Annotated in this window: 52 protein-coding genes and 1 pseudogene (2 of these 53 cut by a window edge); 27 read left to right on the plus strand and 26 right to left on the minus strand. The window is 39.6% G+C overall.

What is annotated here, in order from left to right:
* The 4 genes and pseudogenes from BEN71_RS13840 to BEN71_RS13855 form a co-directional block, all read right to left on the minus strand.
* A pseudogene (locus tag BEN71_RS13840) lies at window positions 1–4,600 on the minus strand (Ig-like domain-containing protein); its annotated part reaches 9,872 nt to the left of the window's first position; the annotation flags it as partial.
* 453 nt (window positions 4,601–5,053) lie between these two features.
* Entirely contained in the window at window positions 5,054–6,553 is a 1,500-nt protein-coding gene (locus BEN71_RS13845) for a cation:proton antiporter (protein ID WP_068974695.1), read from the minus strand.
* 221 nt (window positions 6,554–6,774) lie between these two features.
* Entirely contained in the window at window positions 6,775–7,665 is an 891-nt protein-coding gene (gene ypfJ, locus BEN71_RS13850) for a KPN_02809 family neutral zinc metallopeptidase (protein WP_068974694.1), read from the minus strand.
* Window positions 7,666–7,717: 52 nt separating this feature from the next.
* On the minus strand, window positions 7,718–8,644 hold the full coding sequence (locus tag BEN71_RS13855; protein ID WP_068974693.1) for a DUF808 domain-containing protein: 927 nt from the start codon (window positions 8,642–8,644) through the stop codon (window positions 7,718–7,720).
* A gap of 254 nt (window positions 8,645–8,898) precedes the next feature.
* Between BEN71_RS13855 and trpS the strand changes: the two genes are divergently transcribed.
* A complete protein-coding gene (trpS, locus tag BEN71_RS13860; protein WP_068974692.1) occupies window positions 8,899–9,912 on the plus strand; it encodes a tryptophan--tRNA ligase in 1,014 nt (337 codons plus the stop codon).
* Between the two features lie 452 nt (window positions 9,913–10,364).
* Here the strand turns inward: trpS and lysS are convergent, their stop codons facing one another.
* Window positions 10,365–11,894, minus strand: coding sequence for a lysine--tRNA ligase (lysS, locus tag BEN71_RS13865; RefSeq protein WP_068974691.1), 1,530 nt, complete (start codon window positions 11,892–11,894; stop codon window positions 10,365–10,367).
* Window positions 11,895–12,030: 136 nt separating this feature from the next.
* On the opposite strand from lysS, the gene BEN71_RS13870 reads away from it, so the two are divergent.
* Window positions 12,031–12,705, plus strand: a complete 675-nt coding sequence (locus tag BEN71_RS13870; RefSeq protein ID WP_227542611.1) for a hypothetical protein — start codon at window positions 12,031–12,033, stop codon at window positions 12,703–12,705.
* A 268-nt stretch (window positions 12,706–12,973) separates the two neighbouring features.
* Window positions 12,974–13,477: a YqiA/YcfP family alpha/beta fold hydrolase gene (locus BEN71_RS13875; protein WP_068974689.1), complete on the plus strand. Its 504-nt coding sequence runs from the start codon at window positions 12,974–12,976 to the stop codon at window positions 13,475–13,477.
* Window positions 13,478–13,793: 316 nt separating this feature from the next.
* Here BEN71_RS13875 and BEN71_RS13880 read toward each other — a convergent pair whose 3' ends face one another.
* Window positions 13,794–14,330: an adenine phosphoribosyltransferase gene (locus BEN71_RS13880; protein WP_068974688.1), complete on the minus strand. Its 537-nt coding sequence runs from the start codon at window positions 14,328–14,330 to the stop codon at window positions 13,794–13,796.
* A 519-nt stretch (window positions 14,331–14,849) separates the two neighbouring features.
* On the opposite strand from BEN71_RS13880, the gene rubA reads away from it, so the two are divergent.
* The 4 genes from rubA to oxyR all read left to right on the plus strand — a co-directional run bounded on the left by rubA (window position 14,850) and on the right by oxyR (window position 18,239).
* The gene (gene rubA, locus BEN71_RS13885; RefSeq protein ID WP_068974687.1) at window positions 14,850–15,014 is read left to right on the plus strand and encodes a rubredoxin RubA; all 165 of its coding nucleotides are present in this window, start codon (window positions 14,850–14,852) and stop codon (window positions 15,012–15,014) included.
* A 102-nt stretch (window positions 15,015–15,116) separates the two neighbouring features.
* Entirely contained in the window at window positions 15,117–16,307 is a 1,191-nt protein-coding gene (locus BEN71_RS13890; protein ID WP_068974686.1) for an NAD(P)/FAD-dependent oxidoreductase, read from the plus strand.
* 74 nt (window positions 16,308–16,381) lie between these two features.
* Complete coding sequence (gene estB, locus BEN71_RS13895) at window positions 16,382–17,320, plus strand: esterase EstB (protein WP_068974685.1); 939 nt, start codon at window positions 16,382–16,384, stop codon at window positions 17,318–17,320.
* A gap of 13 nt (window positions 17,321–17,333) precedes the next feature.
* Complete coding sequence (gene oxyR / locus BEN71_RS13900; protein ID WP_068974684.1) at window positions 17,334–18,239, plus strand: LysR family transcriptional regulator OxyR; 906 nt, start codon at window positions 17,334–17,336, stop codon at window positions 18,237–18,239.
* Window positions 18,240–18,577: 338 nt separating this feature from the next.
* Here oxyR and ppk1 read toward each other — a convergent pair whose 3' ends face one another.
* Window positions 18,578–20,659 (minus strand): polyphosphate kinase 1, encoded by a 2,082-nt coding sequence (ppk1, locus tag BEN71_RS13905; protein WP_068974683.1) that lies wholly within the window; start codon window positions 20,657–20,659, stop codon window positions 18,578–18,580.
* Window positions 20,660–20,818: 159 nt separating this feature from the next.
* Window positions 20,819–21,493 carry a monofunctional biosynthetic peptidoglycan transglycosylase gene (gene mtgA, locus BEN71_RS13910; protein ID WP_068974697.1) on the minus strand — a complete coding sequence of 225 codons (675 nt, stop codon included), beginning with the start codon at window positions 21,491–21,493 and terminating at the stop codon, window positions 20,819–20,821.
* A gap of 74 nt (window positions 21,494–21,567) precedes the next feature.
* Between mtgA and BEN71_RS13915 the strand changes: the two genes are divergently transcribed.
* Window positions 21,568–22,377: a rhomboid family intramembrane serine protease gene (locus BEN71_RS13915; protein WP_068974682.1), complete on the plus strand. Its 810-nt coding sequence runs from the start codon at window positions 21,568–21,570 to the stop codon at window positions 22,375–22,377.
* Between the two features lie 466 nt (window positions 22,378–22,843).
* Window positions 22,844–23,113, plus strand: coding sequence for a DUF4282 domain-containing protein (locus BEN71_RS13920; protein WP_068974681.1), 270 nt, complete (start codon window positions 22,844–22,846; stop codon window positions 23,111–23,113).
* A 234-nt stretch (window positions 23,114–23,347) separates the two neighbouring features.
* Here BEN71_RS13920 and BEN71_RS13925 read toward each other — a convergent pair whose 3' ends face one another.
* Both BEN71_RS13925 and BEN71_RS13930 read right to left on the minus strand, forming a co-directional pair.
* Entirely contained in the window at window positions 23,348–23,872 is a 525-nt protein-coding gene (locus BEN71_RS13925) for a YecA/YgfB family protein (protein ID WP_068974680.1), read from the minus strand.
* A 67-nt stretch (window positions 23,873–23,939) separates the two neighbouring features.
* The gene (locus tag BEN71_RS13930) at window positions 23,940–24,146 is read right to left on the minus strand and encodes a PA3496 family putative envelope integrity protein (protein ID WP_004722524.1); all 207 of its coding nucleotides are present in this window, start codon (window positions 24,144–24,146) and stop codon (window positions 23,940–23,942) included.
* A gap of 394 nt (window positions 24,147–24,540) precedes the next feature.
* Between BEN71_RS13930 and rpoD the strand changes: the two genes are divergently transcribed.
* From rpoD to BEN71_RS13960, 6 genes are all read left to right on the plus strand, one after another.
* Entirely contained in the window at window positions 24,541–26,433 is a 1,893-nt protein-coding gene (gene rpoD / locus BEN71_RS13935) for an RNA polymerase sigma factor RpoD (RefSeq protein WP_068974679.1), read from the plus strand.
* A 132-nt stretch (window positions 26,434–26,565) separates the two neighbouring features.
* The gene (locus BEN71_RS13940; RefSeq protein WP_068974678.1) at window positions 26,566–26,853 is read left to right on the plus strand and encodes a YbeD family protein; all 288 of its coding nucleotides are present in this window, start codon (window positions 26,566–26,568) and stop codon (window positions 26,851–26,853) included.
* Between the two features lie 191 nt (window positions 26,854–27,044).
* Window positions 27,045–27,704, plus strand: coding sequence for a lipoyl(octanoyl) transferase LipB (gene lipB / locus BEN71_RS13945; RefSeq protein WP_068974677.1), 660 nt, complete (start codon window positions 27,045–27,047; stop codon window positions 27,702–27,704).
* Between the two features lie 80 nt (window positions 27,705–27,784).
* Window positions 27,785–28,318 (plus strand): hypothetical protein, encoded by a 534-nt coding sequence (locus BEN71_RS13950; RefSeq protein ID WP_068974676.1) that lies wholly within the window; start codon window positions 27,785–27,787, stop codon window positions 28,316–28,318.
* A gap of 3 nt (window positions 28,319–28,321) precedes the next feature.
* Window positions 28,322–29,509, plus strand: a complete 1,188-nt coding sequence (locus BEN71_RS13955) for an iron-containing alcohol dehydrogenase (protein WP_068974675.1) — start codon at window positions 28,322–28,324, stop codon at window positions 29,507–29,509.
* Window positions 29,510–29,772: 263 nt separating this feature from the next.
* Complete coding sequence (locus BEN71_RS13960) at window positions 29,773–31,158, plus strand: APC family permease (protein WP_068974674.1); 1,386 nt, start codon at window positions 29,773–29,775, stop codon at window positions 31,156–31,158.
* A gap of 74 nt (window positions 31,159–31,232) precedes the next feature.
* On the opposite strand, the gene BEN71_RS13965 is transcribed toward BEN71_RS13960, so the two are convergent.
* Both BEN71_RS13965 and BEN71_RS13970 read right to left on the minus strand, forming a co-directional pair.
* Complete coding sequence (locus BEN71_RS13965; protein WP_068974673.1) at window positions 31,233–31,787, minus strand: flavodoxin family protein; 555 nt, start codon at window positions 31,785–31,787, stop codon at window positions 31,233–31,235.
* A gap of 44 nt (window positions 31,788–31,831) precedes the next feature.
* On the minus strand, window positions 31,832–32,533 hold the full coding sequence (locus BEN71_RS13970) for an SDR family NAD(P)-dependent oxidoreductase (protein WP_068974696.1): 702 nt from the start codon (window positions 32,531–32,533) through the stop codon (window positions 31,832–31,834).
* 213 nt (window positions 32,534–32,746) lie between these two features.
* Here BEN71_RS13970 and BEN71_RS13975 point away from each other — a divergent pair, with 213 nt between their 5' ends.
* The 3 genes from BEN71_RS13975 to BEN71_RS13985 all read left to right on the plus strand — a co-directional run bounded on the left by BEN71_RS13975 (window position 32,747) and on the right by BEN71_RS13985 (window position 34,017).
* On the plus strand, window positions 32,747–33,151 hold the full coding sequence (locus BEN71_RS13975; RefSeq protein ID WP_068974672.1) for a winged helix-turn-helix transcriptional regulator: 405 nt from the start codon (window positions 32,747–32,749) through the stop codon (window positions 33,149–33,151).
* Window positions 33,152–33,333: 182 nt separating this feature from the next.
* Entirely contained in the window at window positions 33,334–33,630 is a 297-nt protein-coding gene (locus BEN71_RS13980; protein WP_068974671.1) for a hypothetical protein, read from the plus strand.
* Between the two features lie 15 nt (window positions 33,631–33,645).
* A complete protein-coding gene (locus BEN71_RS13985; RefSeq protein ID WP_068974670.1) occupies window positions 33,646–34,017 on the plus strand; it encodes a hypothetical protein in 372 nt (123 codons plus the stop codon).
* A 295-nt stretch (window positions 34,018–34,312) separates the two neighbouring features.
* On the opposite strand, the gene BEN71_RS13990 is transcribed toward BEN71_RS13985, so the two are convergent.
* The 11 genes from BEN71_RS13990 to rplU form a co-directional block, all read right to left on the minus strand.
* Window positions 34,313–34,792, minus strand: a complete 480-nt coding sequence (locus BEN71_RS13990; RefSeq protein ID WP_068974669.1) for a tRNA (cytidine(34)-2'-O)-methyltransferase — start codon at window positions 34,790–34,792, stop codon at window positions 34,313–34,315.
* A gap of 89 nt (window positions 34,793–34,881) precedes the next feature.
* The gene (gene cysG / locus BEN71_RS13995) at window positions 34,882–36,255 is read right to left on the minus strand and encodes a siroheme synthase CysG (protein WP_068974668.1); all 1,374 of its coding nucleotides are present in this window, start codon (window positions 36,253–36,255) and stop codon (window positions 34,882–34,884) included.
* 89 nt (window positions 36,256–36,344) lie between these two features.
* The gene (gene serS, locus BEN71_RS14000; protein WP_068974667.1) at window positions 36,345–37,616 is read right to left on the minus strand and encodes a serine--tRNA ligase; all 1,272 of its coding nucleotides are present in this window, start codon (window positions 37,614–37,616) and stop codon (window positions 36,345–36,347) included.
* 108 nt (window positions 37,617–37,724) lie between these two features.
* A complete protein-coding gene (locus BEN71_RS14005; RefSeq protein WP_068974666.1) occupies window positions 37,725–38,534 on the minus strand; it encodes an RsiV family protein in 810 nt (269 codons plus the stop codon).
* A gap of 112 nt (window positions 38,535–38,646) precedes the next feature.
* Entirely contained in the window at window positions 38,647–39,180 is a 534-nt protein-coding gene (locus tag BEN71_RS14010) for a hypothetical protein (RefSeq protein ID WP_068974665.1), read from the minus strand.
* A protein-coding gene (locus BEN71_RS14015) for an IS3 family transposase (RefSeq protein WP_117276768.1) occupies window positions 39,161–40,320 on the minus strand; the annotation gives its coding sequence in 2 pieces (ribosomal slippage) (window positions 39,161–40,086 and window positions 40,086–40,320; 1,161 coding nt in all). The genes BEN71_RS14010 and BEN71_RS14015 overlap by 20 nt, the downstream gene beginning before the upstream one ends.
* Before the next feature lie 70 nt (window positions 40,321–40,390).
* Window positions 40,391–40,594 carry a hypothetical protein gene (locus BEN71_RS14020; RefSeq protein ID WP_068974452.1) on the minus strand — a complete coding sequence of 68 codons (204 nt, stop codon included), beginning with the start codon at window positions 40,592–40,594 and terminating at the stop codon, window positions 40,391–40,393.
* A gap of 10 nt (window positions 40,595–40,604) precedes the next feature.
* Window positions 40,605–42,068: a carotenoid oxygenase family protein gene (locus BEN71_RS14025; protein ID WP_068974451.1), complete on the minus strand. Its 1,464-nt coding sequence runs from the start codon at window positions 42,066–42,068 to the stop codon at window positions 40,605–40,607.
* A 238-nt stretch (window positions 42,069–42,306) separates the two neighbouring features.
* Window positions 42,307–43,005 carry an outer membrane lipoprotein chaperone LolA gene (lolA, locus tag BEN71_RS14030; protein ID WP_068974450.1) on the minus strand — a complete coding sequence of 233 codons (699 nt, stop codon included), beginning with the start codon at window positions 43,003–43,005 and terminating at the stop codon, window positions 42,307–42,309.
* Between the two features lie 243 nt (window positions 43,006–43,248).
* Complete coding sequence (gene rpmA, locus BEN71_RS14035) at window positions 43,249–43,503, minus strand: 50S ribosomal protein L27 (RefSeq protein WP_068974449.1); 255 nt, start codon at window positions 43,501–43,503, stop codon at window positions 43,249–43,251.
* Between the two features lie 20 nt (window positions 43,504–43,523).
* A complete protein-coding gene (gene rplU / locus BEN71_RS14040; RefSeq protein ID WP_010113102.1) occupies window positions 43,524–43,835 on the minus strand; it encodes a 50S ribosomal protein L21 in 312 nt (103 codons plus the stop codon).
* A 427-nt stretch (window positions 43,836–44,262) separates the two neighbouring features.
* Between rplU and sdsA the strand changes: the two genes are divergently transcribed.
* The 9 genes from sdsA (at window position 44,263) to BEN71_RS14085 (ending at window position 55,412) form a co-directional block, all read left to right on the plus strand.
* Window positions 44,263–45,246 carry an All-trans-nonaprenyl-diphosphate synthase gene (gene sdsA / locus BEN71_RS14045; protein WP_068974448.1) on the plus strand — a complete coding sequence of 328 codons (984 nt, stop codon included), beginning with the start codon at window positions 44,263–44,265 and terminating at the stop codon, window positions 45,244–45,246.
* A gap of 30 nt (window positions 45,247–45,276) precedes the next feature.
* Window positions 45,277–47,325, plus strand: coding sequence for a site-specific recombinase (locus tag BEN71_RS14050; protein ID WP_167443678.1), 2,049 nt, complete (start codon window positions 45,277–45,279; stop codon window positions 47,323–47,325).
* Between the two features lie 161 nt (window positions 47,326–47,486).
* The gene (locus BEN71_RS14055) at window positions 47,487–48,125 is read left to right on the plus strand and encodes a phosphatase PAP2 family protein (RefSeq protein ID WP_068974446.1); all 639 of its coding nucleotides are present in this window, start codon (window positions 47,487–47,489) and stop codon (window positions 48,123–48,125) included.
* Window positions 48,125–49,399 (plus strand): efflux RND transporter periplasmic adaptor subunit, encoded by a 1,275-nt coding sequence (locus BEN71_RS14060; RefSeq protein WP_068974445.1) that lies wholly within the window; start codon window positions 48,125–48,127, stop codon window positions 49,397–49,399. Before BEN71_RS14055 ends, BEN71_RS14060 begins: the two co-directional genes overlap by 1 nt.
* A 12-nt stretch (window positions 49,400–49,411) precedes the next feature.
* The gene (locus BEN71_RS14065) at window positions 49,412–52,630 is read left to right on the plus strand and encodes an efflux RND transporter permease subunit (RefSeq protein ID WP_068974444.1); all 3,219 of its coding nucleotides are present in this window, start codon (window positions 49,412–49,414) and stop codon (window positions 52,628–52,630) included.
* Complete coding sequence (gene adeK / locus BEN71_RS14070) at window positions 52,630–54,084, plus strand: multidrug efflux RND transporter AdeIJK outer membrane channel subunit AdeK (RefSeq protein WP_068974443.1); 1,455 nt, start codon at window positions 52,630–52,632, stop codon at window positions 54,082–54,084. The genes BEN71_RS14065 and adeK overlap by 1 nt, the downstream gene beginning before the upstream one ends.
* A 112-nt stretch (window positions 54,085–54,196) precedes the next feature.
* Complete coding sequence (locus tag BEN71_RS14075; protein WP_068974442.1) at window positions 54,197–54,547, plus strand: YbjQ family protein; 351 nt, start codon at window positions 54,197–54,199, stop codon at window positions 54,545–54,547.
* A 9-nt stretch (window positions 54,548–54,556) separates the two neighbouring features.
* Window positions 54,557–54,991, plus strand: a complete 435-nt coding sequence (locus tag BEN71_RS14080; RefSeq protein ID WP_068974441.1) for a YbjQ family protein — start codon at window positions 54,557–54,559, stop codon at window positions 54,989–54,991.
* 13 nt (window positions 54,992–55,004) lie between these two features.
* Entirely contained in the window at window positions 55,005–55,412 is a 408-nt protein-coding gene (locus tag BEN71_RS14085; RefSeq protein ID WP_068974440.1) for a hypothetical protein, read from the plus strand.
* Between the two features lie 25 nt (window positions 55,413–55,437).
* Here BEN71_RS14085 and BEN71_RS14090 read toward each other — a convergent pair whose 3' ends face one another.
* From BEN71_RS14090 to BEN71_RS14100, 3 genes are all read right to left on the minus strand, one after another.
* Complete coding sequence (locus tag BEN71_RS14090) at window positions 55,438–56,211, minus strand: PA3715 family protein (RefSeq protein WP_068974439.1); 774 nt, start codon at window positions 56,209–56,211, stop codon at window positions 55,438–55,440.
* 90 nt (window positions 56,212–56,301) lie between these two features.
* Window positions 56,302–57,051 carry a hypothetical protein gene (locus BEN71_RS14095; protein ID WP_068974438.1) on the minus strand — a complete coding sequence of 250 codons (750 nt, stop codon included), beginning with the start codon at window positions 57,049–57,051 and terminating at the stop codon, window positions 56,302–56,304.
* Between the two features lie 58 nt (window positions 57,052–57,109).
* Window positions 57,110–57,671: the 3' portion of an SDR family NAD(P)-dependent oxidoreductase gene (locus tag BEN71_RS14100; protein WP_068974437.1), read on the minus strand. The gene runs 236 nt beyond the window's last position; 562 of the gene's 798 nt are visible here — the last part of the coding sequence; its start codon lies off the right edge, out of view — the gene reads right to left on this strand; it ends in the stop codon at window positions 57,110–57,112.

Genomic DNA, 57,671 nt, shown 5'->3' on the forward strand with positions numbered 1-57,671 from the left:
CTTGTACGGGATCGGTATTGTCCAAGTACTGTGTCGGGGCTGCTGGCGCTGTGGGTGCTGTACCATCAATCACTGTATTGCCTGGCTGTGAAACGTTACCCGCGGCATCTGTTGCTGTCGCTGTAACTTCATCACCGTCTTTTAAGCCTGGATTTGGCACACTCCAGTGACCATCCGCATCTGCTGTGGTGGTCACAGTCGTCGTTCCGCCTTGTCCATCTGGATAGCTCACGCTAACCGTACTGCCTGCTTCTGCTGTACCTGTAATTGGGTCATGTGTATTGGCTGGATTCACCACGGGTGCATCTGGTGCTTGGGTGTCCACAGTCAATGTTAAGGCTGGGCTTGGATCGCTTTCATTACCCGCGGCATCCGTCAAGGTGTAGCTCAGCTTATGTTCACCTTCAGACAACGGGGTCGTTGGTGTCAAGGTGCCTGTCGCTGCATCATACGTCGCAGCGACTGCTGCGCCATCTACATATAATTTTGGTGTTTCACCCGCGGCTGGTGCAGGGATGATTAAGCCTGGGGTGCTATCGTTGGTACTTGTACCTGTACCGAATGTGCCTTGTACGGGATCGGTATTGTCCAAGTACTGTGTCGGGGCTGCTGGCGCTGTGGGTGCTGTACCATCAATCACTGTATTGCCTGGCTGTGAAACGTTACCCGCGGCATCTGTTGCTGTCGCTGTAACTTCATCACCGTCTTTTAAGCCTGGATTTGGCACACTCCAGTGACCATCCGCATCTGCTGTGGTGGTCACAGTCGTCGTTCCGCCTTGTCCATCTGGATAGCTCACGCTAACCGTACTGCCTGCTTCTGCTGTACCTGTAATTGGGTCATGTGTATTGGCTGGATTCACCACGGGTGCATCTGGTGCTTGGGTGTCCACAGTCAATGTTAAGGCTGGGCTTGGATCGCTTTCATTACCCGCGGCATCCGTCAAGGTGTAGCTCAGCTTATGTTCACCTTCAGACAACGGAGTCGTTGGTGTCAAGGTGCCTGTCGCTGCATCATACGTCGCAGCGACTGCTGCGCCATCTACATATAATTTTGGTGTTTCACCCGCGGCTGGTGCAGGGATGATTAAGCCTGGGGTGCTATCGTTGGTACTTGTACCTGTACCGAATGTGCCTTGTACGGGATCGGTATTGTCCAAGTACTGTGTCGGGGCTGCTGGCGCTGTGGGTGCTGTACCATCAATCACTGTATTGCCTGGCTGTGAAACGTTACCCGCGGCATCTGTTGCTGTCGCTGTAACTTCATCACCGTCTTTTAAGCCTGGATTTGGCACACTCCAGTGACCATCCGCATCTGCTGTGGTGGTCACAGTCGTCGTTCCGCCTTGTCCATCTGGATAGCTCACGCTAACCGTACTGCCTGCTTCTGCTGTACCTGTAATTGGGTCATGTGTATTGGCTGGATTCACCACGGGTGCATCTGGTGCTTGGGTGTCCACAGTCAATGTTAAGGCTGGGCTTGGATCGCTTTCATTACCCGCGGCATCCGTCAAGGTGTAGCTCAGCTTATGTTCACCTTCAGACAACGGGGTCGTTGGTGTCAAGGTGCCTGTCGCTGCATCATACGTCGCAGCGACTGCTGCGCCATCTACATATAATTTTGGTGTTTCACCCGCGGCTGGTGCAGGGATGATTAAGCCTGGGGTGCTATCGTTGGTACTTGTACCTGTACCGAATGTGCCTTGTACGGGATCGGTATTGTCCAAGTACTGTGTCGGGGCTGCTGGCGCTGTGGGTGCTGTACCATCAATCACTGTATTGCCTGGCTGTGAAACGTTACCCGCGGCATCTGTTGCTGTCGCTGTAACTTCATCACCGTCTTTTAAGCCTGGATTTGGCACACTCCAGTGACCATCCGCATCTGCTGTGGTGGTCACAGTCGTCGTTCCGCCTTGTCCATCTGGATAGCTCACGCTAACCGTACTGCCTGCTTCTGCTGTACCTGTAATTGGGTCATGTGTATTGGCTGGATTCACCACGGGTGCATCTGGTGCTTGGGTGTCCACAGTCAATGTTAAGGCTGGGCTTGGATCGCTTTCATTACCCGCGGCATCCGTCAAGGTGTAGCTCAGCTTATGTTCACCTTCAGACAATGGGGTCGTTGGTGTCAAGGTGCCTGTCGCTGCATCATACGTCGCAGCGACTGCTGCGCCATCTACATATAATTTTGGTGTTTCACCCGCGGCTGGTGCAGGGATGATTAAGCCTGGGGTGCTATCGTTGGTACTTGTACCTGTACCGAATGTGCCTTGTACGGGATCGGTATTGTCCAAGTACTGTGTCGGGGCTGCTGGCGCTGTGGGTGCTGTACCATCAATCACTGTATTGCCTGGCTGTGAAACGTTACCCGCGGCATCTGTTGCTGTCGCTGTAACTTCATCACCGTCTTTTAAGCCTGGATTTGGCACACTCCAGTGACCATCCGCATCTGCTGTGGTGGTCACAGTCGTCGTTCCGCCTTGTCCATCTGGATAGCTCACGCTAACCGTACTGCCTGCTTCTGCTGTACCTGTAATTGGGTCATGTGTATTGGCTGGATTCACCACGGGTGCATCTGGTGCTTGGGTGTCCACAGTCAATGTTAAGGCTGGGCTTGGATCGCTTTCATTACCCGCGGCATCCGTCAAGGTGTAGCTCAGCTTATGTTCACCTTCAGACAACGGAGTCGTTGGTGTCAAGGTGCCTGTCGCTGCATCATACGTCGCAGCGACTGCTGCGCCATCTACATATAATTTTGGTGTTTCACCCGCGGCTGGTGCAGGGATGATTAAGCCTGGGGTGCTATCGTTGGTACTTGTACCTGTACCGAATGTGCCTTGTACGGGATCGGTATTGTCCAAGTACTGTGTCGGGGCTGCTGGCGCTGTGGGTGCTGTACCATCAATCACTGTATTGCCTGGCTGTGAAACGTTACCCGCGGCATCTGTTGCTGTCGCTGTAACTTCATCACCGTCTTTTAAGCCTGGATTTGGCACACTCCAGTGACCATCCGCATCTGCTGTGGTGGTCACAGTCGTCGTTCCGCCTTGTCCATCTGGATAGCTCACGCTAACCGTACTGCCTGCTTCTGCTGTACCTGTAATTGGGTCATGTGTATTGGCTGGATTCACCACGGGTGCATCTGGTGCTTGGGTGTCCACAGTCAATGTTAAGGCTGGGCTTGGATCGCTTTCATTACCCGCGGCATCCGTCAAGGTGTAGCTCAGCTTATGTTCACCTTCAGACAACGGAGTCGTTGGTGTCAAGGTGCCTGTCGCTGCATCATACGTCGCAGCGACTGCTGCGCCATCTACATATAATTTTGGTGTTTCACCCGCGGCTGGTGCAGGGATGATTAAGCCTGGGGTGCTATCGTTGGTACTTGTACCTGTACCGAATGTGCCTTGTACGGGATCGGTATTGTCCAAGTACTGTGTCGGGGCTGCTGGGGTTTCAGGGGCTGTAACATCTTTTCCTACAATTTCTGTGGCTGGTTTTGATTCATTACCTGACGGATCTGTCGCTGTTGCAATGACTTCTCCACCTTCTTTTAGACCAGGATTCGGCACACTCCATTTACCATCTGTACCCGCTGTAACAGTGGCAGTAGTTTTATCTGGATAAGTCACTGTAACTTCTGAACCAGGCTCTGCTGTACCAGTAATTGGATCTTTTGAACCCGCTTCAATTGGATTTAGCTCAGGCTGATCTGGTGGAGTTGTATCTTTAACCTCTGTAGTTACAGGATCAGACTTATTGCCTGCTGGGTCAGTCGCTACTGCGGTTACTTTTTCACCCTCTTCCAAGCCAGGGTTTACAACCGACCATTTACCATCTGTACCTGCTGTAACAGTGGCTGTGGTTTTATCTGGATAAGTCACTGTAACTTCTGAACCAGGCTCCGCTGTACCTGTAATTGGATCTTTTGAACCCGCTTCAATTGGATTTAGCACTGGTTGATCTGGTGGAGTTGTATCATTAACTTCAGCAGTGACAGGATCAGACTTATTACCCGCTGGATCAGTGACTACCGCAGTGACTTTATCACCATCTTTTAAACCTGGATTCGGCACTGACCATTTACCATCTGTACCAACGGTAGCCGTTACCGTACTGCCATCCGGATAAGTTACAGTGACTTCCGCACCTGCCTCTCCCGTACCTTTAATTGGGTCTTTTGAGCCTGCTTCAATTGGGTCAATTACTGGCTTTACTGGTGCTGTAGTGTCTTTATTATCATCACCATCACTACTACCCGCAATAGCAGCAACCGCTCCAGCACCAACTGCCCCCAATATCCAAGGTACGACAGGAGCAATACCATCATGATAAAGTAGCGGCTCTATAGAATCGATTGGATTATAATTTACAATAACCCCTTCAGGTGTCGTTTCCCCTGGAACAAATAATGATCCATCATTCTCTTGGAAAACAACTGTGTTATCCGCATTATTTTGATTATTATAATAATTCTCTATTGTTATTGTTTCGCCATTTTTTAGTGTGATGACCAATGAATTGCCTTCTCGAACCATTGATTTTACATCGTCTTTTGGAATTTTTAGAATGACGACTGAATTGTCTTGTAAACTAATTTTATTTACACCAACAAGCTCTAATACTTGGTGACTTTCTTTTCCAATGATCGTTATATTTGTCATAATTTTAGCCTTTAAAGTTTATTTTTGATGTGTTCTGGACATTGCTTTTATTTTTAATAAAAGATAGTACAGCAACCGCTATATCTTAAAAATATGACCATTATCACACTTTTTATAAATAGCGTGCAAACTTACACTACAATTCATGTTATTTATTTAATTAGACTTAAATATATTGTTATAAAATAAAGGGGTATTTAATAAAAATTGTTTATTTATTCACATTTTTTTACTTGAATTACAGTATGTAATTTCTCCTTAATCCAGACATTTAAGACCCATATTTATAGAGTCATGGACATAGTAAGTTTGTAAGTTTATTTTTCCCAAACTTAAATTCTTTCTTTGCAATCCATTCGGCAATAAAAAAGCCACTTAAAAGTGGCTGTTTGTTTAAAAGTTTGCAGGGTTTTCCAATCGCTTAACCTCTTGTGCTTTTTCAGGATGATGTACAGATGCAACACCATCTGAAGACTTTTTATCGACTAAGGCTTCAGGATTATAAATGGTAATCGTCTCATGTCCTTCAGCATCTTCACCAACAATATATTTAATTCCTTTACGGTTCATTTTATTACACATTCTCTGATACCACCCTTTGAATCCTTGTGTTTCTTCATTTGGGTTGTAATAGAACGCATTCATCACCGCAGGCAAGCCTAAGCCACAGACCACGCCAGATAACAATACGCTAATAAATGTATAACCAATTAAGATACTGCTGTAATCACGTAGCTCAGGCACGTTGGCAACAGCTAGGATCAATGCTAAAGAGATCCCTCCTCGTACACCACCCCATGAAAGAATCGCCAAGCTGCCGTTATAGCTTTTTTTACGGAATGATGGGAAAAATGCGAATGATAAAAAGTTTGCGGCGAAACGTGATAAATGCAAAGCAAAGAAAGCAAATATACCACCAAGAATCAAACTAGTACTTAAATCTAAAATAAAGATTTCCAGACCGATTAGCGTAAATAAGAATGAGTTGATAATCCCTTCAACAGTATGCCAGAAATGATTCACTTCACGAATTTCACGATCTTGTAAAATTTCTTTCCATTTATTACCAACAATCAAACCACCGATCACACAGGCAATTGGTGCGGAAGCATGTGCAAATAATGCAACCAAGTAAGAACCACATGCTAATAAAGCAGTAGTCAAAATAAGTGATTCCATTTCATGCTTACCACGCATAAGACGCAGAATCCCTAAACCAAATGCCCAACCGATAATTACTGCAACGACAATTTCATAAAGGAAGGTTTGTAAGGTTGCCATCAAGCTGAAGTGCTCACCTTCAAGTACATTCAATAAAGTCATAAAGACTGCGATACACATTGCATCGTTAAACAGTGATTCGCCTTCAAGTTTAACCATCAAATGGTGTGGAGCACGCACAGAACTGAGTACGCCTTTAATCCCAATCGGGTCAGTCGCCCCAAGTGCAGAACCTAAAAGTAATAACACGAGAATTGGAACAGGATTGCCAATTAAATATTGGAATCCAAAAACCAAACCAGCAAAAAACACAGCACATAGCAACAAAGCAATCGTCGCTAAAATACTGATCGGTTTCCAATATACTTTTAAGTCAGAAACTTTAAATTTTAATGCTGATGAGGTCAGAATGAAGCAGATCACGCCATTGACTAAAAAATCATAAAAATCAATATGACGAACGGCTTCTTCAATATTGTGAATATTAATAGAAATAAATTGGTTGCCATTCAGCAAACTTGCTCCCCATTGCAATATGAAGACAAAAATTGCTGAAACGATGGGTACGCCAATTGCCTGCGGGAAACCTAATATTCGCTTATTAAAAATTGTTGTTGCGATAGAGAGTGCAAATACGACCGTAAAGACCTGAAGAAAAAAATAATTGCCCATTTGAAACCTTTTTCTATTTAGATATAACTACACATCAAACACTCAATCATTTCTTAGTAAAATATAAAATAATAGACCATTTAACAAACGCTATAATTGTACAAAAAAACTTTAAATCTGCCTTTTGCTAGTTATATTTTTTAACATAAAAATTTGAACTAAGCGCTAATTTAAAAGAAAAAAGAGCTAATCTTAGCTCTTTTTTCTTTCTTATACTCGGATTAATTAAAGGTATCGCAACGATCAATATCACCTGATTTTAAGCCTGTGTTAAACCATTGCATACGCTGTTGACTCGTCCCATGCGTAAAACTGTCTGGTACGGCATAGCCACGTGCTTTTTTCTGTAAAAAGTCATCGCCAATTTTTTCAGCTGCATCCATTGCTTCTTCAATATCACCTTGTTCAAGGAACTGAGTCCGTTGATGTGTGCTATTTGCCCAAACGCCTGCCAAACAATCCGCTTGTAATTCTAAACGCACAGATAACTGGTTACCCTGAGCTTCACTTACACGTTGGCGTTGTTGTTGGACTTGTCCAGAAATACCCAATATATTTTGGATATGGTGCCCAACTTCATGTGCAATCACATAAGCTTGCGCAAAATCACCTGCTTCATCTCTGGCAGAAAGCTCTGTTTGATTCTGCTCACCAGAGATGCCCATCTGCTGACGCATATCTTTAAAGAACTGGGTATCAATATATACTTTTTGATCTGCTGGACAATAAAAAGGTCCCATAGCAGATTGTGCAGCACCACAGCCTGACTGAATAGCCCCACTAAACATCACCAATTTAGGTGAAACATATTGCACACCTTTCGCCCTTAAAATAGGCGTCCACGTGTCTTCTGTATCCGCCAAAATTGTTCCAACAAAATCGGATACTTCTTTTTGCTCAGCAGTCAAATTCGCTGGTGCTGCGCCTTGAGTCGCACCAGATGAAGTTACTTGCTTGGTTGCCTGATACGCTTGTTGTGGATCTACACCGAAAAACTTCCAAGCAACAAATGCAACGATCAAACCGATGATACTAATACCACCCGCTTTAGCTCCCCCACCGCCACGGCGATCTTCTACATTGTCACTGACACGACGTCCTTTCCAACGCATAGTTCTGTCCTTTTTATTTTAAATTGCTTGTAGTTTACGATGTTTTATTCAATTATGCAGTGGTTGATTTACCACGAATTTTTTGAATAAGATTGACCACTAACAATACAATAAGTCCAGCGACAATACCAATCACCATATTAATCAAAGTCGGTGCGAGCGCTCCAATAATACTGCCCACAGTCGGAATATGCTCAATATGATCAACGGTTTCTTCAGTCCAGTGATGTAAAGATGAAACAGCATGGGTAATAATCCCGCCACCAACTAAGAACATTGCAATCGTTCCAACAATCGTCAATGTCTTCATCAACTTTGGTGCAAATGCCAATAATCCACGACCAATTGTTTGTTTTAAACTTGAAGCTTGTTGGGTTAAATACAAACCAAGATCATCAATTTTAACAATCATTGCGACAAAGCCATAAACGCCCACTGTCATGAAAATCGCGATCACAGATAAAACCATAACTTTCGTACCGAAAGTTGCGGCAGCGACAGTACCTAAAGAAATCACTACAATTTCAGCTGAAAGAATAAAATCTGTACGAATTGCTCCTTTGATTTTATCTTTTTCAAAAGTCGCTAAATCTGTTTCAATTTGCTCCAATTCCTCCTGCGCTGCTTCTTCAGTTTTGGCTTTTTTATGATGTAGGCTATGTAAAACTTTTTCCACACCTTCATAGCACAGGAATAAACCACCGATCATTAGCAAAGGATTGATTAACCATGGTGCAACCACACTGATCAATAATGCCAAGGGAACAAGAATTAATTTATTGACAAAAGAGCCTTTGGCAACGCCCCATACCACTGGCAGTTCACGCTCAGATCTTACACCACTGACTTGTTGCGCATTGAGGGCTAAATCATCCCCCAAAACACCTGCTGTTTTCTTTGCCGCCATTTTACTCATGACTGCAACATCATCTAATACTGCCGCAATATCATCTAATAATATTAATAAACTACTCGCCATTATTTTATCCGAAGTTTTTAGTTATATAGAAACGGCTCACCTTTCAACAAAGTATTGCCAATAAATTTGACCCATTTTAAATTGAAAAATTATTTTTCTATAGATTTTTTTGTAGATTTTTAGCCTAATCGGATCGTGAATCATTACAAAACAAGTTCTATATCAATTTTCGCTGACATTAAAATTAATTATCTCGTACAATACTTCCCATTCATAAAACACGACTGTCTTAAACGAAGACTTTGGAAGCGATAATGACGAATCAAGATAATCGTCCTGTGATTTTGACAGGTGACCGTCCTACAGGACAACTACACTTGGGACATTTTGTAGGTTCTTTACGCTCACGAGTAGGCTTACAAGATTCTCATCATCAACATCTTCTACTCGCTGATGCACAGGCTTTAACAGATAATGCCGATAACTTTGAAAAAGTTCGTCGTAATATTATTGAAGTCGCAACTGATTATTTGGCTGTAGGTATTGACCCAACCAAAACAACGATTTGTGTTCAATCATGCTTACCCGCACTGAATGAACTGACTATGTTGTATCTAAACTTTGTGACTGTTTCACGTTTAGAACGTAACCCAACCATTAAAGCAGAAATTCAATTGCGTGGTTTTGAACGTGACATTCCTGCGGGCTTCCTCTGCTACCCTGTTGCTCAAGCAGCGGATATCACTGCATTTAAAGCAACTGTCGTTCCTGTCGGTGATGATCAAATTCCAATGATTGAACAAACCAACGAAATCGTTCGTCGTTTGAACCGTCAAATTGGGCACGATGTACTACCTGAATGTAAAGTCTTACTTTCAAATATGAGTCGCTTACCAGGTTTTGATGGTAAAGCAAAAATGTCGAAGTCTTTGGGTAATACCATCGTTCTAGATGCGACAGACAAAGACATCAAAAAAGCAGTGAATGCAATGTATACCGATCCGAACCATCTTCGTATTGAAGACCCAGGTCAGGTGGAAGGCAATATTGTATTTACTTACTTAGATGCTTTTGATCCAAACAAAGAAGAAGTTGAAGAACTGAAAGAACATTATCGTCGTGGTGGTTTAGGCGATGGTACGGTGAAAAAACGTCTTGAGGGTGTGTTAAAAGAATTGATTACACCGATTCGCGAACGTCGTATGGAACTTGCAAAAGATCCTGATTACATCATGGACATCTTGAAAACAGGTACAGATAAATGCCGTATCATTACTCAAGATACTTTAGATGAAATCAAAAATGGTTTAGGCGTGTTTCATTTTTAAGTGATCCAGCAAATACATTTTGAATGAATAAAAAGCCACTAAATTTAGTGGCTTTTTATTTTTAGCAATTTAAATAAACGTATCTATGTAATTTTAGGCTTTTTAAACAGCATGATGCTACGCGCTAAGGCGACATGGATGTCACCGTTGGGCGGGGGTATAGGACATACCCCTCGCCCAACAAAGGATTTTTGTAACCTTGCGGAATATATTCCTCATCCTTCAAAAGTTAGGCATCGACTACGCAAAGCAATTTAAACCATTCAATGTATATCGTGTCTGCGCAAATCTTCTATTGATATTGTCTAACTTTTTATGAATGGTATTATTACGATTTAACCTATATAAAGGCTCAATACCAATAATTTGATTAACTATCTAAAATTATTCATTAAAAAAGCCACTGAATTCAGTGGCTTTTTACTTTTCACATACTAGGTATTAATCAATAATTAGTTTGATTTAATACGCATGTGCGGGAATAAAATCACATCACGAATACTTGGCGCATTGGCAAACAGCATAACCAAACGGTCAATACCAATACCCTCACCAGCTGTAGGAGGTAAACCATATTCTAAAGCTTCAATAAAGTCCGCATCGAAATGCATCGCTTCATCATCACCCGCATCCTTTTCCGCAACTTGCGCTTGGAAACGTTCAGCTTGATCAATTGGATCATTTAACTCTGAGAAGCCATTTGCCAACTCACGACCACCGATGAAGAATTCAAAACGATCCGTAATGTGCGGATTATCATCATTACGGCGTGCCAATGGAGAAGTTTCCGCTGGATATTCAGTAATGAATGTTGGTTGACGTAATTGAGTTTCAACTGTTTCTTCAAATACGATGGTTTGAAGTTTACCTAAACCAAAACCTGGTTTTACTTGCTCTTTCAATTCTTCACGAACGAAGTTTGCAAGGAACTCACGATCTGCAACATTTTCAGGGGTGAAGCTTGGGTTATGTTCAAGAATCGCATCAAACATTGAAATCTTCTTGAATGGGCCTTTGAAGCTATAGACTTCTTCACCATAAGGCACATCAGTTGAACCTAAGATATCGATTGCCAATTTTTCAAGCATACTTTCAGTCAAAGCCATTAAGTCTTTGTAGTCTGCATAAGCTTGGTAGAATTCGATCATGGTGAATTCTGGGTTATGACGTGTAGAAACACCTTCATTACGGAAGTTACGGTTAATTTCAAATACACGCTCAAAACCACCAACCACTAAACGTTTTAAATAAAGTTCAGGTGCAATACGTAAGAATAAAGGCATATCCAATGCATTGTGATGTGTTTCAAATGGACGTGCAGACGCACCACCTGGAATCACATGCATCATAGGGGTTTCAACTTCCATGAAACGTTCATTGATTAGGTAATTACGAATGCCAGAAATCACTTTCGCACGAACTTCAAAAGTTTTACGTGTTTCTTCATTCACAATTAAGTCTAAATAACGTTTACGATACTTTACTTCTGTATCTGTTAAGCCATGGAATTTATCTGGAAGCGGACGAAGTGATTTGGTCAACAATTCAAAATGTTCAATATGCACATATAAATCGCCTTTACCTGAACGACCGATATAGCCTGAAACAGCGATAATGTCACCCAAGTCTAAACTTTTTACAGTTTCTAAAACTTCAGGAGCAAGTTCTTTACGTGGTACATAAAGTTGAATACGACCAGTCATATCTTGAATCACGATGAATGAACCACGGTTCAACATCACGCGACCCGCTACAGAAACATGAACTTGTTCACCAGCTTCAATTTCTTCTTTTGATTTTTCAGCGAATTGATCTTGCAAATCTTGCGCATAATGTTCACGTTTGAATGCGTTAGGCCATGGGCTAACACCAGTTTCCTTGGCGTGATCTTGGATTTGCTTTAACTTGGCATGACGCTGTGCAATTAAATCGTTTTCGGAAATGTGTTGTTCAGAAGTCGATTGAGCGTTATGTTGCGTCATCTCTGCCTCGATTATATTAAAAAACGGAAGTTGCATAGCATAGCAGATTTACAACATAATGCGTATGAATATAACTCAACGAAGCATTTAAAAATTAAAAAATATGAATAAATACTGGCATGGATTCGCCCGAAGTATGATTATTCTTGGTGTTTTATTCTGTTCAACAGTGGTTACTGCAGAACAGATCATCGTCATGAGTAATACGCGCAAAGATCTTCCAATGAAGATCGAAACAACGAATATCTCTAACCAAGGGTATGTTTGGCAATTTGAAATCATACCGAATCAAAATACCCGCCAAGTACAAGCCAAACTCTTAAATCCAAATCCCAACAAAAGTATGCTCAATACGAGAGCATTGGAAATTGCTAAAAAAATCACCTTAGATCAGTTACCGCAGGTCAATAATGATTTTCAAAATAGAGTGCTTAACTCAGATGAAAATACGATTGCCAGAACGCAATACTATTATGGGAAATACACTTTATTTATTAAATTCCCTGAATCAGTGCAGTATGCGGTAAAACCTAATTTTTCACATTTACAAAGTACACTTGAACCCTTCTGTAATCGCCAACAAGACAACAAACTGAGATTTGATGAGCAAGGTGATATTCAAATCAATGCCAAACTGTTTGTAAATACTCAAGGTCAAATTCAAAATATTCAATATATTCCAGCGATTGCACCTAAAATTAGCAATATCCTCGAACCTTTAGTTAAAAAAATTCGTTTTTACCCACGCAATGAATATGGAGTTCTAAAGTCATTTTCCATTGAACAACCACTGATCATTCAATGCCATTGAATAAAATATTCATAAGTCTAATTTTGACGCTTTTTTCTGATCAAGCTTAAAACGATGATTAAAATTTTACTTTAAAATCAATATAGTAAATAATTTTCAATGAAATAAATAATATTTACTTCAGCACACCTTAGACCAATAGCTAAGTTATAAAAACAACAGAGCTGATTACACTACAAGAATACAAATTTAGTGGAAATGGAACGTTTTATATTTCCTTAACACTATTTCTATCTTTGTGAATAAAGACAGTATGAATGCGATAACAATGAACTGTGAAAATACTAAAATTCTATTTCTACATGGACTTGATTCTTCAAAAGAATCAACAAAGTTTCATGCCATTCAGTCTGGAAAAAAATACTGTATCGAGATCGACTACCGTAATTTAAATTATAAAACTGTCGAAAATCTCTATCACGATATTATCGAAAAAATTAAGCCTGATTTATTGATCGGACATAGTTTAGGTGCGTATTGGGCATTAAAAATGTCTCAAAGTCACCGCATCCCAACCATTATTGCCAATCCAAGTCTGAGCCCTGACTTCCGCACAGATTACCCTGCGATTAATGAACATGATTTAGAGCATGATATTCCGCAGATCGCATATATTGAATTGGGTGATGAAGTTCTCGACATGTATCAAGTTGCTGAACAACTCGAACCTTATATGCAAGTTGAAACCATTGAAGGCGGACACCATCGCCTTGCTCAACCTGAAAACCTCAATCGTTTAATTGACTATATGCAACATACGTTTATTGATTAATTTTTATTAGATCTCTTGCGTAAGTTGGAAAATGTTCAAATTTTAGAATCAAAACATATCAAAAAGAATATTGGGAGTTCCTTCTCCCTTTGGGAGAAGGCTAGGATGAGGGTTTTAAAGTAGAAAACCTCTCCCTTGCGCAGTAGTACTGCTCATCTCCTGAAAGGAGAGGGAACATTCAATATTGATTTAAATCTTGCCGAAATTAACTTTCGCAAGAAGTCTATTGATTATAATAATTTCAAATCATCAAGACTGAAATTAAGCGTATAAAAAAGCCTTGTATCAACAAGGCTTTTCCGTATCAAAACAACAATTAAGCAACCGCTTCTTCAACAGGTTTAGACGTTTCATCTAACACAGACCAAACTGTCATACCCAAATCTTTATGCAAATCTGGAAGATCAAGGAAAATACTCGCACCTAGCACAGTATGTTCACATTTGTTCATCAACTGTTTAACCGCTTTCAATGTACCACCAGTTGCCAAAACATCATCCACAATAATCACTTTTTGTGGTTCGATGTCAGCAGACATTTCCAAACGATCTAAACCATATTCTAAGCTATAACCCACACCAATCACTGGAGGTGGTAACTTACCTGCTTTACGAACGAGCAATAAACTTTTGCCAGTACGTTGCGCCAACAAACTTGCCAATACAAAACCACGCGCTTCTACAGCAACAAAACTATCTACTTCCGCTAATTGCTCTGCTGGAATACTTGCAATGAGCGCATCAGTCAATTCAACCAAATTGTTCATAAACAATGGAGTTAAATCATAAAAACAAATACCTGGTTTTGGAAAATCTTGGACAGTACGGATACTTGACCACAAAACAGTAGACATGTTCATAATAAGGGAGAGCTGTAAAAGAAAAGGAATACGTGAATTTTACTACTTTTTAACCAAAAAAGACAGTTTGACTCAGACACTTAAATATTTCATAAATGTAAGTTATTGATATTATTGATGCCATTTTTATACAAAATAATGGGTATAGAAAAATAGCCATTATATTTTAAGCTTTTAAGCACATATTTTCTGCTAGACCTTAGTCGAAACACCATGATTTAGCATATATTTTAAGCAATCATAAAATTTAGAATAAAAAAGTCTAAACTCGTACTATTTGAATTGTTAGACAATTTATCAAAAAATTAGCTTATTCAACAGCGCTTTTGGCCTTTACTGCCATACAGCTTTTAAATAAGTCATATAAACTGCGATATTACTTTACATTAGGTATAGAACTGCGTAAAAATTTAAACAAATATGTACCTTTTTGCATATTCATTGAGTCAAAGCAGTAGATGGAATTTTACTGACAGAGTATAAAAAATCGCCTGTCAGAAATTGGAGAATCAGATGAAGAAGTATCAATGCATCGTTTGTGGTTGGATTTATGACGAAGCAGAAGGTTGGCCACAAGATGGCATCGTAGCAGGTACCAAATGGGAAGACATCCCAGATGACTGGACTTGCCCAGACTGCGGTGTTTCTAAAGCAGACTTTGAAATGGTAGAGATCTAACAGATTACGTAAAGACCATGTTTACATGGTCTTTTTTACGTGTATTTCTACAATAATAATCAATTAATATTCACTCTTATTTAAATGTGTATGGAGAAAGATATGCAACCAATCGTCATCATCGGTTCTGGCATGGCGGGTTATACCCTTGCAAGAGAATTTCGTAAATTAGATACTGAACAAGAATTGGTAATGATTTGCGCAGACGATGCGGTGAATTATGCAAAACCAACACTTTCAAATGCCCTTGTTGGTAAAAAAGCACCCGAGCAAATTGGCTTAGGTGATGCTGAAAAAATGAGTACGCAACTCAATATACGTATTGAAAAAGAAACTTGGGTGAAAAATATTGATGCAGCAAAACATGAACTCAGCATCGAAAAAGATGGACTAGTTTCAACCCAAGCCTATTCGAAATTGATCCTTGCTGTAGGTGCAAATCCAATTCATCTTGCAATCGCAGGTGATGGAAGCGATGACATTCATGTAGTTAACTCATTAATCGACTACCGCGCTTTCCGTGAAACGCTAGAAAACTGTAGTACAGGTGAGTGTGGTAATAAACGAGTTGTGATCTTGGGCGCAGGCTTAATTGGTTGTGAATTTGCCAATGACTTACAAAATACGGGGCATCAAGTCACCGTGATTGATCTCGCACCACAACCACTCGGCCGTTTATTGCCAAGCCATGTAGCACAAGCCTTTAAACAAAATCTTGAAGAATCAGGCATTAAATTTGTACTGGGTACGACTGTAGAAAAAGTATCTAAAGCAGCTCAAAGTTACATCGTATCATTGGCAAGTGGTCAATCATTACCCGCAGATGTCGTACTTTCAGCGGTCGGTTTACAGCCCAATATTGCTTTAGCCAAAGAAGCCGAAATTAATACCAGTCGCGGTGTAATTACCAATACTTTACTCGAAACCAATCAAGCAGATGTATTTGCCATTGGTGACTGTGCTGAAGTCAATGGAACGCTTCTTCCATTTGTCATGCCAATCATGCAACAAGCACGTGCTTTGGCGAAAACACTCAGTGGTCAAACCACTCAGGTACACTACCCTGCAATGCCTGTTGCTGTGAAAACGCCAGCTGCACCATTAACAGTTCTCCCTGCTCCAATTGACGTTGAAGTAACTTGGGAAAATGAAGAATTTGATGACGGTATGTTGTCTAAAGCAACCGATGCTGAAGGTACCTTACGCGGTTTTGTACTTTTAGGCGCAACTGCAGGCAAACAACGTCTAACATTAACTAAACTTGTTCCAGACTTGATTCCTGCAGCAGTTTAAGGTTTAAATAGCAAGGATATTTTTTAATCAAGAAATTTATCTACTAAAAAATATCCTCGCTTAGGAAAATAAAAATGAATAGCGCACTTCAATTTCAAGTTTCACCGTATGCTTCTTTTATGAAAGAAACCAAAGTCGATTTAGGCAATGGTATCCAACTCCATATTGAAACAGGTGGTAATCCTGAACATCCGACGATTTTATTGATCATGGGGTTGGGTGCGCAAATGTTATTTTGGCCTGATTTTTTCTGTAAATCTCTAATTGATCAAGGCTTCCATGTGATTCGCTTTGATAATCGTGATATTGGCTTATCTTCTAAAATTCGCCACAAAGGCCCTCGTTTAAATTCTTACAAACTGATGAGCCGTTTTGCTTTAGGTTTACCCAATGATGGTGCGCCATATAACCTTTTCGATATGGCAGATGATGTTGCACTCTTGATTGATCGTCTAGGTTTAAGCAAAGTTAGTATTTTAGGTGCTTCAATGGGTGGGATGATTTCGCAAATTGTCGCTGCCAAATATCCAGAAAAAATTGAAAAAGTCGGTTTGTTATTTACCAGTAATAACCAACCTTTGCTTCCTCCACCATTTCCAAAGCAACTCTTTAGTCTAATAGGCAAACCACCTTCACGAGATGAAGATGGGATCGTGAACCACTCACTCAAGATATTTCAAACAATTGGTTCACCTGGCTACATCAATCAAGTTGATGCAATTCAGACAGCAAGAAAATTATATCGTCGTAGTTATCATCCAGCGGGTGTACTTCAACAGTTTTTAGCAATATTATGTACAGGTTCCTTACTAAAATTGGATAAACAGATTATCAAGCCTACTTTAGTGCTTCACGGCTCTAAAGATCGCTTATTACCTCCAAGTCACGGTAAGGCTGTTGCAAGAGCAATTAAAGACGCAAAATTTGAATTAATTGAAGGAATGGGGCATGATATTCCACCGCATTTTGTTCCTCAAATTAGCGGCTTGTTTGCACACCACTTTAAATCATAAGCATTAGGACACTATGGCTGCATTACCATCCCTACGACAGCTGTCATACTTAGTGACATTGTCTGAGACGTTGCACTTTACTGAAGCAGCGCGCCGTTCGTTCGTCACTCAGTCCACTTTATCTGGTGGTATTATGGAGTTAGAACGTTTATTGGGTGGCGTACTCGTAGAACGTGATCGCCAAAACGTACGTTTAACTCCACTTGGTGAGCAAGTTGTTGCCCGAGCTCGTGTTCTCCTCGCCGATGCACAAGACTTAATGCGTTTAAGTCGTGAAATGAGTGAACCTTTAACGGGTGATTTGCATTTAGGGATTATCCCGACGATTGCACCATTTATTTTGTCGCAACTTTTGGAAGAAGTGCATAAGCAACTTCCAAAGATTCAATTGCATTTGCATGAAGCACAAAGTGAAAAGATTGTTGAAAAACTTGAGCACGGTAATCTCGATGTAATCATGTTGGCTTTACCATTCGACACGCGTGGTTTAAAAGTTGCTGAAATTGCCAAAGAAGACCTTTTCTTGGTCTGCAACAGAGCAGATCAGAATGCGATCAATGCGCGTAGTTTAGATGATCTAGATCTTTCTCATTTAATGTTATTGGAAGAAGGTCATTGCTTACGTGATCACACTTTAAGTGTTTGCCCAATCGGTGAACGCAAAAATGATCACCGTTTAAAAGCAAGTTCTTTACCTACACTGGTGGAAATGGTCAGCTCAAATTTAGGCTATACCCTACTTCCTGAAATTGCGATTCATGCACACATGTTGAAGAACAATGATCAGATTGTGGTTAAACCAATTGAGAATGCTCCATCACGTACGCTAGCTTTGGTGACACGTAAAAGTACACCATTACAAAGTGAATTTGATGTCTTGGTACAAATTCTACAAAAAATTATGGCGAATTTGCACTAATTTTAAAGATTTAGTGAAAACTGCAAAAACAAAGGAGCTTTATAGCTCCTTTATTTTTTGTAGCTGAATCAAGTTAGATGCGTGGAATAAATGCAACGCACATTTTAAATTTACAGATGTCCTTATCTAAAGTAATGCCAGTCAGTTAAGCAGTTTTGAATCCTCCCCAACCCTCCTTTTCCAAAGGAGGGAGCTTTTCATTACTAAAAACTATTTTAGTTACACGTAGTTCCCCTCTTTTTTAAAGAGGGGTTAGGGGAGATTTTAAAAGTTCATACAATAATTTTGCTTAATTAATCTGCATTATTTATCCAAAGTGCATTTGTAAACACATTAAATTAACCTGCAAAATGCTCAACCAGCGTTTGTTGCGCATTATACGGTGTTTCACCATCTTTCAGTTGAGCGCGCAACCACGTACCGTCACCTTGGAGTAACCATGCTTGCGTATTATCTTTGAGATAATTCACTAAACCTTGTTGATAAATACGCTTCTTCAACGCAGGATCTTCAATCGGGAAGCAGACCTCTACACGATTGAATAAGTTACGATCCATCCAATCCGCACTTGAACAATAAATTCGCGCATTACCATTATTCCCAAAATAATAAACACGGGTATGTTCAAGGAAACGTCCCACTATCGAACGGACTCGAATATTTTCAGAGAGGTTCGGCAAGCCTGGACGCAAGCAACAAATTGAACGAATCAGTAAATCAATTTGTACACCTGCTTGCGATGCTTCATATAACTTATTGATCAACTGCACTTCTGTTAATGCATTCACTTTGACAATAATTTGCGCAGGTTTACCCGCTTTAGCATTGGCAATTTCTTCATCGATAAACGCAACCAATTGCGCATGCAAAGTGAACGGTGCATGTAGAAGTTTTTTCAACTTCGGCATTTTCCCCATACCCGTAAGTTCTTGGAAAATACGATGTACATCTTCACACAACTCTTTGTCAGTAGTCATCAAACCGTAGTCAGTATAGATTCGTGCATTGGTCGCATGATAGTTACCTGTACCTAAGTGCACATAACGAACCAATTTATTATTCTCACGGCGTACCACAAGGATCATTTTTGCATGGGTTTTATATCCCACGATCCCGTAAACAACGACTGCACCCGCTTCTTGCAAAACATTAGCCACCGCAATATTTGACTCTTCATCAAAACGCGCACGTAGCTCAATCACTGCGGTAACTTCTTTACCATTACGCGCTGCTTCTGCAAGCACCTGAACAATTTCAGAGTCTGCGCCACTACGGTATAAGGTTTGTTTAATCGCTAAGACTTGCGGATCACGAGCCGCTTCACGTAATAAATTAATAACTGGTGCAAAAGATTCAAACGGATGGTGTAGTAGAATGTCTTGCTTCTGCATAGCTGAAAAAATATTTTCAGACTTTTTCAAAACTTTTGGAATTGCAGGTACATGCGAGTCATAACGCATATGAGGACGTTTGAAGTTAGAGACCAAACGAGCCAAATTCACTGGACCATCAACCTTATAAAGTTGAGTTTCTTCTAAATCGAATTCATCCAATAAATAATCATAAATATGTTCAGGACAATTCTGCGTCACTTCCAAACGCACAGCACGACCAAAACGACGTGAACTTAATTCGCCTTTAAGTGCCTTGGCTAAGTCTTCAACATCTTCATTTAAAGCCAAATCAGCATTACGTGTTACACGGAACTGATAACAACCTGTCGCTGTCATTCCAGGGAACAAGTCAGAAACATGTTCGTGAATAATCGCTGAAAGCATCACAAAATGCTCTTTACCACCTGTCAATTCATCAGGTAGGCGAACCACACGTGGTAGTGAACGAGGCGCAGGAACAACTGCTAAATCAATTTGACGACCAAAGGCATCTTTACCTTCTAAGGTTACAATGAAATTTAGACTTTTATTCACCAAACGCGGGAACGGATGCGCTGGGTCTAGACTAATCGGGGTTAAAACAGGTGCAACTTGCTCTTGAAAATACTTTTTAATCCACACTGATTGCGCAGGGGTTAATTCACCACGACGCAAGAAGCAAATATCTTCTTCACGAAGCTTTGGAAAAATTTCATCATTGAGAATACGATACTGACGCTCAATCGCCTCATGCGCAGTTTTTGAAATTTGATCCAAGACTTGTTTTGGTGTTAGACCATCTGGAGAGCGACTTTCATTGCCGAGCGTTAATTGCTCCATCATTCCAGCAACACGAATTTCAAAAAATTCATCCATATTACGAGAGAAAATCAATAGGAAATTCATACGCTCAAGCAAAGGATGGATTGGGTCTACAGCTTGTTCTAATACGCGTAAATGGAAATCCAAAATCGACAGTTCACGATTGATATATCGTTCATTATAAGAATATTCTGTAGGTGTTGTTGTCGTCACTGCGGTGTTCATGCAATCAACCTGCATCAAAAAAATGTCATAATTCTAGTATGCTTCAATTTTGTGACAATTTCATAAAAATAACTTTTATTCCTAAAAAAAGCACAAAAAAATGTGCTTTGATCTACCTTTTACAAAACTATTTTAAAAACATCATTTTGCGCTTTAATTTCAATCTGGAATCCGCGTATAACGCATATATTTTAAAACCATACGTTTACGATAAAGTAATTTTGAATCATTATGATGATCTTGATAATACTTCGGATTTGGCAATAACACTGCTAAAAATGCAGCTTGTTCCCGTGTTAATGACTTCGAACTTTTCCCAAAATAATGTTGCGCCGCCGCTTCCACACCATAAATATGATCACCAAACTCAACAGAGTTCATATAGACCTCGAGAATACGGCGTTTCGTCCACATCCGCTCCATCATTGCTGTGGCAATGGTTTCCTGCCCTTTACGTAGATATGAACGGCGATTATAGAAAAATAAGTTTTTCGACAATTGTTGCGAAATCGTTGAACCACCTGCAACCACTTTGTCTTTTTTCAGATTCTTCTGCAACGCATTTTCAATCCCGTCCCAATCAAAACCATGATGGTCAATGAATCGCGCATCTTCTGCTGCAACGATTGCATGCTTAAAATTATCACTGATCTGATCATAATCACGCCACTGATGCTTAATCGGTTTAAAATCGGATAAATATGTCCAACGCATAAACATCGTGGTATCAACATCATGCGTACGCCAATAGACTAGACTTGAAAAAATCCACAACTGAATAATCACCAAAATACTGACAATGATTAACAAAGCACGAACAATAAAAGCTTTCATGTCAGCCATTTACTCCGAAAAATCTGATGTTTCATGTTAAGCTGAATAAATCTATAAAAAAGCTAAGCAATAGCATGTCAAATTCACAAGATTATTCAACATCTAGCCCGATTAAAAACCTGGGAAAAATAACCCTCTTACTGATTATTATCAATGTCGGATTATTTGCCATCCAAGTGCTTTCAGGGGTAAATATTACTGATCCAACAACATTGGATGCACTGCGTTGGGGTGCTGATTATGCACCTTTAACTTTCCTAGAGGAACCATATCGTTTATTTAGCAGCATGTTTTTTCACTTCGGCATTCTGCATTTAATGATGAATATGTGGGCGCTTTATATCTTTGGTGATGTTGCAGAAAAAACCTTTGGACGCTTTTACTTTTTGGGACTTTATTTACTTGCCGGGTTAATGGGTAGCTTACTCAGTGGTTATCTCGACATTCGTAACAGCTATGAACTTCTACAGAATTTTGACCAAAAACTGATTCCTCACGTATCTGCGGGTGCATCGGGTGCTGTAATGGGACTGGGGGGTGCATTGACCCTACTTTCACTCTTTCCACCAACGCCGCATCAACGATTTATTCTCGATAAACGCTCATTACTCACAGTCTTGGCAATCAACTTAGCATTTGGATTTTTCACTTCTGGAATTAACAATGCCGCACATATTGGTGGCATGATCATGGGTGCAGTTTTGGCACTACTGTGGTATCTCAACCAAAGAGCCAAAGCCAATCATGTGGTCAATATCATCATATTAATCATCGGTGTGATCGCCACTTATGGTGCATATTTATATTGCCAACATCTCATTCAACCGATTAGCCCACTATGGCAAGAAGCTGTAGCACAAATGCGGAATCAATTTAATTTCTAGTCTAATTTTGAATAATCGTTATCCACTTATTAGAAATACCATTGAAACTTTTAGAGCCGAATAGCATAGTTATGCTGCTAAAATAACACCGTATGTACGCCTAAAAGTTTCAATCACTCAGTTTAATGGCCCATTCTCTTATTCAATATGTAATTCAACAGTGAGCACTATCTAACACCCAAGAGAATGACCATGTTTTTAAAGCTCCAGTAAAATTAAAATCCAAATGACTTTTACACAGATGCTATTACAAATATATCCCCGTCTAGAAAATCACAAAAAAACCTACTTAATAATATGATATTATTAAGATTTAATAAAATAATATAAATATAATAAATCTATACTAATCAATAAAAATTGATTCATCAAAAAAACTGCACTAATATCACCTCGTGTATTTTTTAAACACTTATAAAACTTAATGCACATCTCAGCATATTAATAATATAAATAGGTATTCCATATGAATAATTTACTCACCCTAAACGACATGCTTACCCCGAAAATCGTGACTGTACTTTACTGGTTAGGCTTAATCGGTGTAGTGATTGCAGCTTTATCCACTTTATTTGGCTTTGGTTATGGTGCATACGCTGGCTTTTTTAGTCGCCTAATCAGCGCTGTACTTATTTTAGTTTTTGGTGGTTTAGCAGTCCGTGTTTATTCTGAACTTTTAATTGTCATTTTCAGAATCCATGAAAATTTGAAAAAAATCGCAGATCGCCAACCGTGATGACTAAGTTAAGTTATGTTCAAGATTGATCTAGTTTTATGGTGTATAAAGCTAATATTTACAAGAATGCTTCAATCAAAAGCAAAAAAAGCATGTGACCTAAAGTCGCATGCTTTTTTTAATCTGATTTACAATCGATCTAATACATAAGCTACCGATTACAACAGCGCAAGATATTTCTTACGCAGTTGTATAGATACTTGAGCCACGACTGAAGCGGCACAAGATGCATCCTTAAGCAGGCGTATGATACATGAGATAGATTTCGTTCAAATTCTCAGGAATTTCTTCCGCGATTTCGTCCATCAACTGACCATTACGACGGAAAGATTCCATTTGTGGATCTTCATCATCAATACCACTGAATACCATCATAGGCAAAGTCAAATCAACGATTTGCTCTTCAAATTCAGGAGCAAACCAAGCTTCTTCATTTAAGAACATCGCATCAACAAAACCAACGCTCCAGTCACCTAAGCTCGATTCCACTTCTGCTTCTTCAATTTCAAAAGGAAACTCAATCCCTTCTTCATTGGCCAAATTTTGACGAAGCGCTTCTAACCAAGCTTTTACTTGAGCAATAATTTCAGCAGGGACTTTCTTTTGATTGTTGTCAAACAGCTCTTCAAGCCATTTATCAAAATGAGGACCCACAGCAATTGCACATAAAAAACCATGTGTCGCTGCAAAATCTAGACCAAACTCATTTTGGTCACCATCTAGATAATCGCTCAGTAGGTCTAAATCTAAAGCACTCATTTTGTTTCCACTATTTCTATATCAGGGTTGAAGCATAGCATTTTCACATACTATGCCTAAAGCATTTTTAATCTTCGTCGTCGAAATCATCATCATCGTCGATGTCATAATCAAAGTCTTTTAAGTCTTTTTCTAAACGACGTTGTGCAAGTAAATCATCGATCAAACGTCGCTTTTCTAAAGATTCTTTGGCGCTAATTTTGCTTGATGACTCATCGAAACTCACATCATCATCACCGTAGTTATCATCTAGTTCAAAATCTGTCGAAGACACTAAAACTACCTCATAATGAAAAAAATTGAATGGGTCTAGGCGCTATTTATCTGTCTTATAAAAACTTGTCAAGTTTTATTTGTATTTTTAACATATAAAGTTGAAATTAGGCTTTTTTATTCCCCACTTTTATGCCATGATATAATCCACCTTACGTTTTACTGTTTGATGACACTTTAAAGTCATTTTGAATAGCTAATCGTATGGAATGATCTTGAAAATAACAATTTCACCTCCATTTATTTCATTGAATTTACATACTCAAAATTTTATCGGAACAGTTTTTAGCTGATTATTCTGATGGATTGAGTGCGCTATTCATAAAGATATTTCAATAGATTGTGCATGAGTTGCATAGTTTTACTGCCACAGATTCAACCAAAAGAGAGTAAAGATGAGCGAAATGAATTCCCCTACTTCGCAAGTAGCGGCTCTTATTAGCCGAGGCAAAGAACAAGGTTACTTAACTTACGCTGAGGTTAACGATCATCTTCCAGACTCAATCACTGAAAGCGAACAGATTGAAGACATTATTCAAATGCTTCAAGACGTGGGTATTCCTGTACATGAGCGCGCGCCAGAAACTGACGACACCATGTTTGAAGGGAATAATGAAGGTGGTGATGAAGTTGCAGAAGAAGAAGCTGCTGCCGTACTTGCCTCTGTAGAAAATGAACCTGGTCGTACCACTGACCCTGTCCGTATGTATATGCGTGAAATGGGTACAGTTGAGCTTTTGACACGTGAAGGCGAAATTAGCATCGCAAAACGTATCGAAGAAGGGATTCGTGACGTTCTACATTCAATTGCATACTGGCCAAATGCGGTAGAAGTTGTTTTACAAGAATATAAAGATTACGAAACAGGCGAACGCCGTCTTGCTGATATTTTATCAGGCTATCTTGACCCTGAAACTGATGAAGAAATTCCTGAAGTTTTAGAAGAAGAATCTGAAGAGATCGATGAGGAAGAAGCGTCTTCAAACAAGCCGACCAAAGATGTGAAGTTGGATGATGATGACGAAGAAGAAGAGTCAGGCGATAGCGATGATGATTCTGAAGGTGAATCTGGTCCAGACCCTGAAATTGCCAAAATGCGTTTTGAAGAATTAGAAACCGTTTGGAATACAGCAAAATCAACAATTGCTCAACATGGTCGCAATAGTGCGCAAGGTGTTGAAGCAATGGAAGCGCTTGCAACTGTATTCATGATGTTCAAATTCACACCACGCTTATTTGATATTATTTCAGAAATGATTCGTGGTACACATGAGCAAATCCGTACTTCTGAACGTGAAGTGATGCGTTATGCCGTGCGTCGTGGTCGTATGGATCGTACGCAATTCCGTACATCATTCCCAGGTCAAGAATCAAATCCTGCTTGGTTAGATGAACAAATTGCAAAAGCACCTGCTGAGCAAAAAGGTTATTTAGAAAAAGTTCGTCCTGATGTATTGGCATTCCAACAAAAGATTGCGGATATTGAAAAAGATCTTGATCTTAACGTTAAAGAAATTAAAGACATTTCTAAACGTATGGCGATTGGTGAAGCCAAAGCACGTCGTGCGAAAAAAGAAATGGTTGAAGCCAACTTACGTTTGGTTATTTCGATTGCGAAAAAATACACCAACCGTGGTTTACAATTCCTTGATTTAATTCAGGAAGGTAACATCGGTTTGATGAAAGCCGTAGATAAGTTTGAGTACCGTCGTGGTTATAAATTCTCAACTTATGCAACTTGGTGGATTCGTCAGGCGATTACCCGTTCGATTGCAGATCAGGCGCGTACTATTCGTATTCCAGTACACATGATCGAAACCATTAACAAGATCAACCGTGTATCTCGTCAATTACTTCAAGAAATGGGTCGTGAACCTACACCTGAAGAATTGGGCGAACGTCTGGAAATGGACGAAGTTAAAGTTCGTAAAGTACTTAAAATCGCCAAAGAACCGATTTCGATGGAAACGCCAATTGGTGATGATGAAGATTCGCACTTGGGTGACTTCATTGAAGACAGCAACATCACATCACCTGTCGATGCTGCAACTTCAGAAGGCTTAAAAGAAGCGACTCGTGAAGTTCTTGAAAACTTGACTGAACGTGAAGCAAAAGTATTGAAAATGCGTTTTGGTATCGACATGCCAACCGACCATACTTTAGAAGAAGTGGGTAAACAGTTTGACGTAACACGTGAGCGTATCCGTCAGATTGAGGCGAAAGCATTACGTAAATTACGTCATCCTTCTCGCTCTGAACACTTACGTTCATTCTTGGAAAATGATTAATTTTTAAATTTAAATTATCAATCTGCGAATACTTTGGGGACTTGAAAACTTATCGAGTAACCCCATTAAGTATTTAAGAGAAACACAATGCCTGCACTCTTGCAGGCATTGTTAATAGATTAGAGGTGAAACATGTTAGACCGCACTCCATCTCGTGAACTCCGTGAAGATCTTTGGGTTTTTCCAATGGATTATCCAATTAAACTGATTGGTAATGCGGGTGAAGAATTGCGTGGTGCTGTGATTGAGATTTTGGTAAAACATTTTCCAGAATTCGATGAGGCATCATTGGCTGTACAACCTTCACGTACAGGCAAATACCATTCGATTACAGCTCAGTTACGCTTTGAAGAACTAGAACAAGTTCATGCGCTTTACGCTGATCTTGCTGCTTGCGAACATATTCGTACAGCACTATAATTTGAAATGATAAAAAGACACGTCGCTATGGCGTGTTTTTTTATGTTTAAATTCTCTGATAAGAAAAACATTGCAAAATATAAAGTTGTTTTATGAATGATAATTTCTTTACATAATCATTGCACTGCCCCATTCGCATAAAACTTCTTTATAATGAATTTTATTTACATCTATTTTAAGGACACCAATCCGTGAACGATGCTGTTCTAAAACCCCATCTGATCATCCGCGAATACCAAGAATTAACTCCTTATGCTGATCGCTTTCAGGAAATGAAAAGTTTTACGGAACAGCGTGATGAAAACTCTCCTGATCAACTTTGGATTTTGCAACATCATGATGTATTAACTCAAGGACAAGCAGGAAAACCTGAACATATCCTGATGCATACCGATATTCCTGTGGTACAGTCAGATCGTGGCGGACAAGTCACTTGGCATGGGCCTGGGCAAATGGTGATTTATTTCATGTTCGATTTGAATCGTTTAAAATGGAATGTCCGTAGCTTGGTCACTTATGCAGAAAATCTGATGATTGATCTACTGAAAAAATACGACATTGAAGCTTATGCAAAACCCGATGCACCTGGGGTCTATGTCAATGAACGGAAAATAGGATCACTGGGATTTAAAATCCGTAAAGGTCGCAGTTATCATGGTTTGGCACTGAATATTGATTGTAACTTGGATGGTTTTCATACCATCAACCCATGTGGCTATGCGGGTTTGGAAATGGTGCGGATTTGTGATTTAATGGAAAATTATCCAAAATTCAATCAATTGGCAGATGATGTCAGCACATATTTTAAAGAAAGTGGCTTTTTTAATGACGTAGAAGTCATTTCACAATAAAGCACTTCCCTTTTGTACAAAAACAAATTAGAGTAAATACTCTAAATTATAAATATTAACTCAAATGAAGGGATAAGCGAGTGATTTCAAGTAAATCTGTAAAACCCGCTTTAGAACAAGCCTATGTCAAACTCATGATGGACGTGATTGGCAGAGGCTTGGTCATGGCGAGCCAAGTTGATGATGAAATTAGACATGAAGTATCTAAATTCCCTGTCGGCTTTGTACTTTCGATGAAAGTTTTTCCAAACGGAGCATCTTTTATTGCCAAAGTGAATGAAAAACATCAGCTGGAGCTAGTGACTTCTTTGCAAGGCAAACCAGATCTCACCATTACGTTTAAACATATACACCATGCATTTTTAGTGTTTTCCTTTCAGGAAAGCACCTCACAAGCTTTTGCCAATGACCGTATGATCGCTGATGGAGATTTATCCAATGCGATTCGTTTGGTCCGTTGCTTAAATAAAATGGAAGCATTAATTTTACCCAAAATGGTTGCAGAACTTGCAGTTAAAGAATATCCAACTGAACTCAGCCTAAAAGAAAAATTATCAGGTGCAGCGAATATTTATCTCAAAGTTGCCCAATCATATTTAAAAAGGAGTGCATAACGCATGGCTGCTAAACCGTATTACGAATTTTTTTGTCCTGTAAAAGTCATTGCTGGTCATGCTGCACTTGAACATATTCCTTATGAATTATCATCACTGGGTGCAAAACGCCCGATGATCATTACTGACAAAGGTGTACGTGCCAACAATCTACTTGCACCAATTGAAGCAGCATTTACCTCGACAGATGTTGAAATCAGTTTTATTTTTGATGATGTTCCGCCTGATTCAAGTCTAGAAACCGTACGTGCTGTTGCGCAAGCTTATCGTGCCAACAACTGTGATGCGATCATCGCTGTAGGTGGTGGTTCAGTGATTGATACGTCTAAAGCAGCCAATATTTTGGTGACTGAAGGTGGTGATGACCTGACAAAGTACTCAGGTGCGCACAATCTACCACGCCCACTGAAACCTTTTTTTGTGATTCCAACCACATCAGGAACAGGCTCTGAAGTGACCATGGTTGCTGTGGTTTCGGATAATCAAAAAAATGTCAAAATGCCTTTTGCATCGAATTATCTCATGCCAAATGCAGCCATTTTAGATCCACGCATGACACAAACCTTGCCACCACATCTCACAGCGATGACAGCAATGGATGCAATGACCCATGCAGTTGAAGCTTATACGTGTATGGCGGCGAATCCTATTTCAGATGCTTATGCAACTGCTGCAATTAAAAAAGTCAGCGCAAGCTTATTCAATGTTTTAGACAATCCAACCGATGCTGATGGTCGTTTAGAACTGGCTCAAGCCTCAACAATGGCAGGCATTGCATTCTCCAATGCAATGGTCGGTTTGGTACATTCACTGGGTCATGCGCTTGGTGCAGTTGCACACTTGCCACATGGTTTATGTATGAACCTATTCTTGCCGTATGTGTTGGAATTCAACAAAGAAGTCAATGGTCATAAAATCGCTGATTTATTATTACCACTTGCAGGTGCGGATATTTATGCGCAAACCCCTGCCAATCAACGTGCAGACAAAGCGATTGCCTATATCAATACCATGCGTGACCGTATTTATGCCTTAACCAAATTGCCACGTACTTTGAGTGAAACAGGCAAAATCACTAAAGAACAATTGGATGAGGTTGCGGACAAAGCGTTAAATGATGGTTCGATTATTTATAATCCGAAAGAAGCCACATTTAAAGATCTCAAATCTATTTTAGAAAAAGCTTGGTAATTGTTGAAAAATAAGCCAATATAAGCTGTAAATAAGCCTGATGTTTTCGAACATTGGGCTTTTCATTTATAGAAGAAAATTTCTGTGCTTTTTTTATACCAAGTGGCATATTTTCTGCTAAAAAAAAGCGTAAAGTTACTGACAAAAGTTTGCATTTGGAGTAGATTGGCGCACTTTTGTTTTATTCTTAGGGAGGATCGTTCGTCTCAAACGATCCTTAGATATATGACTGATCCTTGATCAACGATAAGAGGATAACGCCGTTGACAATTAACTCTGGGACTCAATCGGCAGCTAAACTGCAAAAAACGCTAGGCTTCTGGCACATTATCATTATTGGTTTGGCTTATATTCAACCCATGACGCTTTTTGATACCTTTGGTTTAGTATCAGAAGAAAGTCATTTCCATGTACCCACGTCTTATATTGTTGCTTTAATTGCAATTTTATTTACATCTATTAGTTATGGTCACATGATCCGTCGATACCCTTCGTCAGGTTCAGCCTATACTTATGCACAAAAATCGATTCATCCCAATGTCGGCTTTATGGTCGGTTGGTCATCTTGGTTAGATTATTTACTCTCTCCAATGGTGAACATCATCCTTGCTGTGATCTATTTAGAAGCACTTTTCCCAGAGGTTAACCATTGGGTTTGGGTGATTGGTCTCACGGCTGTGATGACGGGGGTCAACTTACGTGGTGCAAAATTTGTTGCGAATTTCAATAGTCTCATTGTTTTCGTACAGTTAGGTGTAATTGCGTACTTTACATGGATGGTTTATCAACTACTTTCAAGTGGTGTAAACGCAGACGGCACGCTCGTCAATGCGAAATACCAATTATGGAGTTTAGAACCATTTTGGAATGAAATGACCAGTGTTGGAGCACTCATTACAGGTGCGACCTTACTTTGCTTCTCATTCACAGGTTTTGACTCGTTGAGTTCACTTGCTGAAGAAACCAAAGACACTGAAAAGACTTTGCCTCGCGCAATTTTCATGACCGCGTTATTTGCAGGGATAATTTTCATTATCAGCACCTACTTCATGCAAATTTACTTCCCGAACGATCCTAAAACTTACTTTGAGGATGTCGCAGCAACACAGCCTGATATTTTACAAGCTGTTGGTGGTGTCGCATTTAAAACTGTCGTGCTTTATTTTGCGATTGTGACGGTAATGGCTTCAGGGATCTCAGCACATGCAGGTGTATCACGTTTAATGTATGTGATGGGTCGTGATGGCGTGATCAATAAAAAGATTTTTGGTCATATTAGCCCTAAAAACTTCACCCCTTCGTACAATATTCTCATCGTTGGTATTGTTGCATTAACTGCTGGTTTCATGGATCTTGATATTGTTATTTCTATGATCAGCTTCGGTGCTTTAACAGCATTTACATTTGTGAATTTGTCAGTGATTTCACGCTATGCACTTCGTGATGGTCGTACTAAATCATTCAAAGATATTCTCAGTTTTGTGATTATTCCTTTGCTTGGTTTTATCAGTATCTTTGCGATGTGGCTTGAAATTGAAGAAACTGCATTAAAATTCGGTCTATGGTGGGCAATGTTCGGTATCTTGTACTTAGGTTATAAAACCAAAGGCTTCCGTTACCCTGCGCCACAACATAATGAACATGAATAAGAAATTGATTTAATGATTCAAAATTACAAAAGGCGCTGAATGCGCCTTTTGTTTTTTTAATCACTTTGCTGTGATCAACCCACAAATTTATCTGTAATCGTTTTTACACGTTGTGCATAAGCACGTACCGTATCCAAATCACCTTGTGGAATTTCCTCTGCTGAAGCATCCGCTGGGCTTTGTACCATCGCACCACCAAAACTTCCCATATAATTAATATCATTGCGAGCAGCGGACTTCTTATTGGAGGGTAGAATCCCCAAACTGACCCAAATACCACCATGTTGCAAAGCAAGCGCCTGTAATTGAATCAGTGTCATTTGCTTGTCACCATTGATACTGCCACTGTTGGTAAAGCCTGCAAAAATTTTATCTTGCCAAGCACGAATAAACCAACGCTTAGACGAATCATCTGCAAATTTCTTAAACTGCCAAGGCGTAGAAGCCATATAAGTTGGTGCACCAAAAACAATTGCATCGGCTTGATCCAAATTACTCCATTGCTGTTCTGAAATATTACCTTGTTGATCAATCGCAATTAAATCTGCTTGAATTTCATTGGCAAAATTCTCAGCTACCACTTTGGTATGCCCATAACCTGAATAATAAACCACTGCGACTTTAGACATGTGAAAACCTCTTCATTGGTTAAATAAAAATAGAGAATGTAAAATTAAAGACTGATATAGCTTGGAACCTTTGCAGTCAGCCCTTGTTTTAATTGCTGACTTGACTCACCGACCAAAACCTCAAAGGCATTTTGTTCAATGCCATCAAAAACATGTTCGGCAACGACTTTGGGTGAAACTTTTTCAATATCTAAGGTTTGAGTCAGATCGGTATCAATAAAACCAACATGGACACCCATCACCTGCAGATTAGATTTGGCAAACCATTGTCGTGTGCTATTGGTAAAAGACCATGCCGCAGCTTTAGACATGGCATAACTGGCTAAAAATGTACTAGGTTGCCAAGACACATCGGACAAGATATTGACGATATAACTTTCAGGCTGAGCGGATAACACGGGAGAAAATTGCTGCGTGCTATTGATCATGCCATATAGATTGGTTTCTAAAACTTTACGTGTAGTTGCAACAATTTCATCATCTACAGGGCTTTGATTCAGACGTGCAATGCCTGCATTATTAATCAAAATACTGACATCACCACATTCAGCCACAGCTTTTTGAATTGACTCAGGATCGGTAACATCAACGTGTACAGCGATCATGCCTTGCTCATGAAAATTGTCTGTATTACGCATACCTGCATAGACTTTCTTCGCACCACGTTGCACTGCTTCTTTGGCAAGTACAAGCCCTAAGCCACGATTGGCACCTGTTATAAAAACCACAGCATCTGTTATTTTCATTGTATTTGCACTCTTGTAAATTTTGATCTGCGACATCTCAAACGACTCTTCAGTTTCAAATGAAAATGCTGCACTGATCAATTTCAGGAACTGATATGAAAGAATAGATTTATGATATACTTTTGAAACTAAGTATCAATTAGTTACCACTTGGTAACTGGTCACTCAACTGAAGATTTATTGTGAATTATGGTTATTACAGAGGATTGAATTATGACTAAGGCATTCAATTTTAATATTTTTCATCCTGACTGCCCTGCACGATCTTTTTTTGATAAATTTGCAGATAAATGGATTCTCCTGATCATTTACCAACTGCATGGTCAATCTCAACATTTTAATGAGCTAAAAAAAAGCCTCACAGGTATTTCTCCAAAAGTGCTATCTCAAAAGTTAAAAATTTTGGAACGCGATGGTTTTATTTCCCGCACAATTCATGAAAATAATGTCATTCGAGTTGAGTACGCACTCACACCACTTGGAATTGAATTTGCAGGAACGGCTTTGGTTTTTAAAAATTGGGCAGAGGAGAATATGCAACATGTGATTCGCGCACAGCGCTTGTTTGATGCATCACAAGCGATCCCTGAAAGCAACTTAAGCACCGAAAGCTGTTGAAGTGTTTAGATCGCAATTGGGGAGTATCAGGGAATACAATTCTTTACCCATCTCAGCCGATCCATAGGCTATAAATCGTTCAACAACAACCAAGCATTAGAATTCCTATGAGCTATAGCATTGACTTAATTATTGAAAAATTACCTGCTGATCAGCAACAAGCATAGCAAAAAATTGAAGCCTTGCGTGAAGTATATTATGAAGATGAACGCCCTGTTGCATCACAATTACAACAATTACATGCTCAACTAACTGCTCGCTATCCTTGTCTATGCGACTTTGCAGAGGATGATCCTGCTATGGATGACTCGCCATGGGCAGATGGTCCAATGATCAATAATTTCAGTCATGACATGGGCATGTTGGCAATCGTCTATTCCAAAGTTGAACAGGTTTTACCTTTTATTATTCAACAGGCAAATCAATTGGGCATCACTGTAGCAGATGGTCAGGATGGGCAGATTTATCGACCTGAATAAAACAGGAAATGGCTTATGCGCGCACTTTTATTCATAAGTTTAATCTTCCCTTGCACCGCCTTAGCTTCTTTTGTCAATTCATGCAATCTTGAAGTTCAGCTCTTGGAAGATGCTTCGAGCCAAACGATTTATTTCAATCGTAATGGTTTGGAACAGGAACAAACACAGCCTGCTATCATTCATGGCACTGTTTTAAACGTAAAAGCAGCAGGTCGAGCAGATCAAGGCTGTGATCATTATATTGGTAAAATCATCCAAAAGGCGTTAAATTCAAATCAACGAATTCGACTCAATAAAGACCAAGTAGTTAAAATCAATATCTTGATTAAAGATGATGCCAACTTACCTTTTTCAGAAACAGTGACTTATTTAAAAGATCCTGAATAGTTTGATGCTGAATTGAGAGAAACAGCACATAAAAATGCTCTCATCCGAGATAATGCTGATCAGTTAAGAATTTTTTGAATCCTCCCCTTACAGAACATGTTCCTCACCTTTTCCAAAGGAGGGATGAGTAGCACAGCTACGCAAGGTTACTAAAAATCATTTTAGTTACAAGAAGTTCCCCTCTTTTTCCTTGCACCATATATGGTTCAGGATTAGGGGAGATTTTAGGAATTTTTCAAATAATTTTGCTTAACTGACAGGTATTACTCATCCGAGAGCATTTGAATATCGAAAATTATTTTAATTCCTGAAAACCCTGCTGACGCCATGCTTCATACAAAATTACAGCAGTCGCATTGGATAAGTTCAAACTACGTGAATTCGGCGCCATCGGTAAACGAATCCAATGTTCTTTAGGGAACATCATACGTACATTTTCAGGTAAACCACGAGTTTCAGGTCCCATCAACAAAGCCACAGGACGATTTAAATTCGAGGTATGCGGTGTTTCAAAGCCTTTGGTGGTTAAAGGATAAACTGCATCTTGATCAATACCCTGTGCTTTTAAATGCGCAAGACATTCAGCAAAATTTTCCCACACTTTCATGTGCGCCCATTCATGATAATCCAATCCTGCACGGCGCAACTTTTTATCATCCAACTCAAAACCTAAAGGCTTGACCAAATGTAATTGCGCACCTGTATTGGCACATAAACGGATAATATTCCCTGTATTTGCAGGAATTTCAGGTTCGTATAAAACAACATGTATCACAAATTTTCTCTACTGCACTTAATCCCTCCGAGCCTCCCCCTTTCAAAGGGAGAAACTCCCTCTTTTTTAAAGAGGGGTTGGGAGAGATTTTATCGCCATCTTAACTGTTCACGTAAACTCACCACTTCACCAATAATGGTTAAAGTCGGTGCTTGAATTTGATGTTCTTCCACTTTCGACGCAATATCTGCCAAAGTACCGACCACCACTTTTTGATCGGGCGTTGTCCCTTTGGAAATCAATGCAACAGGCATATTTGGACGTTGCCCATGTGCGATCAGTTTCTCGCAAATTTTCTCTAAGCCAACTAAGCCCATATACAACACAAGGGTTTGATTTTCATAAACCAATTCTTGCCACGGCAACTCAGGCGAGCCTTCTTTTAAATGCCCTGTGAGAAAACGAACACTTTGTGCATAATCACGATGAGTCAGTGGAATGCCTGCATAAGCAGAACAACCTGATGCTGCGGTAATCCCCGGAACCACTTGAAAAGCAATGCCTGCCTCAAAGAGTTCCTGAATTTCTTCACCACCACGCCCAAAGATAAATGGATCACCGCCTTTTAGACGACAAACACGTTTGCCTTGCGACGCATATTTGACCAATAACGCATTAATGCCCTCTTGTGGCACAGCGTGATTGGAACGTGCTTTACCGACGTAGATTTTTTCAGCATCACGGCGACAAAGCTCCATAATCGCAGGTGATACTAAACGATCATAAATAATCACATCAGCTTGTTGCATCAGGCGCAGTGCTTTTAAGGTCAATAATTCAGGATCACCTGGCCCCGCTCCGACCAAATACACCTCACCTTTTGGTTTTTGCCATGCTGTTAAAGCCTGTTCAATGAAGCGATCGGCTTCATCAAGATGGTCATTAAACACTTGTTCTTTCAATGGACTTGCGTACAAGTCTTCCCAAAAAATACGACGCTCATCAGGATTACTAATTTTTTCTTTGACAACTTTGCGCCATTTTCCTGAAAAATCCGCAAGCTTGCCCATCCCATGCGGAATAGAAGCTTCAAGTTGAGTGCGAATTTGACGCGCCAATACAGGCGAAGCGCCATTGGTCGCAATAGAAACCACCAACGGTGAACGGTCGATAATTGCGGGTACCATAAATCGACAATGTGGTGGATCATCGACACTATTGACCAAGACATTTAAATCTTCACAGACTTCAAAAACTGACTGATTGACGGCTTTATCATTGGTTGCAGCAATTACCAAACGATAACTGCTTAGACTAAGCTCAGAACTGAACTTTTCAGGATGATATTGCCCCTGTGTAGAATGGACAATATCTAAAAGACTTTCTTCAATTTCAGGTGCAATCACATGAATAATTGCACCTGCTTTTGCAAGTAATACTGCCTTGCGATAGGCAATGTGCCCACCACCAACAATCAGACAAGGTTGCCCCTGTAGCTTTAATGAAATTGGGAAAATTTCCACTGTGTTCCTCAAAAGTTCAAATCTGATTGTACTCAGCAATATTCATGCACAACACGCTACCTATCATCGACTTTTTGACTTTTAAATGTTTAGTCAATAAATGTCGCACCCGCCATATACGGACGTAATACTTCAGGAATTTCAATCGAACCATCAGCACGTTGATAGTTTTCCATCACCGCCAATAAAGTACGACCTACAGCCAAGCCTGAACCATTCAACGTATGCACAAACTCAGTTTTCTTTTGGTCTGCACGGTAACGTGCTTTCATACGACGTGCTTGGAAATCCCACATATTTGAACATGAAGAAATTTCACGATAAGTGTCTTGGCTTGGTACCCAAACTTCTAAATCATAAGTTTTGCAAGCGCCAAAGCCCATGTCACCGCCACATAACACGATTTTACGGTATGGCAAACCAAGTGCTTGCAAGATGCCTTCAGCATGACCTGTTAAGTCTTCCAAAGCTTGCATAGAATCTTCAGGTTTTACGATTTGCACCATTTCAACTTTGTCGAATTGATGTTGACGAATCAAACCACGCGTATCACGACCATAAGAACCCGCTTCACTACGGAAACATGGTGTATGTGCCGCATATTTTAATGGTAAACGCTCAGGATCAACGATTTCATCACGCACGAAATTGGTGACAGGCACTTCTGCTGTTGGGATCAGGTAATATTCTTTTTCACCTTGTAATTTGAATAAATCTTCTTCAAATTTAGGTAATTGACCTGTACCACGTAAAGAATCCGCATTCACCAAATAAGGTACATAGGCTTCGGTATAGCCATTTTTAAGCGTATGGGTATCTAACATGAATTGAGTCAACGCACGTTGTAAACGCGCCAATGGACCTTTCAATACGCTGAAACGTGTACCTGTGAGTTTGGTTGCAGTTTCAAACTCCAAACCACCCATCATTTCACCAAGATCAGTATGGTCTTTGATCTCAAAATCGAATTGGCGAGGTGTACCCCATTTCAAAATTTCAACATTATCACTTTCGTCTTTACCTTCTGGCACAGACTCATGAGGCATGTTTGGAATCGACATGAGTTTTGTATCAAGTTCAGCTTGAAGTTCATTCAGTTCAACTTCTGCAGCTTTGATTTCATCACCAATCGCAGACATACGCGCCATGATTTCAGATGCATCACCGCCTGCTTTCTTGATTTGACCAACTTGCTTCGCACCCGAATTACGTTCCGCTTGTAAGTTTTCAGTTTTCGACTGAATGTCTTTACGACGAGCTTCTAATGATGCCCATTCTTCAACGTTGAGTTGTACACCACGTTTGGCTAAGGCTAAGTTTACAGCCTCGATATTATTTCTGATTAATTTCGGGTCGATCATAGTCAATCTAAATAAGAGAAAAAAACTGACTATAGTGTAAGCTCTTCACTGCAAAAAATACAGTGACAGAGCATGTGACATTTATGAATTGTATGATTTGAATGCAATTTACGGGGCAACAGGTTTTTCTACAACGGGCTCAACTTGCGGTAAGCTCGGTAAATACTCAGCTTTAATCAAATCTTTCGCCACTTGGTACGGTAGTTTCAATTCTGGCATACCATCCGCATAGGAAGTGAGCTCATACAAAGGGTAAACAAAGACTAGACCATTCACACCATAATAATAGTTATCGCTCAGTTGTAATTTATCACGAGTAATATCTTTTTGAATCAACCAATTGGCATTAGCATCATATAACTGTTCAGCCACCTTGGCTTCAACATTGGGTTTTAAAATATCGGTGAGTGCTAAACGTTTTTGCGTAGTCAAATCAAAGGTCACATATTCATTGTGATACATACCATGTGCTGCACCTGCTGGGTAGGTATAAGATTGGATTACAAATGTCGCTAAATTATTTTGTTGCGAAATAAAACGCACATAAATCGAATTTTGGTTTAAACCTTTTGGTGAGGGCTGTGTTTCACTCTGAGCTGGCGCATTGGCTTGCTCTTTTTCAAATGCACTTGGCACATCTTTTTTAATACGATTTAAGAAATATTCGTCGATCCACGGCACATTACTTTTGATAGTTTGTAAATCATACTGAGTACAGCCATCCTCATCGCAGAACTGTTTTTTAAGCACGTCTACGCGTTCAACTTTGGCTTGAATCAGCGGTGTTTGTTCTGATTGAGCTGTCGTTGTATTTGACTGTTCCGTCTGTGGAGTGGGTTTTTCTTGACATGCACTCAGCATAAATATTGCAGATAGCAGAGATGAAATCACCAAACTATTTTTTAAATTCACTTTCATTCCCATATCTTTTACAAACAGATCAAGTAAGAGCTTCTATAATAAAACCTGATATTTCAGATTCATATGTATTATTGTAATCATCACCTAGTTCACGGTGCAACTAAGCTCTCTATGGGTTAAGTTTTTTTGCTTCTTTTAACTTCTTCTTTTTATTCAAACATGCATTTAACCGCCTTTTCTCTTTATGATTGCGATTAAAATAACTACTTTTAGCTGGAGAATGATAAGTCTTTATAATTTTTAATGTGATCAAATCAAAGAACAAATAACTTTCAATACCATCCACAGTACCATTCATCCAATCAATTGGGGCAATCCACGGTTGAACCAAAATAATGAATAAATTGCGATCACTAAAAAATGTAAAGCCAAAAGCATGAAGTTTTAGTGGTGCACCTCGTTCATTATGTTGAATGAAGTATTTCCAAGCTTGTTTTATCATCTTCAGTATAATTGCAGGACACACAATCCCATTTAGATTATCTTGAAAATCACTTCTGACAATATCAATTTCTTCTTCTAATGCGTCCTTATCATTCTCGGAGAGTAACCTTTTCCTTTCTATGTCATAGAAATAAGAAATTGTGTTTAAAAGATATTTCTCATAATTATTGTGGATGATCCTAGACAGTATCGTGGACAATCGATCCCTCTAAATTCTTGAAATATTTCTGTTCAAAGGCTTCTGGACTTAACCAGCCGTTTGCAGAATGCCTTCTGACCCGATTGTAATAAATCTCAATATAATCAAACAAGACCGCATTCGCCTCTTTTCGAGTCGAAAACACACTGCCATGTACCACATGACCTTTTAATGTATGAAAGAAGCTTTCAGTCACTGCATTATCCCAACAGTTTCCACGTCTAGACATACTCTGAGTACAATCATTTTTCAGTAACAGCGCTCTAAAATCACGACTACAGTACTGTGAGCCTTGGTCCGAATGAACCATAACACCAGTTGGATAACCCTGACGAGCCATTGCATAGTTAAACGTATCACACACCAACTGGCGGTCTATTCGATGGCTGGTTTGCCACCCCACGATACGACGGCTAAATAAATCTAGCATCACACATAAATACAACCAACCTTCTTTAGTGCGGATATAGGTAATGTCTGTTGTCCAGACTTTATTAGGCTGAGTAACTGTAAATTGGCGATCCAACAAGTTGGGTGCTGTAGGCAAACGATGGGTTGAATCAGTCGTATGCTTGTATTTACGCGCAATCCTGCTACGTAAACCAAGCTTTTTTAGCATCCTTCCAATAGTACGTTCGCTCATGTTGTAACCTAAATCATGCATGTCATGTACTAATGAAGGTGCACCCAATCGTGCATGATGCTGCCAATATACGGCTTTTAAGTCATTATATTTCTGTGCCGTATTGGCTTGACGTTTTCGCCAGGCATAATAGCCTGAAGTGCTGACACCTAGGTATTTACAGGCAGAAGATACGGTGACTTCATTCATATCTAGATCTTGAATTACCGTGTACTTTTCTTGGCATGATCTGTTAGAAAGTACACATGCGCTTTTTTTAAGATGTCATTGGCTTCCTTGAGCTGTTTGACTTCTTTCTCTAATTCCACGATCCGCTGTTGTTCTGGTGAAAGTTGACGTTTGCTTGAACCTGCCGGATTGGTTTCACGAATCCATTTATCTAATGTTGAATAACCCACACCTAATTTCTGGGCGATTGCAGCTACAGACTCGTGTGAGTTTGAAAGTGCATAATCAATCGCTTGCTGTTTAAATTCGGGACTAAAACGTTTAGCCATTTCTTGAATCTCCAAAGATTAAAGTTACGTTATCTTTAGAGGGACGTGCTGTCCATTATTTTGTCTAGGATCAGACTGAAAATAAAACTTTCAATATTTTTTTATTTGGAGTTACCTCTAAATAAACATCGTAGTAACGAGTCAGCTCAAAACTGGGTTCAAGTTGAGAAAAATCCTCATAAACTTTGATTAAACACAAGAAAAGATCAGCTGTTATAAAGAAATTAGAAGCGGCTTTTTCGTGATATAAGGGATGTCTAAAATCTACAGTCATAATTTAAACCTTAAATTAAACTTACCCAATTACAATGAAAACCCAAAGGTACTCGAACACCCAAATCAATTTCAGCTTGCTCTTGAATTTCTAAACCATTTACTTTGAGAATAACCACTTTTGAACTTTCACCATCCAAGTGATGCAAATACATCATCAAATAACCTTGACCTTCAGTGCAGTGTTCATGCTCTGCAATAAAACTTACTTCACCAATCGCCCATTTTTCACCAAAATCATACGTCACAGATTGATTTAAAACCAAGTCATGAATAATCAGAAAGTTAAATAAGCCTGTTTCGGGAAAACTTAATGTATAGAGATAACGATACGCAAGACCATTAAAGCGCATATCAATTTTTGGAAATTCTTGAATCCGATTATCCAGCACTGTTCTTTTTAAATGTTTTAGATCTGAATCAACAACCCATCTTTCTAACTTCGCCCGCTGTTGTTCGTAAGCAGCGTGTTGTGAATGCTCAAAATCAGTATCATGCACCAATACATCTAAAACAATTTGTCCTGTTTGATCTCGATACGCATTGGCAGCATGAAAGACAAAACAAGGATCTACTTCAATCCATTGAATATCTTGAGCATTGCCATATTTTTTCAAAATGCCTATTTGCGCAGTATGCTGCATATTCCAATGATATGGCACACTTTTACCCTGTAATAATCGCTTAAATGAATAGGTCAGTGGGAAATCAAAAATAATCACATCTAATTCTGTGATTAAACAATCATGAATCATTGGACCATGCTGTAATAGGATTTGTGTCAGGTGAATCAAATCACCATATTCATCAATCACTTGATAATAGGCATTTTGAGCATCCAAAGCATCATAACTAATCGCATGCAAATGCCCTGTTTTATTGTCTTTTCTTGGATGTGCCGTAAATGGTAAATCTGCATCACTATTAAACAACTGATAACGTTGCGCATTCAACTCATCATCCAAACAAATCGGAAATGCACCTGCTTCAATCACCGCCCATAATTCGCCTGCATGTCGGAAAATATTGGTATTGACCACATCATGTGCACCACGGCGATAACCAGCAATTTGGGGTAAATTCTTAATTTTTTGAATGCGATCCGTTGCAATCATCGTACTTTTAAACCAAATGGCTTGACCGTCTTGCAACTTCAAACCATGAATCATTCCATCACCTAAGTACCAATCGAATAAAGTGGGATTTTGAACATGAATAGGGTTTGAACCAATACGAAGCAATAATCCATTTAAATGTTGTGGAATTTCACCAGCAACTTTGAAATCACGAAACTCTGTTTCTGCGACGGGCTGATAGACTATGTTTTGGTAAATATTATGTTCTGTAGATGTAGAACGTCTTCTTAAAAATGTTCCAATTATTGTAATTATTTTCTGGAAAACCCTATTCTTCAATGATTTAAAAGTCGTCATCTTTGCATAGGGAAACTCTTTTTTACCTTGATGACAAGACATTCAAGCACCTTTTTTTATTTCAGAGAATATCTTTTAGCTTTTGAACTTATTCTTGTTCTTTTATATCTGAAAAATAGAGATAAAACAAAACATGTTCAAGACCTCTATAAAAATCAATCTCGCCTTGCTCAACTTCATTAGACATAAAAAAAGCAATCCGAAGATTGCTTTTGATCATGCCAAATCAATTTTTAAATAATCAAATCATTCACTTTATGAGCGAATGAACAATCATCAATTATTGATCAATAATATCAGTACCTTTTGGTGGTACAAAGTTAAATGTCGATGCTGGAATTGATGCATTTACATTGACATTGTTAAAACGTACAGTCGTTGTTTGACCCAATGAGTCTTGTAAAATCATCAATGTCGGCGCATTTTTTGCCCCAAAACTAATCGTCAAACTTTGGAAAGCACCATCTTTTTGTTTAGGATAAAGCGTGTAATAAGTTTTGCCTGCATTTGGCTGAGTAATACGATATGCCTTTTGAATTTGTTGCGCATTTCCACTCAATAATAATGCTGGAGTATTGGCAACCTGCTCATCTAAGCTTTGACGAACTGCTTGCTGCAAGTCTGGATCATAAATCCACACCGTACGACCTGAAGTTACAATGGTTTGTTTTGCAGGTGTTGTAGTTTGCCAAAAGAATTTACCCGGACGTTCAACTTTCATCACACCTTTAAAAGTCTGATTCATATGTTGAGCTGTTAAACCTTTCTTCTGAGCGACTTTACCTGTTTGCGTCACTTTCGTTGTTTGTTCAAAGTTTGCAGTAAAGCTCTTCACGCCACTCAATTGTTTCACCAAGTTCGCAGTCGCTTGTTGCTCCGATGCAGCAGTTGCTGCAAAAACTGTTGTGCTCATCATGACTGGTGCAAGCAAAGCCGCACTCATTGCTACTGCACCCATCGTTTTACGAAGCATTTTCATAGGTTCACCTTTTCTATACCTGTACCAAATAAGTCGATACAGTTGTTATTTATTCGATGACCTATCTTAAACCAAATTGGGTAGGTAATAATTGAGAAAATAAGAAGTTTTGTATTGTTATTGGATAGAAATGTAGAAAAATATTCATGATGATGGAGATTATTTTTCATTGAACGAAGCAAATAAATTTCCAAAACCATAAAAAAACCCGCAATTAAGCGGGCTTTTTTGAACTCTTAAAGCTTACACTTCAACAGATACATAGCGACGGCCAAATTGACCCTTCACTTCAAATTTGATTACGCCGTCAGCAGTAGCAAACAAAGTATGGTCACGACCCATACCTACGTTTGTACCAGCGTGGAATTCTGTACCACGTTGACGAACGATAATGTTACCAGCAGTCACAGTTTGACCACCGTACATTTTAACACCTAACATTTTAGGATTCGAGTCACGACCGTTTTTAGTCGAACCACCGGCTTTTTTAGTTGCCATGTCTATTTACTCCTAGTGGATTAGCCTGCGATCGCAGTAATTTTCAACTCAGTGAACCATTGACGGTGACCTTGTTGTTTACGGTAATGTTTACGACGACGCATTTTAACAATACGGATTTTGTCGTGACGACCATGACCAACCACTTCTGCAGTTACTTTTGCGCCAGCAACAACTGGAGCACCGATTTGAATGCTTTCGCCATTCACAACCATTAATACATCATCAAATGTAATAGTTGCGCCAGTTTCAGCTTTCAACAATTCTACTTTAAGGGTTTCACCCTCAACAACACGGTGCTGTTTACCACCGCTTTGGATTACTGCGTACATAACGTACTCCAACTTGCCCGTGTCGTCGTGCCGATAAAGGAATATATCGATCTTAAGACGAACGCCACTGGGGGTTATACAAGGGCAAGGATTTTAAGTGATAATGAATTAAACAACAAGTCATTTCCATCAAATATTACGTTTGTATGCAAATTAATCTAAATATTATTTATTTTTTAAGATTGAGTCACTGAATATATGAAAAAAATTCTTAAAACACGCTTAAATTGAAATAGATTTTTAAATCAAATCCGCTACTATGTAGCGCATAAGAAAGATGACTTGAATGTTTGTTGTTTTATCTTTTTGGACAAATAAAACGCAAATCATTAAGATTCAGGCACGATGTCTGCTTTCTATGGCAACATTCATCCATGTTAATTGTTACACTAGTCAGATAAACGCATTTGCATGAGGCTCCCACCCTATGACCATCGACTTTAAGCAAGATATTCTCGCGCCTGTCGCTACAGACTTTGCAGCGATGGACAAGTTTATTAATGAAGGGATCACTTCAAAAGTCGCTTTAGTCATGGCAGTCAGTAAGCATGTAGTAGAAGCTGGCGGAAAACGCATGCGTCCGATCATGTGTTTACTTGCAGCAAAAGCTTGTGGCGCAACTGATGCACAAATGGAACCCTACCGTAAGCTGGCTGCGATTATCGAAATGCTACACACCGCAACTTTGGTGCATGATGATGTTGTCGATGAATCTGGTTTACGTCGTGGTCGTCCTACAGCAAATGCAACATGGAACAATCAAACAGCAGTTTTGGTCGGTGACTTTTTAATTTCACGTGCTTTCGATCTTTTAGTAGACCTCGACAATATGGTTTTACTCAAAGACTTCTCGACAGGAACCTGTGAAATTGCCGAAGGTGAAGTTTTACAACTTCAAGCCCAACATCAGCCTGAAACCACTGAACAAACTTACCTCGATATTATTCATGGTAAAACTTCTCGTTTATTTGAGCTTGCAACAGAAGGCGCGGCAATCATTGCTGGAAAACCAGAGTATCGTGAGCCGATGCGTTTGTTTGCGGGACACTTTGGAAATGCCTTCCAAATTATTGACGATATTTTAGATTACACTTCCGATGCTGAAACATTAGGTAAAAATATCGGTGATGATTTGATGGAAGGAAAACCGACTTTGCCGTTAATCTCTGCTTTAGCCAATACGCAAGGTGAAGAACACGAAATCATTCGTAAAAGCATTGCGACAGGCGGTACAGCAGATTTGGAACGTGTCATTCAGATTGTACAAAGCTCTGGTGCTTTGGAATATTGTAGCCAACGTGCAACCGAAGAAACTGAGGCTGCGTTACAAGCTTTAAACCATTTACCTGACTCTGCATACCGTCAAGCATTGTATAATTTAGCGAAACTTGCGTTACATCGCCTTCAATAAATATACATATCTCCCATTTTATAAGTGCTTATGCAGATACAATTTAATGATCTTTTTCTCCTCATGCAGGAACAGCTTGATAATTTAAAGGCTGTTCCTGAAGCCAGTATTCTGATTGAACTGGTCAACCGAATCAGACCTAGTGATACTCATGATATTGAAGAAATAAAAAATAAATTTAATGCTTTAATCCGAGCCTTATTGATTACACCTAATGCAACATCTGCATTTCAAGGTTACTTACTGCGACTCATTAATCATTATAAGCAAGCAAGCTTATATGCTGACAGTGGCATTTTATCTTTAGATGGTTTTTGGAATCAGCTCGGACAAAGGCTTGGCGCTCATTTTCTACCACTACTCGTCGACGAATCTGAACTTAAAGATTTAGTCAGTAAAGTTTTTTATCAGCGTAGTGATAAATACTGGCTCGATAATATTGAAGATTCGCAATGGATTGAATTTTTCAAGTTACTGAATCAAGGCTTGAACTATGAAAATGAAAAGCTCGGTATCAAAAGAGAAATTGTCAAAGCGATTACTGTTTTATCCTATCGTATCAGTGGTATTGGCTTATATCCTGAATTTATTAATGCCTATCCTGAACTTCAAGAATACGAATCACCTTTCTTGGTACAAAACCGTGAAATTGTCGAATTTATAGAAACCTATAAGAAAAAACATCGACATGATCCTGATTTCAATCTTGTCCCTGATGCTGATCAAGCTTTGGTCATGATTGAACAATGTCGCGCTGTTGTTTTAAAAATTCGCCGTGCAACAAAACGTATTGGCGTGAGTCTAAGTCTCACCTATCTATTGTCACTGCTTGAACAATGTCTAGACCGCATTGAGTTATTGCTAAATCTCCTAGTTGAAGAAAACCTAATTCGTTTTCAACTTTGTGGTGAACTACTCACTGAATTGGTTTATGCCCACTATAGTGAAACCAGTGTTCGCGACTTACTGAAAACCAATAGTGAACTGATCGCCTTACAAGTCACGGAGAATGCGAGTAAAACGGGTGAGCACTATGTGAGTACAGATAAAAAAGGCTTTTTAGGTATGTTTCAGGCAGCAGCGGGTGCTGGTGTCATCATTGCCACAATGGCTACCATTAAAATTCTTTTTTCTCGTTTAGCACTCGCCCCATTTTTACATGCATTTTTTTATAGTATGAATTACTCATTGGGATTCATGCTAATTCATGTTTTGCACTTCACTGTTGCAACAAAACAGCCTGCAATGACTGCTGCTGCACTTGCTTCCACTGTACAGCATCAAAAAGGGTCTAAAACTGCGCAAATTGCAGAACTTGCGGGTTTGATTATCAATATTATCCGTACTCAGTTCATTGCAATTTTGGGAAATATTTCGATTGCAATTCCAACAGCAGGATTAATTACGTTTTTATGGCAACTGACCACCCATGAACCATTATTGACGCATGCCAAAGCCAATGCCTTATTGCATAGTTTAAATCCATTCACATCACTGGCGATTCCACATGCTGCCATTGCAGGTATTTGTTTATTTTTATCGGGATTAATTGCGGGATATTTCGACAATATGGCAGTGTACCGTAAAGTTGGTGCACGTTTAAAAGCCCATGTAAAATTGAAAAAAATCATGGGCCCTGAAAAACTTGAAAAATTTGCGAATTATATCGAAAGAAATTTAGGTGCTTTAGCGGGTAATTTTCTCTTCGGTATCATGCTCGGAAGTATGGGAACTATCGGATTTATATTAGGATTACCTTTAGACATTCGCCATATTGCCTTCGCCTCAGCAAACTTTATTCAAGGTCTGATGTGCGTCAATGGCTCACCAGATATTGGTTTAATCATTGTGTCATTTATCGGTGTGCTTGCTATAGGTATTACTAACTTATTTGTCAGCTTTACCCTCACCATCATTGTGGCACTTCGTGCACGCCAAGTTCGTTTCTCTCAGTGGAAACCTCTTGCAAAACTGATATTTACACATTTCTCAACTCGCCCAATGGATTTTTTCTGGCCACCGAAACAGCCTTTGCAGCTTGAAGATGAGAACCATTTTCACAAAAAGCTAAAACATTGAGACTAATTGTTATTTTTTGTTCAAATTCTTATTTTTTTTGCAAAAAGAAATTAGTATAAATTACCTAAATCTACTCACTTGAAAAAAAGTGTACTGACTAGTACACTTTAGTGCATTAATTAAACTTAACGTGCGCGATTAATATACTCATAGGTTGTGATATGCCTTATGTATTGCTCTTTATTGGCTGTGTAGGTTTTCTTATTGGGGGTATTGGTTTAAATATTGACCAAATACAACATTTTGATTTCAATAGTGTTGTATGGATGAGTACACACCGTTTAGAGGCTTTAAATGGTATCACACTCGCCCTCTCCTATTTAGGCGGCTTACCGTCTATGATCGTGATAACTGGGCTATGTAGCATATATTTCATACGCCAAAAACAGTACGCAAATATACTGATGATGAGTTTGGGCTTACTCGGTGCTTCAATAATAGGTTGGATTTTAAAATACCTAGTCGACCGACCAAGACCAGATGAAGTCTTCCAAATAGTGAAAACTTATGGAGCTTCATTTCCCAGTGCTCACAGTATTTATGCAGCCGTTTTGTGTTGTTCGATTATGTTTATTTTTCAAAAACATCAGCAAGTTAAACTTATATACTTAATGGGGTTTTTGTGGTTTTTTAGTATGGGAATCTCTCGTGTATATCTGGGAGCACATTTCCCTACAGATGTATTCGCAGGTTGGGGCATAGGTTTTATTTGGGCTGCAATGATATGGCTCATCCTATCTTCAGCAACGTTAAGTCGGAACAAAATATTTTTAGATAAAAATCTAAACGAGGTGGAATAATGATGTCGGCAAAGCTTTGGGCACCTGCCCTTACTGCTTGTGCTCTAGCAACGAGTATTGCACTTGTAGGTTGTAGCAAAGATCCAAAAGCAGCACAAGAAGGTGGTGCTGCTGCCCAAAAAATGCCGCCGACTGAAGTTGGTGTCATTGTTGCTCAACCACAAAGCGTGGAACAAACTGTAGAACTTTCAGGTCGTACGTCTGCGTACCAAATCTCTGAAGTTCGTCCACAAACCAGCGGTGTGATTTTAAAACGCTTGTTTAGTGAAGGCAGTTTTGTACGTGAAGGTCAACCGCTTTATGAAATTGACTCAAGTACCAACCGTGCAAACTTAGACAGCGCAAAAGCAGCTTTAGTACGTCAGCAAGCAAACTTAAATGCTTTGCAAGTTAAGGCAAATCGTTATCGTCAGCTTGTCGGCATCAATGCTGTTTCTAAGCAAGAATATGATGATTTAGTCGCACAAATTAAATTGGCAGAAGCAGATATCGCTGCGTCAAATGCTGCAGTTAAAAATGCACAAATTGACTTAGGCTATTCAACTGTTCGCTCACCGATTTCTGGTCAATCTGGTCGTTCTAGTGTGACTGCTGGTGCATTAGTGACTGCAAGTCAAAGTAACGCATTGGTCACCATTCAACAACTTGATCCAATCTATGTTGATATTAACCAATCAAGTGCTGAGTTATTACGTTTACGTCAACAGCTTGCAAAAGGCAGTATTGACCGTAGTAATAACACTAAAGTTCGCTTAAAACTTGAAGATGGTAGCACTTACCCTGTAGAAGGCAACCTCGCATTCTCTGATGCCAGTGTAAATCCTGATACAGGTTCTGTGACGTTACGTGCTGTATTTTCTAACCCGAACCATTTATTGCTTCCTGGTATGTTTGCCAACGCGCAAATCGTACAAGGTGTGATTCCAAATGCTTATTTGATTCCACAAGCTGCGATTACACGTACGCCTACAGGTCAAGCAATGGCAATGCTCGTCAATGCTAAAGGTGCTGTTGAAGCTCGTCCTGTGACAACTGTAGGTGTTCAAGGTCAAAACTGGATTGTAACTGAAGGTCTAGCAACTGGTGATAAAGTCATCGTTGACGGTATTGCCAAAGTTAAACCTGAACAACAAGTTGTTGCTAAACCTTATCAGCCACAAGCTGCTGCACCTCAAGGGGCAACACCAGCTGCGGCTCAACAAAAAACAGGTGGAGCAGCCCAACCTGCTCAGCAAGATAAAGCAACTGAACAAAAAGCTACTTCAAATGCATAAGGGGTAGACTCAATGGCTCAATTTTTTATTCATCGCCCGATCTTTGCATGGGTGATTGCACTGGTCATTATGTTAGCGGGGATTCTCACGCTGACGAAAATGCCTATTGCACAATATCCGACGATTGCACCACCGACAGTTACAATTTCTGCAACTTATCCAGGTGCATCAGCATCTACTGTTGAAAACACAGTAACGCAAATCATTGAACAGCAAATGAATGGTTTGGATGGCTTACGTTATATTTCGTCAAACAGTGCGGGGAACGGTCAAGCTTCAATCCAATTAAACTTTGAACAAGGTGTTGATCCAGATATCGCACAGGTTCAAGTACAAAATAAATTGCAATCAGCAACTGCACTTTTACCAGAAGACGTACAACGTCAAGGTGTAAAAGTAACTAAGTCTGGTGCAAGCTTTTTACAAGTCTTAGCGTTCTATTCTGAATCAGATAGTTTGTCTGCAGATGACATTAAAGATTATGTGAACTCAAATATTTCTGAACCTTTAAGTCGTGTTGCTGGTGTAGGTGAAGTCCAAGTATTCGGTGGTTCTTATGCCATGCGTATTTGGTTAGATCCTGCCAAATTAACTAGCTTAGGTATCACTCCAAGTGATGTTGCAGCTGCAATTCGTGCACAGAACTCTCAAGTTGCTGTGGGTCAGTTAGGTGGTGCGCCATCTATCGAAGGACAAGTACTGAATGCAACTGTGAATGCACAGAGTATGTTGACCACACCTGAACAGTTCAAAAACATCTTCCTACGTAACACCAGTGATGGTGCACAAGTCCGTTTAGGTGATGTTGCACGTGTTGAATTAGGTGCGGATACCTATCAGTTTGATTCTAAATTCAACGGCAAACCTGCGGGTGGTGTTGCAATTAAACTTGCGACAGGTGCCAATGCCTTAGATACATCAGAAGCTGTTGAAGCACGCATGGTTGAATTGCGTAAAAACTACCCAACAGGGATGAAAGATAAACTCGCATTTGATACAACACCATTTATCAAAATTTCAATTGAAAGTGTGGTACACACACTGATTGAAGCGATTATTCTTGTATTCTTTGTCATGTTCTTGTTCTTACAGAACTGGCGTGCAACCATTATTCCAACGATGGCTGTACCTGTTGTCGTATTGGGTACTTTTGCAATCATTAATATTTTTGGTTTCTCGATCAACACCCTCACCATGTTTGCTATGGTCTTGGCGATCGGTCTCTTGGTGGACGATGCCATTGTTGTGGTGGAGAACGTTGAACGGGTGATGCAAGAGGATCATTTAGATCCAGTTGCAGCAACAGAACTTTCGATGAAGCAGATTACAGGTGCCTTGATTGGTATGACATCTGTTTTGACTGCGGTATTCGTTCCAATGTCATTCTTTGGAGGAACGACTGGGGTTATTTACCGTCAGTTCTCGATCACTCTCGTGACAGCAATGGTCTTATCTTTGGTTGTAGCGGTGACCTTTACCCCTGCGCTATGTGCAACCATTTTAAAACAGCACGATCCAAATAAAAAACCAAGCAATAATATCTTTGCACGTTTCTTCCGTTGGTTTAATGCTGCCTTTGATCGTACTGCAGAGAAGTATCAAACGGGTGTTAATTTCATGACACATCATAAACTGTTCTCTGGAATTGTTTATGCTGCTGTAATTGGCGTATTGGTTGTATTGTTTAAAATGTTACCTTCGTCTTTCTTACCAGAAGAAGACCAAGGTGTGGTGATGACACTAGTTCAATTACCACCAAATGCAACCTTAGACCGTACAGACAAAGTCATTAACACGATGACGCACTATTTCATGGAAAATGAAAAAGCCTCTGTGGAATCTGTGTTTAGTGTTTCTGGTTTCTCATTTACAGGTATTGGTCAAAATGCTGGTCTTGCGTTTGTAAAATTAAAAGACTGGGAAAAACGTACTACCCCTGAGCAACAAATCGGTAGCCTGATCCAACGTGGTATGGCGCTGAATATGATTGCAAAAGATGCATCGTATGTTATGCCGCTGCAATTACCTGCAATGCCTGAATTAGGCGTAACTGCTGGCTTTAACTTCCAGTTAAAAGCATCTGCAGGTCAAAGCCATGAACAACTTCTCGCTGCACGTAATACCATTTTAGGTCTAGCTGCTCAAGACAAACGTCTTGCAGGTGTACGTCCAAATGGTCAAGAAGATACACCTCAATACCAAATTAACATTGATCAAGCGCAAGCTGGAGCAATGGGTGTCAGTATTGCGGACATCAACTCAACCATGAGCATGGCTTGGGGTGGTTCATATATCAACGACTTCATCGATCGTGGTCGTGTGAAAAAAGTCTATGTTCAAGGTGAAGCGCATGCACGTATGATGCCTGAAGACTTGAACAAGTGGTATGTACGTAATAACAAAGGTGAAATGATTCCATTCTCTAGTTTTGCAACTGGAACATGGACTTATGGTTCACCACGTTTAGAGCGTTATAATGGTATTGCCTCAATGAACATCCAAGGCTCACCTGCACCAGGTACGAGCTCTGGTGATGCGATGCTTGCGATGGAAGAAATCGTTGCAAAACTACCATCAATGGGCTTACAAGGCTTTGACTATGAATGGACAGGTCTATCGTTAGAAGAACGTGAATCTGGCTCACAAGCGCCATTCTTATATGCCCTTTCATTATTGATCGTATTCCTCTGTCTTGCTGCACTCTATGAAAGCTGGTCAGTACCCTTCTCGATCCTATTGGTTGTACCTCTAGGTGTAGTTGGTGCGATCATATTAACCATGTTTGGGCACACAGGTTTATTTGGTGGAATTACCTTGTTTGGTCGGACTTATTTTGCACCTGATGCAAATCTATCCAACAACATCTATTTCCAAGTTGCACTTATTGCTGTGATCGGTTTGTCAGCAAAAAATGCGATTTTGATTGTAGAATTTGCCAAAGAACTGCAAGAGAAAGGCGAAAGTCTATTTGATGCTACTTTACATGCAGCAAAAATGCGTTTACGTCCAATCATTATGACCACATTGGCATTTGGTTTTGGTGTATTACCATTAGCATTATCAAATGGTGCAGGTGCAGGTAGTCAACACTCAGTTGGTTATGGTGTATTGGGTGGTGTAATCACCTCAACACTATTGGGTATTTTCTTTATTCCTGTATTCTTCGTGTGGGTACGTAGTATCTTTAAATATAAACCTAAAAATCAAAATCTTCAGGAGCATAAATCGTGATGCAAAACTTATGGTCTATCTCAGGTCGTAGCATTGCGGTATCTGCACTTGCGCTTGCTTTGACTGCATGTCAAAGCATGCGTGGCCCAGAACCCGTAGCTCAAGCGAGCATACCAACAGGTTATATTGACAATAACACTGGTACATCAATCGCAGAACAAGGTTATAAGGAATTCTTTGCAGATCAACGCCTACTTCAGGTGATTGATCTTGCATTAGCCAATAACCGTGACTTACGTACCGCGACATTGAACATTCAACGTGCTCAACAAGCGTATCAAATCACTTCAAACAATCAATTACCAACGATTGGTGCAAGTGGTAGCGTACTTCGTCAAGATCAAGGTGCTGGTGCTCAAACGACCTACAATGTTGGTTTAGGGGTGACCGCATACGAACTTGATTTTTGGGGTCGTGTAAAAAGTCTCAAAGACAATGCTTTAGATACTTATCTTGCAACGGGTAGTGCGCGTGATTCAACACAAATCAGTTTGATTGGTCAGGTTGCGCAAGCATGGTTAAGCTATTCTTTTTCTACAGCTCAACTTAAACTTGCAGACCAAACCTTAAAAGCACAGCTTGACTCATACAATCTCAACAAGAAACGTTTCGATGTTGGGATCGACAGTGAAGTTCCACTTCGTCAAGCACAGATTTCTGTTGAAACAGCACGTAATGATGTTGCAAGCTATAAGACACAAGTTGCTCAGGCTCAAAACTTATTGAACCTTCTTGTCGGTCAACAAGTTCCTGACAACTTATTGCCTAAACAGCGTGTGACTAAAATTACCTCAAATTCAGCATTTGCTTCTGGTTTACCAAGTGATTTGTTGAATAACCGTCCTGATGTAAAAGCTGCTGAATATAAACTTTCAGCTGCGGGTGCAAATATTGGCGCAGCAAAAGCACGCATGTTCCCGACAATCAGTTTGACCGGTTCTGCGGGCTATGCATCTACTGATTTAAGTGATTTATTTAAATCAGGCGCATTTGTATGGTCATTGGGTCCTAGCCTCGATATTCCTTTATGGGACTGGGGTACACGTAAAGCTAATGTGAAAATTTCAGAAACAGATCAACAAATTGCGTTGTCTGATTATGAAAAATCAATTCAGTCTGCTTTCCGTGAAGTGAATGATGCTTTAGCGGTTCGCCAAAATATCGGTGACCGACTCACTGCACAAAAACGCTTGGTTGATGCAACCAATACGACCTATAAACTTTCAAATGCTCGCTTCCGTGCGGGTATTGATAACTATTTGACTGTTTTAGATGCACAACGTTCATCTTATGCAGCTGAACAAGGTCTATTACTTTTAGAACAAGCAAACTTAAACAACCAAGTTGAAGTGTATAAATCACTCGGTGGTGGGATCAAAGCCAACACTGCTGATCAAATCGCTCAACCTGCTTCTTCTTCTGAATTGAAATACCATTCAAAAGATAAAAAGTAAGTTTGCATCGTTTTAAATGAAAGCTCACTTCGGTGGGCTTTTTTTATTGCTTTTTGATCAATTATTTCCTATGTTCAATACATCTCATTCATCGAAGTAAATCAACCACGCCATGAAATTAAGCAACCTTGAAAGTGTGCCAGGGCACCAAATTATTCAGCAGTTAGATGTGGTTTATGGCAGTACTGTGCGCAGTAAACATGTTGGACGTGATTTGATGGCTGGATTAAAAAATATTGTCGGGGGAGAACTCAAAGGTTATACCGAATTATTAGAAGAATCGCGCCAAGAAGCGATGAATAGAATGATTGAAAAAGCACGCACTTTAGGGGCTAATGCAATTGTCGGAATTCGTTTTTCCACTTCAAATATTGCACAGGGGGCATCAGAACTATTTGTTTATGGAACAGCCGTCATTGTTCAAGCAAATTCAAATCCACTTCCAGACCCATTTTCACACTAGGTGACGCGTATGGATGGATTAGTTTTTAAGATCGTCATCACACTCATTTTGTTTTGTATTGGATGGGGATTTGGACGCTATATTGAGCGTAAACATTTAACTGAACTTGAGCAAAATGAACGACGTCTTGCACATATCCATATTGATACCCATAAATTTCAGAGTTCTGAAAAAGAGGGACAACTGATCAGTAGCAATGTAGTGATTTCACATGATTATTTTAAATATATCATTGCTCAAATCCAAAACTTTTTTGGCGGACGACTCACCACCTATGAAAGCGTGGTTGAACGCGCACGGCGTGAGGCAATTGTCAGATTAAAACAACAAGCTGAAAATATCGGTGCTAAACAGATTATGGGCTTACGTTTAAGTACCACTGAACTCGGCATGCAAGGTGGCATGGTTGAAGTTTTTGCCTATGGTACAGCGATTCAATCTTAACCAGAGTAGAAAAATGAATAAAAAGAAAATTTTAGGCTCTATTATCGGAATTATTGGTGGCTATTTGATTAGCCACTACTTGATTTCACCCTTGATTTTTAAAAATAAACAACCCAATCAAACTGAAATAACACAAGCACTTGATGCTGAATTAAATATGCTACGTCAACGAATCCCAATGCAGATCGAACAAAGTTCAACACTAACAGCAGTTGATCGACGAGATTTAAAAATCGCATATACCTACGAAATTGATCAGTCCGTACTCCCTGCTTTTTCCAATGCAACTAAAAAAGCTGAATTATGTGAACTGATGAAAGCATCTTTTAAATTCGGTGTGGAATATGATTATATTTATAAAAATGAAAGTGGAACGACATTGCTCACCATTCCAGTCAATCAAACCTCCTGCACTATCTAGCGAAATCAATATTTAAAAACCTACATCAATAGACATAGTCATCTTTATACTGGGTAGGAATCTGATACTGCTTCCCATCAAATTTAAGCGTCATAATCTGCTTAGTTGGATTTTGTTTGGTTTCATGACAGTGATCATAAGTACCACGAAATTTAGACTTCTGTGCTGTAGTTTTGACCTGAATATCATAATAATTTTTGCTTGAACTATTCAGCATTCTTAAAATACTTTTTCGTTCTTCGACATCAGCATTACAACGAGTATCCGTTTCAGCTCGATAACGCTCTACAATCAAGCTATCTAAAACTTGTTGTTTATTCTGTAAGTCATAGAGGTTCAACAAGGTCATTGAATAAGGATTAGGTTGGGAATGCCCTGAATAATTCAATCTTACGCCCAAAGCACGTTGCTGATTTGATATTTTATAATTGGCTGTATCTAGTTCGATCGAATCTAAACTAATTGCATCGGAAACTATCGCTTTTCTTGTAAGATAACGATAATTCACCTGTTGGTTGTTCCGATCAAACTTAAGCAAAGTCAAATAATATGTCCCACTTTCTGGTTCATCTTTAACAGGAATCCACTGCGCATACGCCATAATCACATTTGAAGTATTGGTTGGGTCAATTTTACAGGCGATTCTGGCTTGCTCTCGATTGGCTATCTCGGTCTGTGCAATCACTTTGTCAACCAATTCTGTGCTATCACAAAGATCAGCACGCGCTTCATTCATGCACAATAAATAACTCGATAAAGCCAATGGAGCAATCAAGGGACGAAATTTTACTTTTAACATGACCACCTCGCCCACGAGATTACAATCAAATCTCGCTTAGGCTTAAAATTAAATGAAACCGCTTAACTCGTTCAGTGAAATGGTTCACGACTAACGAGACATCTCGCATTCCCATTTCCCATCTTTTTTCTCAGTACATGTTTCCATCGCTAAAGGATAAGTCGTCAATTCAGTCAAGTGAAAGCCCTTTTGATCAAATCGAATCATAGACTGATAAGTTCCATCATCCATTTTAATATCCAAGCCTTGATTTTGAATACGATATAACGTATTCCCAAAAGCTTTCCTAAAACCATCAAAATATTCAAAGTTAATCTGATTATTTTGAATACTCAAAAAACCAATGCCACCATAATATTGTGACTTATGATTACGCATATCAATAATATGTACTGTCGTATCGGCATATACAAAACGTCCAAGCTCTTTCAACCAACTGCTATTCAAAATCGTCAATTGATCTGAAAAAATATGTCCATTCAATAAAATACAGCGTACAGGACACTTTTTCGTATCGGCAGATGGCGTCTTTAAATATTGTTGATGATTTAAAATTTCAAAGCGATATGGAATTTGACGTGTATCTAATTGGGCTAGTGGTAAACGACTTTGGGTTGCCTTAGCTGAACTTTTCAAATTATAAAACTCAGGCTTTAACCAGTTTTGTGAATCAAAAAAATGTTCACGTGGTCGCCAGCCTTGCTTTTCTTCATCTGAGGGTTCTACCCATGCCCGTGCTTCTTCTTGATCTGTTTGTTTTGCAAAAGTGCTAAACGGAATCAACGATGCACATAACATCAAAAGGAAACAGCGATTTAATTGATAAAATGAGACGTACATTTCCTACTTACCTGAGGCAACCATTGTGTAAATAAATTTTTAAAATTTTTTTAAACAATTATTTAACTTTCATTTTACGAATCATTTTATACAGTGTTGATGGCGATAAACGAGAAACCAAAACGCCTAATTTTTCCTTACGACCACCGACAACGATGTATTCTTGACCTTTCATCAAAGCTGAAACAGTTTGTGTTGCAAAATCATCAGCTTCTAAGCCATTTTCAATCGCTTCATCCTGATGTGCTTGTGGTTTACCTGCGCCATTCAATGCATTAAAAGACACATTGGTTTTGACAAAACCTGGGAAAATCACAGAAACATTGACACCATCTTGTGCCACTTCTGCACGTAGACTGTTTGCCCACATGTGAATCGCTGCTTTAGCTGCTGAATAGCTCGCACGATATTGCGTACCGAGTAAACCAGCCACACTCGATACATAAGCGATACGTCCAGACTTTTGTGCTAAGAATGTCGGTAAAACCAATTTGGTCAAAAAGACTTGCGAAAAATAGTCAATTTCCATGATGGCACGTTCAGTTTGCATGGTGGTATCTGCAATTAAAGCGCGCTGACTCAAGCCTGCATTATTGATCAACCAGTCAATACGCCCTTTT

Origin of the sequence: Acinetobacter wuhouensis (genome assembly GCF_001696605.3) — a bacterium.
Taxonomy (GTDB): Bacteria; Pseudomonadota; Gammaproteobacteria; order Pseudomonadales; family Moraxellaceae; genus Acinetobacter; species Acinetobacter wuhouensis.

Bases quoted from the DNA above. Each gene is read 5' to 3' on its own strand.
- BEN71_RS13845 (WP_068974695.1), bottom strand. From the start codon at position 6,553: ATGGGCAATTATTTTTTTCTTCAGGTCTTTACGGTCGTATTTGCACTC.
- ypfJ (WP_068974694.1), bottom strand. From the start codon at position 7,665: ATGCGTTGGAAAGGACGTCGTGTCAGTGACAATGTAGAAGATCGCCGT.
- BEN71_RS13855 (WP_068974693.1), bottom strand. From the start codon at position 8,644: ATGGCGAGTAGTTTATTAATATTATTAGATGATATTGCGGCAGTATTA.
- trpS (WP_068974692.1), top strand. From the start codon at position 8,899: ATGACGAATCAAGATAATCGTCCTGTGATTTTGACAGGTGACCGTCCT.
- lysS (WP_068974691.1), bottom strand. From the start codon at position 11,894: ATGACGCAACATAACGCTCAATCGACTTCTGAACAACACATTTCCGAA.
- BEN71_RS13870 (WP_227542611.1), top strand. From the start codon at position 12,031: ATGATTATTCTTGGTGTTTTATTCTGTTCAACAGTGGTTACTGCAGAA.
- BEN71_RS13875 (WP_068974689.1), top strand. From the start codon at position 12,974: ATGAACTGTGAAAATACTAAAATTCTATTTCTACATGGACTTGATTCT.
- BEN71_RS13880 (WP_068974688.1), bottom strand. From the start codon at position 14,330: ATGTCTACTGTTTTGTGGTCAAGTATCCGTACTGTCCAAGATTTTCCA.
- rubA (WP_068974687.1), top strand. From the start codon at position 14,850: ATGAAGAAGTATCAATGCATCGTTTGTGGTTGGATTTATGACGAAGCA.
- BEN71_RS13890 (WP_068974686.1), top strand. From the start codon at position 15,117: ATGCAACCAATCGTCATCATCGGTTCTGGCATGGCGGGTTATACCCTT.
- estB (WP_068974685.1), top strand. From the start codon at position 16,382: ATGAATAGCGCACTTCAATTTCAAGTTTCACCGTATGCTTCTTTTATG.
- oxyR (WP_068974684.1), top strand. From the start codon at position 17,334: ATGGCTGCATTACCATCCCTACGACAGCTGTCATACTTAGTGACATTG.
- ppk1 (WP_068974683.1), bottom strand. From the start codon at position 20,659: ATGAACACCGCAGTGACGACAACAACACCTACAGAATATTCTTATAAT.
- mtgA (WP_068974697.1), bottom strand. From the start codon at position 21,493: ATGAAAGCTTTTATTGTTCGTGCTTTGTTAATCATTGTCAGTATTTTG.
- BEN71_RS13915 (WP_068974682.1), top strand. From the start codon at position 21,568: ATGTCAAATTCACAAGATTATTCAACATCTAGCCCGATTAAAAACCTG.
- BEN71_RS13920 (WP_068974681.1), top strand. From the start codon at position 22,844: ATGAATAATTTACTCACCCTAAACGACATGCTTACCCCGAAAATCGTG.
- BEN71_RS13925 (WP_068974680.1), bottom strand. From the start codon at position 23,872: ATGAGTGCTTTAGATTTAGACCTACTGAGCGATTATCTAGATGGTGAC.
- rpoD (WP_068974679.1), top strand. From the start codon at position 24,541: ATGAGCGAAATGAATTCCCCTACTTCGCAAGTAGCGGCTCTTATTAGC.
- BEN71_RS13940 (WP_068974678.1), top strand. From the start codon at position 26,566: ATGTTAGACCGCACTCCATCTCGTGAACTCCGTGAAGATCTTTGGGTT.
- BEN71_RS13955 (WP_068974675.1), top strand. From the start codon at position 28,322: ATGGCTGCTAAACCGTATTACGAATTTTTTTGTCCTGTAAAAGTCATT.
- BEN71_RS13965 (WP_068974673.1), bottom strand. From the start codon at position 31,787: ATGTCTAAAGTCGCAGTGGTTTATTATTCAGGTTATGGGCATACCAAA.
- BEN71_RS13970 (WP_068974696.1), bottom strand. From the start codon at position 32,533: ATGAAAATAACAGATGCTGTGGTTTTTATAACAGGTGCCAATCGTGGC.
- BEN71_RS13975 (WP_068974672.1), top strand. From the start codon at position 32,747: ATGACTAAGGCATTCAATTTTAATATTTTTCATCCTGACTGCCCTGCA.
- BEN71_RS13985 (WP_068974670.1), top strand. From the start codon at position 33,646: ATGCGCGCACTTTTATTCATAAGTTTAATCTTCCCTTGCACCGCCTTA.
- serS (WP_068974667.1), bottom strand. From the start codon at position 37,616: ATGATCGACCCGAAATTAATCAGAAATAATATCGAGGCTGTAAACTTA.
- BEN71_RS14005 (WP_068974666.1), bottom strand. From the start codon at position 38,534: ATGAAAGTGAATTTAAAAAATAGTTTGGTGATTTCATCTCTGCTATCT.
- BEN71_RS14020 (WP_068974452.1), bottom strand. From the start codon at position 40,594: ATGACTGTAGATTTTAGACATCCCTTATATCACGAAAAAGCCGCTTCT.
- BEN71_RS14025 (WP_068974451.1), bottom strand. From the start codon at position 42,068: ATGTCTTGTCATCAAGGTAAAAAAGAGTTTCCCTATGCAAAGATGACG.
- lolA (WP_068974450.1), bottom strand. From the start codon at position 43,005: ATGAAAATGCTTCGTAAAACGATGGGTGCAGTAGCAATGAGTGCGGCT.
- rpmA (WP_068974449.1), bottom strand. From the start codon at position 43,503: ATGGCAACTAAAAAAGCCGGTGGTTCGACTAAAAACGGTCGTGACTCG.
- rplU (WP_010113102.1), bottom strand. From the start codon at position 43,835: ATGTACGCAGTAATCCAAAGCGGTGGTAAACAGCACCGTGTTGTTGAG.
- sdsA (WP_068974448.1), top strand. From the start codon at position 44,263: ATGACCATCGACTTTAAGCAAGATATTCTCGCGCCTGTCGCTACAGAC.
- BEN71_RS14050 (WP_167443678.1), top strand. From the start codon at position 45,277: ATGCAGATACAATTTAATGATCTTTTTCTCCTCATGCAGGAACAGCTT.
- BEN71_RS14055 (WP_068974446.1), top strand. From the start codon at position 47,487: ATGCCTTATGTATTGCTCTTTATTGGCTGTGTAGGTTTTCTTATTGGG.
- BEN71_RS14060 (WP_068974445.1), top strand. From the start codon at position 48,125: ATGATGTCGGCAAAGCTTTGGGCACCTGCCCTTACTGCTTGTGCTCTA.
- BEN71_RS14065 (WP_068974444.1), top strand. From the start codon at position 49,412: ATGGCTCAATTTTTTATTCATCGCCCGATCTTTGCATGGGTGATTGCA.
- adeK (WP_068974443.1), top strand. From the start codon at position 52,630: ATGCAAAACTTATGGTCTATCTCAGGTCGTAGCATTGCGGTATCTGCA.
- BEN71_RS14075 (WP_068974442.1), top strand. From the start codon at position 54,197: ATGAAATTAAGCAACCTTGAAAGTGTGCCAGGGCACCAAATTATTCAG.
- BEN71_RS14080 (WP_068974441.1), top strand. From the start codon at position 54,557: ATGGATGGATTAGTTTTTAAGATCGTCATCACACTCATTTTGTTTTGT.
- BEN71_RS14085 (WP_068974440.1), top strand. From the start codon at position 55,005: ATGAATAAAAAGAAAATTTTAGGCTCTATTATCGGAATTATTGGTGGC.
- BEN71_RS14090 (WP_068974439.1), bottom strand. From the start codon at position 56,211: ATGTTAAAAGTAAAATTTCGTCCCTTGATTGCTCCATTGGCTTTATCG.
- BEN71_RS14095 (WP_068974438.1), bottom strand. From the start codon at position 57,051: ATGTACGTCTCATTTTATCAATTAAATCGCTGTTTCCTTTTGATGTTA.